At 60.3% G+C, this 54575-nt stretch carries 58 protein-coding genes, 1 tRNA gene and 1 pseudogene (2 of these 60 cut by a window edge); 36 read left to right on the top strand and 24 right to left on the bottom strand.

The window, feature by feature from the left end; all coding sequences use genetic code 11:
• Nucleotides 1-80: the start of a hypothetical protein gene (locus FS804_RS05790; protein WP_063950822.1), read on the bottom strand. The gene continues 346 nt to the left of window position 1, outside the view; the window shows 80 of its 426 coding nt (coding positions 1-80); its start codon is at nucleotides 78-80; the stop codon falls past the left edge of the window.
• Between the two features lie 264 nt (nucleotides 81-344).
• Between FS804_RS05790 and FS804_RS05785 the strand changes: the two genes are divergently transcribed.
• Nucleotides 345-421, top strand: a tRNA-Pro gene (locus tag FS804_RS05785).
• A 152-nt stretch (nucleotides 422-573) separates the two neighbouring features.
• Entirely contained in the window at nucleotides 574-771 is a 198-nt protein-coding gene (locus FS804_RS05780) for a hypothetical protein (RefSeq protein WP_144575528.1), read from the top strand.
• Between the two features lie 75 nt (nucleotides 772-846).
• Here FS804_RS05780 and cysN read toward each other — a convergent pair whose 3' ends face one another.
• From cysN to FS804_RS05765, 3 genes are read right to left on the bottom strand one after another with little or no spacing between them, the layout of a single operon-like run.
• Nucleotides 847-2328 carry a sulfate adenylyltransferase subunit CysN gene (cysN, locus tag FS804_RS05775; protein WP_186376670.1) on the bottom strand — a complete coding sequence of 494 codons (1482 nt, stop codon included), beginning with the start codon at nucleotides 2326-2328 and terminating at the stop codon, nucleotides 847-849.
• Nucleotides 2328-3281 carry a sulfate adenylyltransferase subunit CysD gene (gene cysD, locus FS804_RS05770; protein ID WP_144575522.1) on the bottom strand — a complete coding sequence of 318 codons (954 nt, stop codon included), beginning with the start codon at nucleotides 3279-3281 and terminating at the stop codon, nucleotides 2328-2330. The genes cysN and cysD overlap by 1 nt, the downstream gene beginning before the upstream one ends.
• A 27-nt stretch (nucleotides 3282-3308) precedes the next feature.
• The gene (locus FS804_RS05765) at nucleotides 3309-4106 is read right to left on the bottom strand and encodes a phosphoadenylyl-sulfate reductase (RefSeq protein WP_144575519.1); all 798 of its coding nucleotides are present in this window, start codon (nucleotides 4104-4106) and stop codon (nucleotides 3309-3311) included.
• 204 nt (nucleotides 4107-4310) lie between these two features.
• Between FS804_RS05765 and FS804_RS05760 the strand changes: the two genes are divergently transcribed.
• From FS804_RS05760 to FS804_RS05740, 5 genes are all read left to right on the top strand, one after another.
• A complete protein-coding gene (locus FS804_RS05760) occupies nucleotides 4311-4751 on the top strand; it encodes an Rrf2 family transcriptional regulator (RefSeq protein WP_063950826.1) in 441 nt (146 codons plus the stop codon).
• Between the two features lie 458 nt (nucleotides 4752-5209).
• Nucleotides 5210-6235 carry a sulfate ABC transporter substrate-binding protein gene (locus FS804_RS05755; RefSeq protein WP_063950827.1) on the top strand — a complete coding sequence of 342 codons (1026 nt, stop codon included), beginning with the start codon at nucleotides 5210-5212 and terminating at the stop codon, nucleotides 6233-6235.
• Nucleotides 6236-6433: 198 nt separating this feature from the next.
• Nucleotides 6434-7291 (top strand): sulfate ABC transporter permease subunit CysT, encoded by an 858-nt coding sequence (gene cysT / locus FS804_RS05750; RefSeq protein ID WP_144575515.1) that lies wholly within the window; start codon nucleotides 6434-6436, stop codon nucleotides 7289-7291.
• Nucleotides 7284-8156 (top strand): sulfate ABC transporter permease subunit CysW, encoded by an 873-nt coding sequence (cysW, locus tag FS804_RS05745; RefSeq protein ID WP_144575512.1) that lies wholly within the window; start codon nucleotides 7284-7286, stop codon nucleotides 8154-8156. Before cysT ends, cysW begins: the two co-directional genes overlap by 8 nt.
• An 11-nt stretch (nucleotides 8157-8167) precedes the next feature.
• Nucleotides 8168-9208 (top strand): sulfate/molybdate ABC transporter ATP-binding protein, encoded by a 1041-nt coding sequence (locus FS804_RS05740; RefSeq protein ID WP_144575509.1) that lies wholly within the window; start codon nucleotides 8168-8170, stop codon nucleotides 9206-9208.
• Between the two features lie 521 nt (nucleotides 9209-9729).
• Here FS804_RS05740 and FS804_RS05730 read toward each other — a convergent pair.
• The 5 genes from FS804_RS05730 to FS804_RS05710 all read right to left on the bottom strand — a co-directional run bounded on the left by FS804_RS05730 (nucleotide 9730) and on the right by FS804_RS05710 (nucleotide 13736).
• Nucleotides 9730-10095, bottom strand: a complete 366-nt coding sequence (locus FS804_RS05730) for a helix-turn-helix domain-containing protein (protein WP_144575507.1) — start codon at nucleotides 10093-10095, stop codon at nucleotides 9730-9732.
• Nucleotides 10092-10373, bottom strand: a complete 282-nt coding sequence (locus tag FS804_RS05725) for a DUF6516 family protein (protein WP_144575504.1) — start codon at nucleotides 10371-10373, stop codon at nucleotides 10092-10094. The genes FS804_RS05730 and FS804_RS05725 overlap by 4 nt, the downstream gene beginning before the upstream one ends.
• 61 nt (nucleotides 10374-10434) lie before the next feature.
• Nucleotides 10435-11448 carry an NAD(P)H-quinone oxidoreductase gene (locus FS804_RS05720; protein ID WP_186376669.1) on the bottom strand — a complete coding sequence of 338 codons (1014 nt, stop codon included), beginning with the start codon at nucleotides 11446-11448 and terminating at the stop codon, nucleotides 10435-10437.
• Between the two features lie 88 nt (nucleotides 11449-11536).
• Nucleotides 11537-13339 carry a GGDEF domain-containing protein gene (locus FS804_RS05715; RefSeq protein ID WP_144575501.1) on the bottom strand — a complete coding sequence of 601 codons (1803 nt, stop codon included), beginning with the start codon at nucleotides 13337-13339 and terminating at the stop codon, nucleotides 11537-11539.
• Between the two features lie 163 nt (nucleotides 13340-13502).
• A complete protein-coding gene (locus FS804_RS05710; RefSeq protein ID WP_063951094.1) occupies nucleotides 13503-13736 on the bottom strand; it encodes a type II toxin-antitoxin system ParD family antitoxin in 234 nt (77 codons plus the stop codon).
• Nucleotides 13737-14103: 367 nt separating this feature from the next.
• Between FS804_RS05710 and betI the strand changes: the two genes are divergently transcribed.
• From betI to betA, 3 genes are all read left to right on the top strand, one after another.
• Nucleotides 14104-14724 (top strand): transcriptional regulator BetI, encoded by a 621-nt coding sequence (betI, locus tag FS804_RS05705; RefSeq protein WP_144575498.1) that lies wholly within the window; start codon nucleotides 14104-14106, stop codon nucleotides 14722-14724.
• An 11-nt stretch (nucleotides 14725-14735) separates the two neighbouring features.
• Complete coding sequence (betB, locus tag FS804_RS05700) at nucleotides 14736-16217, top strand: betaine-aldehyde dehydrogenase (protein ID WP_144575495.1); 1482 nt, start codon at nucleotides 14736-14738, stop codon at nucleotides 16215-16217.
• Nucleotides 16218-16296: 79 nt separating this feature from the next.
• Nucleotides 16297-17946, top strand: coding sequence for a choline dehydrogenase (gene betA / locus FS804_RS05695; RefSeq protein ID WP_144575492.1), 1650 nt, complete (start codon nucleotides 16297-16299; stop codon nucleotides 17944-17946).
• A 3-nt stretch (nucleotides 17947-17949) separates the two neighbouring features.
• On the opposite strand, the gene FS804_RS05690 is transcribed toward betA, so the two are convergent.
• Together FS804_RS05690 and FS804_RS05685 are read right to left on the bottom strand one after the other, a co-directional pair.
• Complete coding sequence (locus FS804_RS05690) at nucleotides 17950-18249, bottom strand: type II toxin-antitoxin system RelE/ParE family toxin (protein ID WP_144575489.1); 300 nt, start codon at nucleotides 18247-18249, stop codon at nucleotides 17950-17952.
• Entirely contained in the window at nucleotides 18246-18518 is a 273-nt protein-coding gene (locus tag FS804_RS05685; protein WP_063950837.1) for a YlcI/YnfO family protein, read from the bottom strand. Before FS804_RS05685 ends, FS804_RS05690 begins: the two co-directional genes overlap by 4 nt.
• Before the next feature lie 145 nt (nucleotides 18519-18663).
• Here FS804_RS05685 and FS804_RS05680 point away from each other — a divergent pair, with 145 nt between their 5' ends.
• A complete protein-coding gene (locus FS804_RS05680) occupies nucleotides 18664-20007 on the top strand; it encodes a chloride channel protein (RefSeq protein WP_186376668.1) in 1344 nt (447 codons plus the stop codon).
• 4 nt (nucleotides 20008-20011) lie between these two features.
• Here the strand turns inward: FS804_RS05680 and FS804_RS05675 are convergent, their stop codons facing one another.
• Nucleotides 20012-20764, bottom strand: a complete 753-nt coding sequence (locus FS804_RS05675; RefSeq protein ID WP_186376667.1) for a DUF3750 domain-containing protein — start codon at nucleotides 20762-20764, stop codon at nucleotides 20012-20014.
• 73 nt (nucleotides 20765-20837) lie between these two features.
• Between FS804_RS05675 and FS804_RS05670 the strand changes: the two genes are divergently transcribed.
• Both FS804_RS05670 and FS804_RS05665 read left to right on the top strand, forming a co-directional pair.
• Entirely contained in the window at nucleotides 20838-21836 is a 999-nt protein-coding gene (locus FS804_RS05670) for an asparaginase (RefSeq protein WP_144575482.1), read from the top strand.
• 137 nt (nucleotides 21837-21973) lie between these two features.
• Nucleotides 21974-22594, top strand: coding sequence for a glutathione S-transferase family protein (locus tag FS804_RS05665; RefSeq protein WP_063950840.1), 621 nt, complete (start codon nucleotides 21974-21976; stop codon nucleotides 22592-22594).
• A gap of 149 nt (nucleotides 22595-22743) precedes the next feature.
• Here FS804_RS05665 and FS804_RS05660 read toward each other — a convergent pair whose 3' ends face one another.
• The gene (locus FS804_RS05660) at nucleotides 22744-23403 is read right to left on the bottom strand and encodes a glutathione S-transferase family protein (RefSeq protein WP_144575479.1); all 660 of its coding nucleotides are present in this window, start codon (nucleotides 23401-23403) and stop codon (nucleotides 22744-22746) included.
• A gap of 81 nt (nucleotides 23404-23484) precedes the next feature.
• Nucleotides 23485-24000 carry a MarR family winged helix-turn-helix transcriptional regulator gene (locus FS804_RS05655; RefSeq protein WP_144575476.1) on the bottom strand — a complete coding sequence of 172 codons (516 nt, stop codon included), beginning with the start codon at nucleotides 23998-24000 and terminating at the stop codon, nucleotides 23485-23487.
• 139 nt (nucleotides 24001-24139) lie between these two features.
• Between FS804_RS05655 and FS804_RS05650 the strand changes: the two genes are divergently transcribed.
• The 4 genes from FS804_RS05650 (at nucleotide 24140) to FS804_RS05635 (ending at nucleotide 29664) form a co-directional block, all read left to right on the top strand.
• Nucleotides 24140-25669 (top strand): MDR family MFS transporter, encoded by a 1530-nt coding sequence (locus FS804_RS05650; protein ID WP_186376666.1) that lies wholly within the window; start codon nucleotides 24140-24142, stop codon nucleotides 25667-25669.
• A gap of 263 nt (nucleotides 25670-25932) precedes the next feature.
• Nucleotides 25933-26949 (top strand): ligase-associated DNA damage response exonuclease, encoded by a 1017-nt coding sequence (locus FS804_RS05645; protein WP_186376665.1) that lies wholly within the window; start codon nucleotides 25933-25935, stop codon nucleotides 26947-26949.
• Nucleotide 26950: 1 nt separating this feature from the next.
• Nucleotides 26951-28576, top strand: a complete 1626-nt coding sequence (locus tag FS804_RS05640; protein WP_144575473.1) for a cisplatin damage response ATP-dependent DNA ligase — start codon at nucleotides 26951-26953, stop codon at nucleotides 28574-28576.
• 122 nt (nucleotides 28577-28698) lie between these two features.
• Nucleotides 28699-29664, top strand: coding sequence for a S9 family peptidase (locus FS804_RS05635; RefSeq protein ID WP_144575470.1), 966 nt, complete (start codon nucleotides 28699-28701; stop codon nucleotides 29662-29664).
• A 44-nt stretch (nucleotides 29665-29708) separates the two neighbouring features.
• Here the strand turns inward: FS804_RS05635 and FS804_RS05630 are convergent, their stop codons facing one another.
• On the bottom strand, nucleotides 29709-32456 hold the full coding sequence (locus FS804_RS05630) for a heavy metal translocating P-type ATPase (RefSeq protein WP_144575468.1): 2748 nt from the start codon (nucleotides 32454-32456) through the stop codon (nucleotides 29709-29711).
• 166 nt (nucleotides 32457-32622) lie between these two features.
• Between FS804_RS05630 and FS804_RS05625 the strand changes: the two genes are divergently transcribed.
• Nucleotides 32623-33531, top strand: coding sequence for a L,D-transpeptidase (locus FS804_RS05625; RefSeq protein ID WP_144575465.1), 909 nt, complete (start codon nucleotides 32623-32625; stop codon nucleotides 33529-33531).
• A gap of 155 nt (nucleotides 33532-33686) precedes the next feature.
• Complete coding sequence (locus FS804_RS05620; RefSeq protein ID WP_144575461.1) at nucleotides 33687-34412, top strand: L,D-transpeptidase; 726 nt, start codon at nucleotides 33687-33689, stop codon at nucleotides 34410-34412.
• A gap of 54 nt (nucleotides 34413-34466) precedes the next feature.
• Here FS804_RS05620 and FS804_RS05615 read toward each other — a convergent pair whose 3' ends face one another.
• Nucleotides 34467-34925, bottom strand: coding sequence for a MarR family winged helix-turn-helix transcriptional regulator (locus FS804_RS05615; RefSeq protein WP_144575458.1), 459 nt, complete (start codon nucleotides 34923-34925; stop codon nucleotides 34467-34469).
• 192 nt (nucleotides 34926-35117) lie between these two features.
• On the opposite strand from FS804_RS05615, the gene FS804_RS05610 reads away from it, so the two are divergent.
• The 3 genes from FS804_RS05610 to FS804_RS05600 all read left to right on the top strand — a co-directional run bounded on the left by FS804_RS05610 (nucleotide 35118) and on the right by FS804_RS05600 (nucleotide 36744).
• Nucleotides 35118-35540, top strand: a complete 423-nt coding sequence (locus tag FS804_RS05610; RefSeq protein WP_063950851.1) for an organic hydroperoxide resistance protein — start codon at nucleotides 35118-35120, stop codon at nucleotides 35538-35540.
• Nucleotides 35541-35639: 99 nt separating this feature from the next.
• Entirely contained in the window at nucleotides 35640-36023 is a 384-nt protein-coding gene (locus FS804_RS05605) for an MbcA/ParS/Xre antitoxin family protein (protein WP_144575455.1), read from the top strand.
• Complete coding sequence (locus FS804_RS05600; RefSeq protein WP_186376664.1) at nucleotides 35983-36744, top strand: RES family NAD+ phosphorylase; 762 nt, start codon at nucleotides 35983-35985, stop codon at nucleotides 36742-36744. The genes FS804_RS05605 and FS804_RS05600 overlap by 41 nt, the downstream gene beginning before the upstream one ends.
• 41 nt (nucleotides 36745-36785) lie before the next feature.
• On the opposite strand, the gene FS804_RS05595 is transcribed toward FS804_RS05600, so the two are convergent.
• The 3 genes from FS804_RS05595 to FS804_RS05585 all read right to left on the bottom strand — a co-directional run bounded on the left by FS804_RS05595 (nucleotide 36786) and on the right by FS804_RS05585 (nucleotide 39639).
• Entirely contained in the window at nucleotides 36786-38297 is a 1512-nt protein-coding gene (locus tag FS804_RS05595) for an ABC-F family ATP-binding cassette domain-containing protein (RefSeq protein ID WP_144575452.1), read from the bottom strand.
• 385 nt (nucleotides 38298-38682) lie between these two features.
• Entirely contained in the window at nucleotides 38683-39105 is a 423-nt protein-coding gene (locus FS804_RS05590; RefSeq protein WP_144575449.1) for a YciI family protein, read from the bottom strand.
• A gap of 87 nt (nucleotides 39106-39192) precedes the next feature.
• Nucleotides 39193-39639 (bottom strand): MarR family winged helix-turn-helix transcriptional regulator, encoded by a 447-nt coding sequence (locus FS804_RS05585; RefSeq protein ID WP_063950855.1) that lies wholly within the window; start codon nucleotides 39637-39639, stop codon nucleotides 39193-39195.
• Nucleotides 39640-39785: 146 nt separating this feature from the next.
• Here FS804_RS05585 and FS804_RS05580 point away from each other — a divergent pair, with 146 nt between their 5' ends.
• The 3 genes from FS804_RS05580 (at nucleotide 39786) to FS804_RS05570 (ending at nucleotide 41896) form a co-directional block, all read left to right on the top strand.
• Entirely contained in the window at nucleotides 39786-40514 is a 729-nt protein-coding gene (locus FS804_RS05580; protein WP_144575446.1) for a thioredoxin family protein, read from the top strand.
• A gap of 24 nt (nucleotides 40515-40538) precedes the next feature.
• Entirely contained in the window at nucleotides 40539-41033 is a 495-nt protein-coding gene (locus FS804_RS05575) for a DUF1579 domain-containing protein (protein WP_144575442.1), read from the top strand.
• 83 nt (nucleotides 41034-41116) lie between these two features.
• A complete protein-coding gene (locus FS804_RS05570; protein WP_144575439.1) occupies nucleotides 41117-41896 on the top strand; it encodes a VOC family protein in 780 nt (259 codons plus the stop codon).
• A gap of 39 nt (nucleotides 41897-41935) precedes the next feature.
• On the opposite strand, the gene FS804_RS05565 is transcribed toward FS804_RS05570, so the two are convergent.
• Nucleotides 41936-42832: a LysR family transcriptional regulator gene (locus FS804_RS05565; protein WP_144575436.1), complete on the bottom strand. Its 897-nt coding sequence runs from the start codon at nucleotides 42830-42832 to the stop codon at nucleotides 41936-41938.
• A 121-nt stretch (nucleotides 42833-42953) separates the two neighbouring features.
• Here FS804_RS05565 and FS804_RS05560 point away from each other — a divergent pair, with 121 nt between their 5' ends.
• From FS804_RS05560 to FS804_RS05550, 3 genes are read left to right on the top strand one after another with little or no spacing between them, the layout of a single operon-like run.
• Nucleotides 42954-43676, top strand: a complete 723-nt coding sequence (locus FS804_RS05560; protein WP_144575433.1) for an SDR family oxidoreductase — start codon at nucleotides 42954-42956, stop codon at nucleotides 43674-43676.
• A gap of 10 nt (nucleotides 43677-43686) precedes the next feature.
• A complete protein-coding gene (locus tag FS804_RS05555; protein WP_186376663.1) occupies nucleotides 43687-44163 on the top strand; it encodes a carboxymuconolactone decarboxylase family protein in 477 nt (158 codons plus the stop codon).
• Nucleotides 44160-44510 carry an Atu4866 domain-containing protein gene (locus FS804_RS05550; protein ID WP_144575427.1) on the top strand — a complete coding sequence of 117 codons (351 nt, stop codon included), beginning with the start codon at nucleotides 44160-44162 and terminating at the stop codon, nucleotides 44508-44510. The genes FS804_RS05555 and FS804_RS05550 overlap by 4 nt, the downstream gene beginning before the upstream one ends.
• Nucleotides 44511-44562: 52 nt before the next feature.
• Here FS804_RS05550 and FS804_RS05545 read toward each other — a convergent pair whose 3' ends face one another.
• Nucleotides 44563-46134 (bottom strand): helicase HerA-like C-terminal domain-containing protein, encoded by a 1572-nt coding sequence (locus tag FS804_RS05545; protein ID WP_144575424.1) that lies wholly within the window; start codon nucleotides 46132-46134, stop codon nucleotides 44563-44565.
• Between the two features lie 310 nt (nucleotides 46135-46444).
• On the opposite strand from FS804_RS05545, the gene FS804_RS05540 reads away from it, so the two are divergent.
• Nucleotides 46445-46840, top strand: a complete 396-nt coding sequence (locus tag FS804_RS05540) for a hypothetical protein (protein ID WP_063950863.1) — start codon at nucleotides 46445-46447, stop codon at nucleotides 46838-46840.
• 7 nt (nucleotides 46841-46847) lie between these two features.
• Here the strand turns inward: FS804_RS05540 and FS804_RS05535 are convergent, their stop codons facing one another.
• Nucleotides 46848-47279 carry a helix-turn-helix domain-containing protein gene (locus tag FS804_RS05535; protein ID WP_144575421.1) on the bottom strand — a complete coding sequence of 144 codons (432 nt, stop codon included), beginning with the start codon at nucleotides 47277-47279 and terminating at the stop codon, nucleotides 46848-46850.
• A gap of 103 nt (nucleotides 47280-47382) precedes the next feature.
• On the opposite strand from FS804_RS05535, the gene FS804_RS05530 reads away from it, so the two are divergent.
• From FS804_RS05530 to FS804_RS05520, 3 genes are all read left to right on the top strand, one after another.
• Entirely contained in the window at nucleotides 47383-48141 is a 759-nt protein-coding gene (locus FS804_RS05530; RefSeq protein ID WP_144575418.1) for an SDR family oxidoreductase, read from the top strand.
• A 70-nt stretch (nucleotides 48142-48211) separates the two neighbouring features.
• The gene (locus FS804_RS05525; RefSeq protein ID WP_144575415.1) at nucleotides 48212-49021 is read left to right on the top strand and encodes an AraC family transcriptional regulator; all 810 of its coding nucleotides are present in this window, start codon (nucleotides 48212-48214) and stop codon (nucleotides 49019-49021) included.
• A 212-nt stretch (nucleotides 49022-49233) separates the two neighbouring features.
• The gene (locus tag FS804_RS05520; protein ID WP_144575412.1) at nucleotides 49234-49845 is read left to right on the top strand and encodes a LysE family translocator; all 612 of its coding nucleotides are present in this window, start codon (nucleotides 49234-49236) and stop codon (nucleotides 49843-49845) included.
• A 25-nt stretch (nucleotides 49846-49870) separates the two neighbouring features.
• Here the strand turns inward: FS804_RS05520 and FS804_RS05515 are convergent, their stop codons facing one another.
• Nucleotides 49871-50698 carry an aldo/keto reductase gene (locus tag FS804_RS05515; protein WP_144575409.1) on the bottom strand — a complete coding sequence of 276 codons (828 nt, stop codon included), beginning with the start codon at nucleotides 50696-50698 and terminating at the stop codon, nucleotides 49871-49873.
• 206 nt (nucleotides 50699-50904) lie between these two features.
• Between FS804_RS05515 and FS804_RS05510 the strand changes: the two genes are divergently transcribed.
• Entirely contained in the window at nucleotides 50905-51612 is a 708-nt protein-coding gene (locus FS804_RS05510; RefSeq protein WP_144575406.1) for a YafY family protein, read from the top strand.
• A gap of 48 nt (nucleotides 51613-51660) precedes the next feature.
• Complete coding sequence (locus FS804_RS05505) at nucleotides 51661-52029, top strand: VOC family protein (RefSeq protein WP_063950870.1); 369 nt, start codon at nucleotides 51661-51663, stop codon at nucleotides 52027-52029.
• 2 nt (nucleotides 52030-52031) lie between these two features.
• Here the strand turns inward: FS804_RS05505 and tam are convergent, their stop codons facing one another.
• Nucleotides 52032-52802 carry a trans-aconitate 2-methyltransferase gene (tam, locus tag FS804_RS05500; protein WP_063950871.1) on the bottom strand — a complete coding sequence of 257 codons (771 nt, stop codon included), beginning with the start codon at nucleotides 52800-52802 and terminating at the stop codon, nucleotides 52032-52034.
• A gap of 338 nt (nucleotides 52803-53140) precedes the next feature.
• Between tam and FS804_RS05495 the strand changes: the two genes are divergently transcribed.
• A complete protein-coding gene (locus tag FS804_RS05495; protein WP_144575403.1) occupies nucleotides 53141-54022 on the top strand; it encodes a branched-chain amino acid aminotransferase in 882 nt (293 codons plus the stop codon).
• Between the two features lie 159 nt (nucleotides 54023-54181).
• Nucleotides 54182-54575 (top strand): annotated as a pseudogene (locus FS804_RS05490) (methyl-accepting chemotaxis protein); it runs 1966 nt beyond the window's last position.

Here is a 54575-nt window from a genome sequence, read left to right as displayed (position 1 = left end):
GTGGTGGAGCTGCCGTTGGATGTGGTGCAGGCGGAGAGCGTAATGGCAAACGCTGCAAGCGTTACGCTGCGAAAAAGCATGGTGAAATGTCCTTTGTGCCGTGTCCGGCTTTCCGCCGGTCATTCCGTTCCCCTAGCAGATTTGACGGCGGCGGGCAGGGGAGGTGCACGAATTGACGAAAATTTCCTGCCACAATTGCTTTTTTGTAACGTTTTTTACCGCCCAGCCCCGGCTCATTGGTCATGGCCACGCAGGTTTTCATGGATGGACAAAACTTGTCATAAAAAATACGCCAAGCCGCTTGTCGAACGCCGGAGGCTGGTCTATAGAAGCGCCGCTGGTCACGGAGTGTAGCGCAGTCTGGTAGCGCACCACGTTCGGGACGTGGGGGTCGGAGGTTCGAATCCTCTCACTCCGACCAGCTTGAAGCTTTCCCGATGCTTTCCCCACAAATTACAGCGTTTGACTGCTTTATTGTCGCAGATAAAGTTCGTTTGGAAATGGCTATTGAGCGGGCAGGATGCGGCCAAAGGCCATCGCCGGTTTCAGCGCGACCTGGACGGATGACCGGATATGAAGGTTTCCATCGTTGTGCGCGCGGCCGGCAATTTCGCACATCCGAAGCCAGACCATGATCTAGGGAACGCAACCGCGCCTCAGCCGTTATCTAACCAGACAACAATGGAGGATAACATGCTGAAGGGTATCGCACTGTGGGCTATGGGTGTACCGGTTTTCGTGATCATTCTGCTTTATATGTTCGTGTTTTAAGCCGCACCCGACACTAGATACAAACCAAAAAGGCGACCGCTCGGCGGTCGCCTTTTGTCGTTATGGAGGACGCCGTCAGTTCAGATCGTCGATCAGCCGCGACGCGGTCGCCGCATCGGTTCGGCGGATGTCGATCTCGTCCCGGTGGCGTGCCAGCAGCTCGCTTGCCAGCAGCTTTTCCGCAAGACCGGCGGGAAGCGAGAGAATGACGCGGTCGCCCTGTTCCTCTGTCGCACCCACGCTGCGCTTGGCCGATATCATGCCGCCCGCAACCGTGTTGTTGGTGTCGGGGTCAATCAGGATGAACGAGCCCGTTGCGCGGTTTTGTTCGTAGGAATCGAAGATGGCGGTCTCATCGAAGGAAAGCCGTACCTTGCCGATGGCGTTCATTGGCAACGACGTCTCATGCGCCTGCCATTCGCCTTCCTTGAGGTTCAGCTGGCTGACGGGCTGCACACTGACACGCTGGCGACGGCTTCCGCTTTTCAGCCAGTAGCGCTTGCCTGCCTCGATGCCTCCGGGCTGCAAAGCCACGATCTGCGCGTCGAAGGCAAGGCCCGTTTGTGGCTGGGCCTCGATGGAAGCGATCATGTCGCCGCGCGACACATCCACCTGACGATCAAGAACGAGAGTGACGGCATCGCCTGCCACGGCGGCATTGCGCACCAGATCGAAAGTGACGATCTGCTTGACGTTGGCGACCATGCCAGAAGGCAGGATGACGACGCTGTCGCCCGGCTTCACCGAACCGCCGGCGACCGTGCCCTGATAACCGCGGAAGCTCTCGCCCGGACGCGAAACGCGCTGCACGGGAAAGCGGAAGCCGCCCGATTGCGCGGAGCGGACGGTCGCCAGTTCCAGCGTTTCCACCAGCGTCGGGCCTTCATACCAGGGCATGGAGGCCTTGCCTGACAGAACGACGTTTTCACCCTTCAGCGCCGACATCGGAATGGCGGTGATCTGCTTGATGCCGAGATCGGATGCGAAATCGCGGAACTCGTGGGCAATCAGTTCAAAACCGGCCTTGTCATAATTGGTCAGGTCGATCTTGTTGACGGCCAGCACGAATTGCCGGATGCCCATCAGCGCCGCGATGGTAGCGTGGCGGCGCGTCTGCTCCAGAATGCCGGTGCGGGCATCGACGAGCAGCACGGCCAGATCGGCGGTGGAAGCGCCGGTCGCCATATTGCGGGTATATTGTTCATGGCCGGGCGTGTCGGCGACGATGAAGGCGCGCCGGTCGGTGGCGAAATAACGATAGGCGACATCGATGGTGATGCCCTGTTCGCGCTCCGCCTGAAGGCCATCCAGCAGCAGTGCGAAATCAGGCAGGCCGAGATCGTTCTGCTTGCCGCTATCGCGGTGCAGCGTTGCGGCCTGGTCTTCCTTGACGGCCTTGGTGTCCCAGAGGAGACGGCCGATCAGGGTCGACTTGCCGTCATCCACGCTGCCGCAGGTGATGAGACGCAGCGGGCGGGTGTCGCGCGCTGCTTTCGAATGCTCGGCGAAGGGCAAAATGGTGGCCGTGGAAATGTTGGTGGTGGCAGAAGCGGTCATCAGAAATAGCCCTCGCGCTTCTTCTTCTCCATGGAACCGGACTGGTCGCGGTCAATCGCGCGGCCCTGACGTTCGGATACGGTGGCGATTTCCAGCTCTGCAATCACATCCTGAAGCGTCGCCGCCTCGGAACGGATCGCACCTGTGAGCGGGAAGCAACCGAGCGTGCGGAAGCGGATCGAGCCACGCTTGACCTCTTCGCCGGGCAAAAGCTCCAGGCGCTCGTCCTCGGCAAGGATCATCATGCCGTCCCGCTCGATATAGGGGCGCTCGGCGGCGTAATAGAGCGGCACCAGCGGAATGTTTTCCGCCTCGATGTAACGCCAGATGTCGACTTCGGTCCAGTTGGAGAGCGGGAAGGCGCGCACGCTCTCACCCTTGCGGACCATGCCGTTATAGATGTTCCACAGCTCAGGCCGCTGGTTGCGCGGGTCCCATTTGTGGTCGGGCGTGCGGAAGGAATAGATGCGTTCCTTGGCGCGGCTCGCCTCCTCGTCACGGCGCGCACCGCCAAAGGCGGCGTCGAACTGGCCGGCATCCAGCGCCTGACGCAGCGCTTCCGTCTTCATGATGTCGGTGTAAAGCGCCGAGCCATGGGTGAAGGGCGTGATGTTCTCCGCCGCACCGCGCGGATTGGTGTGGGAGATCAGCTCCAGATCGTATTCCCTGACGATATTGTCGCGGAATTCGATCATTTCCTTGAACTTCCAGCCGGTATTGACGTGCAGCAGCGGGAAGGGAATGCGCCCGGGGAAGAAGGCCTTGCGCGCGAGATGCAGCAGCACGGACGAGTCCTTGCCGATGGAATAGAGCATCACGGGCTTGTCGAATTCGGCTGCGACTTCGCGAAAGATATGAATAGCTTCGTTTTCAAGCGCCTTCAGATGGGGATCGAGCGGCGGCTTGGATGCGACAGTATTCTTGCTGTCCGTCTCGTGGACTGCGTTGGACATTGTGAACTCCGGGAATGTACTGAATGATTATCGTTGCGGGATGGCGGAGGTAGCGGAGGTCTGCTCCGCACCGGCGACGTGAAGACCGCATTCGCGCTTCTCGTCGTTTTCCCACCACCATCGTCCGGCGCGCTCAGGCTCACCGGGCTTGATGGCGCGCGTACACGGCTCGCAGCCGATGGACGGGTAACCGCGCTGATGCAACGGATTGACGGGAATGTTTTCCTCGGCGACATGCGCCTTGATGAGATCGATATCCCAATCAGCCAAAGGGTTGATCTTGATGAGATTGCGATCCGCATCGAATTCGGCAAACGGCGTCGTGGCGCGGTTGCCCGACTGGCCGCGGCGGAGGCCGGTGATCCAGAAGGCGGCACTATCAAGCGCCTTTCCGAGCGGGATCAGCTTTCTGACATGACAGCAGGCGTGGCGCGCTTCAACGCTTTCGTAAAAACCATTAAGGCCGTATTTTTCGACATAGGCGTCGATATCGTCCTGCTCGGGACGGAAACGACGGATTTCGATGCCGAAACGCTCCTCGGTTTCGTCGATGAGATCGACGGTTTCCTTGAAAAGACGGCCGGTTTCCAGCGTGACAACGTCTATCGGCAGGCGATGGGTGCCGATAGCGGCAGTGATGACCTGATCCTCGATGCCAAGGCTGGTCGTGAAGACCGCGCGCCCGCCAAGGCCGGCGATAAACGAGAGCCGACCCGCCAGATCGAGCCCGGCAAGCGTGCCGTCCAGGGAAGCGGCATCGGTAGAGGCATTTACTGAATTAATGGTCGCTGAATTGATGTTCATTGTCACGTCCGGGATTTCCATGGCCGATTATTGTTGAAATCGGCCTCTTGGACGAGAAATGACAGTCTTTGTGCGCTGCACTTCAGAGCAAAAATGCCTCTCGCGCGCGTGCTATGAGCAAAAGATGCCCGTTCACCTTGTTCGCAGCCTGGATTTGAATTGTGACAACTTCTGCGCTAAGCCGTGATTGCCGGGTATCCGGGCTTGTGATCTACTGGTTTTACGATGATTTCGCAGAAGGCAAAATATGCGCTGAGGGCGCTTCTTTCGCTGGCCAAGGCCGACGGCGGCTACCCTGTGCAGATTTCCGACATTGCCCGCGAACAGGCCATTCCGAAAAAGTTTCTGGAGCAGATCCTTCTCGAAATGAAGAAGGAACGCCTTGTCGAGAGCCGGCGCGGCAAGCAGGGTGGTTATCTTCTGGCGCGCCCGGCGGATGATATCACCTTCGGCGAGGTGCTGCGGCTCATCGACGGCCCCCTTGCTCCTCTGCCTTGCCTCTCACAGACCGCCTATCGCCGCTGCGAGGATTGCGATGGCGAGAAGCAGTGCGAGATCCGTCACGTCTTTGCCCGGGTGGCCGATGCGACACGTAACATCCTTTTTAACACCACCGTTGCAGATGCGGTGGCTGGGGTGGAAGTGCCCGAGCTTTTGACAGCCTGACACTCGTCTTTTTTCACGTTTCGCTGTCGAGAGTTTGCAACGAGGGCTCTCAAACTGTCCGTCATCCGGCCTTGAGCCGGAATCCAGCCGACGCGCGTCTGCGCGGCGAAACGACTCCTTCAGCCCAAAGACTTGGGCTGGCTGGATTCCGGCTCAGGGCCGGAATGACGGAGAAGGAGATTGTAATGATCCCCCCTGCCTGTTCCTTCCAAACGAAAAAATCGTCTAAAACCGCCTAATATTTTTCGCCGTCGCGGCAAAAAACCGGCAAAAATGTGAAACGCTTTTGCATCCGGCAAAGTTTTACACGACGCTTGTTGCGCCTTTCGCTTATGCTGCGCTGTATTTGTTGCCCGTGGAAACGCTCAAGGGAAACACTTTTTCGATCGTATTCGGCCTCATTGACCAACTCTACTCAACCAGTAGAGTTAAGCCATCGCAATCAGGAGGGAATACCGATGTCCAAGCTTCTGTCCGGTTTGAGCGTTGTCGCGCTCAGCCTCTCACTGGCACTTGGCGCAGCTGGCTCGGCCGCCGCGCAGACCAAGCTGCTGAACGTGTCCTATGATCCCACCCGTGAACTCTACAAGGATTTCAACGAGGCTTTCGCCAAGAAGTGGAAGGCCGACACCGGCGAAGACGTCACGATCCAGCAATCGCATGGCGGCTCCGGCAAGCAGGCGCGTTCCGTGATCGACGGTCTGGAAGCCGACGTCGTGACGTTGGCGCTGCAGAGCGACATCGACGCCATCGTCCAGAACTCCGGCAAGATCAACAAGGACTGGCGCGGCCGCCTGCCGCATAATTCCTCGCCTTACACCTCCACCATCGTTTTCCTCGTTCGCAAGGGCAACCCCAAGGGCATCCATAATTGGGGCGATCTGGTGAAGGGCGACGTGCAGATCGTGACGCCGAACCCGAAGACCTCGGGCGGTGCGCGCTGGAACTATCTGGCGGCCTGGGCCTGGGCGAATGAAGAGTTCAAGGGTGACCAGGACAAGATCAAGGCCTATGTCGGCGAACTCTACAAGCGCGCCCCGGTTCTCGACACCGGTGCCCGTGGTTCCACGGTCACCTTCGCACAGCGCCAGATCGGCGACGTGCTGCTCGCCTGGGAAAACGAAGCCTATTTGGCCGGGCAGGAATTCGGTGCCGATGCCTTCGATATCGTCGTTCCGCCGATCTCTATCCTGGCCGAGCCGCCGGTCGCCGTGGTTGACGCCAATGTCGACGCCAAGGGCACCCGCAAGGCGGCCGAAGCCTATCTGCAATATCTCTATTCCGACGAGGGCCAGAATATTGCGGCGAAACACTTTTATCGTCCGTCGAACCCGGCCGTTGTCTCCAAGGACCTGCTGAAGCAGCTGCCCGATATCAAGCTCGTCACCATTGACGACCCGATCTTCGGCGGTTGGGCTAAGGCGCAGCCGGAACATTTTGGTGACGGCGGCATCTTCGACCAGATTTACAAGCCCGCGAAGTAAGCGGATGATGGGGTGAAGCGTCGCTACCCCGCCCCATGGGACAAGACAAATCAGAACCTGATCGACCGGAGCCATGCCGGTCGATACTTTATAATAAGCGCCGGGGGAATACCGGCTCCCAGAGAGCACCTCCAGGACAGGCAGACCTCGGTTGACGGTCCCGGAAATGTTCAAAAACTAAGATTATCCGGAGCCTTGATGAGCAACAATATTTCCAGAAGCAGGTGGAAGTGGCGGCAATCGAGCGTCATACCGGGCTTCGGCCTGACGTTTGGTTACACCGTCACCTATCTGTTTCTCATCATTCTTATTCCGCTGGGCGGCCTTGTCTGGTCCACGGCGAAACTCGGTTTTGCAGATTTCATTGCGATCGCCACGGATAGCCGAACGCTGAATGCGCTGCGGGTCAGCTTCGGCACGGCGTTCCTTGCCGCATTGGTCAATGTGGTCTTCGGCGTCATTGTTGCCTGGGTTCTCACGCGTTACCGTTTTCCCGGCCGCCGCTTCGTGGATGCCATTGTCGACCTTCCCTTTGCGCTTCCAACGGCGGTCGCGGGTATTGCGTTGACGGCGCTTTACGCCAATCGCGGCTGGGTCGGTTCGCTGTTTGAACCTTTGGGTATCAAGATCGCGTTCACGCCGACCGGCATCGTCATCGCGCTGATCTTCATCGGCCTGCCCTTCGTGGTGCGCACGGTGCAGCCGGTCATGGAGGAGATCGACCGGCAGGTGGAGGAGGTGGCGGCAACGCTTGGCGCCAACCGTTTCCAGACCATCACCCGCATTCTGCTGCCGAGCCTCACACCCGCCATCCTCACCGGTTTCGCGCTCGCTTTTGCGCGCGGCGTGGGCGAATACGGCTCGGTCATTTTCATTGCCGGCAATATTCCGTACGTGTCGGAAATCGCGCCGCTCCTCATCGTTATCCGGCTGGAGGAGTTCAATTATGCGGCGGCCACCGGCATCGCCACCATCATGCTGATCATCTCCTTTGCCATGCTGTTCCTCATCAATCTCATTCAGGCCTGGAGCCGCAGGAGGTACGGATATGTCTGACACCGCATCCCGTGCCACGCCGCGACCGTTCCGCGACCCCGCCAGTGAAGGCTTGGCCGCGCGACTGGCGCTCATCGCCATTGCATTTGTCTTCCTCGCCGCCTTTCTCGTCCTGCCGCTGGTTTCGGTCTTCTTCGAAGCCTTCCGCAAGGGCACGGAAAGCTTCTGGGAGGCGATCGTCGAGCCGGACGCGCTCTCGGCCATTCGCCTGACGCTGCTCGTCGCCGCCATTTCGGTGCCGCTCAATCTGATCTTCGGAGTGATGGCTGCCTGGGCGATTGCGAAATTCGAGTTCAAGGGCAAGGCGTTCCTGATCACGCTGATCGACCTGCCATTCTCGATCTCTCCGGTTATCTCCGGCCTCGTCTATGTCATCCTGTTTTCCTCTCACAGCGTGCTCGGGCCATGGCTGAAAAGTTACGGCATCGAAATCCTCTTTGCGGTGCCGGGCATCGTGCTCGCCACCATCTTCGTGACCTTTCCCTTCGTCGCGCGTGAGCTCATCCCACTGATGCAGGATCAAGGCAATGGCGATGAGGAGGCGGCGATTTCGCTTGGTGCATCGGGCTGGCAGACCTTCTGGTACGTCACGCTGCCGAACATCAAATGGGGCCTGCTGTACGGCGTGCTGCTCTGCAACGCCCGCGCCATGGGCGAGTTCGGGGCCGTCTCCGTCGTATCTGGCCATATTCGCGGCGAGACCAACACCATGCCGCTGCATGTCGAGATACTCTATAATGAGTACAATATCGGCGCATCCTTCGCCGTCGCGACGCTGCTCGCCGGTCTGGCTCTGGTGACCCTCGTTCTCAAAACCATTCTCGAAATACGCTTTGGCGCGGGCAACGCAGCCGGCAAGCATTGAAAGGCATCTTCATGGAAGTGAAAGTTTCCGGCATCACCAAGCAGTTTGATCGCTTTCCGGCGCTGAACGACGTGTCGCTCAACATTCGCTCCGGCGAGCTGATCGCACTGCTTGGTCCTTCCGGTTCCGGCAAGACGACGCTGCTGCGTCTCATCGCCGGCCTCGAACAGCCAACGCAGGGCCAGATTTTCTTCGGCGACGAAGACGCGTCACACCGCACGGTGCAGGAGCGCAATGTCGGTTTCGTGTTCCAGCATTACGCCCTGTTCCGCCATATGACGGTGGCCGACAACATCGCTTTCGGCTTGAAAGTGCGCCCCTCCGCCAGCCGCCCGCCGAAAGCGGAGATACGCAAACGCGTGTCCGAACTTCTCGACATGGTCCATCTCTCCGGCCTTGAAAAGCGTTATCCCACGCAGCTGTCCGGCGGCCAGCGCCAGCGCGTGGCGCTCGCCCGCGCCGTCGCCATCGAGCCGAAGGTGCTGCTTCTCGACGAGCCTTTCGGCGCGCTCGATGCCAAGGTGCGCAAGGAGTTGCGCCGCTGGTTGCGCGAATTCCACGACCGCACCGGCCACACCACCGTCTTCGTCACCCACGATCAGGAAGAAGCGCTGGAACTGGCCGACCGCGTCGTCGTCATGAGCCAGGGCAAGATCGAGCAGGTCGGCACAGCAGACGATGTCTACGATACGCCGAACTCCCCCTTCGTCTTCTCCTTCATCGGCGAATCCTCCAGCCTGCCGGTCACGATCCGTGATGGCCATGTGCTGTTCCAGGGCGAGAGCATCGGCGTAAATGAAAGCGGCGCAGGCGAGGGCGAATTGTTCTTCCGGCCGGAAGACGTGGTGCTGACGGACGAGAAGGACGCGCTTTACGGCAAGGTCACCACCTGTCGCCGCCTTGCCGGCACCCGCATCGCCGAAATCGACATCGCCAATAACGGTCATGAGCCCTATCACCTCGAAATCGAAGTGCCGCTCAACGCCGCCGTTGCGGTGGGTGCCGAACTGCGGTTCCGCCCGACGCGGTGGAAGGTGTTCGGGAAGAGGTAGGGAGAGGTGACCGCAGTTGGCGGTCGATGATTTTGTCGCTGCCCCCACTTCTCCGTCATGCCGGCCTTGATCCGGTATCCAGCCAGCCCAAGTCCTTGGGTTGAAAGAACTCCTCTCGTCGCGCAGCCGCGCGCCGGCTGGGTGCCGGGTCAAGCCCGGTATGACGGAAGAGACATTTCACCAGTAGCATCGAGCATAGAGCTTGCCGCACCGGCACTCGAGGCGCAGATCTCCCCAATACTCGAAGAAATACGCAGAAACGGAAAAGGGCCGCCTAAGCGACCCTTCCATGAGTTTGGTCCTGTTTACAGACCCGGGACTGTTTCTCAACGTTCCGAAGGCAAAAGAGATTTACAACGAGGGCTGCCCCGTCGCAAAACCACCCTTTCCATTGCCTGCACCAGAGACCGAAATCTCACTAGACATTGGATCACCTCCTTCCGATACGTTGAACATAAATAGAAGGTAGTACGATTCGTGGGTAATGCAAGAGGGATTACTTCTTGGGGGACGCCCGACACCTATGCCGCATCCGCGGCCTTCACGTCGAATTCGAAGTGGATGCTGTCATAAGGAAACTCGATGCCAGCCTCGTTCCGTTCAATTATGCCCGCATGGAGGAGCGACGTCACATCGCGATGAACGGCCTGTACGTCCCGTCCGACCCGACGGGCAACCTCCCGGATAGAAAGCGGTCCCTGTCCGCCCAGAGCTTTGACGATGGCAAGGCGAAGCGGCGCGAGAATGCGGTGCAGGTCCTCATAGCTTGAAAATTCGACAGACGGTTTCGCCTCCACCGGCTCTCCAGACATGGCCAGATTACCGGCGGCAACAAAGCGGCTCTTGATATCCTTGATCGTGCTGAGACGGATGGTGAGTGCGGTCATGACAAAATCCTTTCCATATCCGCCTGAAAAGCATCGAACAGGGCTTCGAGCGTGGTGAAGGCGATGGTGTCTTCACGCCCGTCCATGTGACGATGATCGCCTTTGCCGCGTTCATTGTCATAACGCAGAACACATTCCCCTTTGATCACCAGCGCCAGCCGATATTTGAACGGGTGAAGACTTCCGGGAACAGGCTCAGGCAGATGCCACAGGACAACCTCAAAGAAGGTCGTCTCGTTGATCACTTTGCGCGTCTTTTCGAGCAGAACGGCCTTCATGTTGTTATTCTTGACAACACTTTGCTGTGTTGTCAATGAAAACAACGATCTTGCTCAAACGTCACGACACCCGCATCACGATCTTGCCGATATGGCTGCTGCTTTCCATTAGCCGGTGCGCATCCACGACCTCGTCAAGCGTGAAGATCCGATTGATGACAGGTGCGACCTGCCCGCTTTCGATGAGCGGCCAGACCTGCTCGACAAGCTCATCGCGGATGGCGCGCTTCTCGTCGGTAGTGCGCGGCCGCATGGTGGAGCCGGTGACGGTCAGGCGTTTGACCATGATCGGGCGTAGGTCGACCTTTTCGGCCACGGCACCCCCCAGGAAGGCGATGATGGACAGGCAACCGTCCTTGGCGAGTGCGGCAAGATTCTTTTCGAAATAGGACGCGCCGATCATGTCGAGAACCACATCGACGCCCTTGCCGCCGGTTTCGGATTTCACGACGTCAGCGAAATCCTCCTCGCGGTAATTGATTGCGCGCTTGGCGCCGAGCTTCACGCAGGCCTCGCATTTTTCCGCCGAGCCCGCCGTTGTATAAACCTCCGCGCCAAAGGCTTTCGCAAGCTGGATCGCCGTCGTGCCTATGCCACTGGTGCCGCCGTGGATGAGCACGGTCTCACCTTCCGTCAGGCCCGCCATCTGGAACAGATTGGCCCAGACGGTGAAGAAGGTTTCCGGCAGGGCGGCGGCCTTGACGGCATCGTAGCCTTTGGGAAAGGGCAGGGCCTGGCCGGCGGGAACGGCGCAATATTGCGCATAACCGCCGCCATTGGCGAGTGCGCAGACCTTGTCGCCCAACTTGAATTCAGTGACCCCTTCGCCCAGCGCCACCACCTCTCCGGCAACTTCGAGACCCAGGATCGGACTTGCATCTTTTGGCGGAGGGTAGGTGCCCTGTCGTTGTGCGACGTCGGGGCGATTGACCCCAGCCGCTTCGACCTTCAGCAGAACCTCGCCTTTTGCGGGCCTCGGCAGCGGCGCTTCCGACATCGTCATGACCTCCGGGCCACCATGGGACGGCAGGTCAATGAAGCGCATTGTTTCGGGCAGGGTCGTCGTGTCGGGCATGGCCAGGGGCACCTCCTTGCGTATCAGCGATGCCTCAAGATGTAGGTTATATGGTCGCGCGATGGAAGAAGGCCGTTTGTCGCTGTTATCAATTTGTCTCGTTGAAGATCTGGACGACGAGGCCGCTTTCGTTCTCTTTCGCCGCCGCCTTGACGCCGGCAATCTCGCTGCCGATCCGTTCGGGATTGGCGATAATCGATCCCTTCGGCAGGGTCAGAACGCCGATGGAGCACCGCAGCAGTGCAAAGTCTCGCTCATTGCCGTTGCGGTCCTGTCCCTTCATGCATCCGGCGGCCCGGTCTTCGTCGGAATAGAGCCCGGCGACGTCATCGTGGAAATCGCTGAGCAGGCGCCCGAGTATTTCCGTCAGTTCTTCGACGGACCAGTCACGCACGCCAATGAAAAAGTCGTCGCCGCCAATATGGCCAAGGAAGCAGTCCCCGGCAAAAAAGTAACGCCGCATCAGCGCCGAAAACAGGGTGATGGCGTGGTCGCCGGCGTTGAAGCCGTATTTGTCGTTGAAGGGTTTGAAATTGTCGAAGTCGCAATAGCAGAAGAAGCGCGTCTCGTCGCCGTCACTGCAGCTGTCGGCAATGAAGCCTCCGATCGCGCGGTTGCCCGGCAGCGCGGTCAGGGGGTTCTGGTCCTGCGCCATCTTCAGCTGCTTTTCATTGATGACCTTGATCAGCGAAGCGGCAGAGACGATTCCGGCATAACGCATGTTTTCGGTGAGGATGATGCAGGCGCTGCCGCCCATGCTGGCGAACATGTTCATCAATTGGTCCGCGTCCGCATCGAGACCGACGATCGGCGCGGGATCGACGAAATGGGAAATGGTGCGCTCATAGATCTTGTTCTTGAGCAGGTCGCGGCCAAAGGGCCGGTAGATATATTCCTTCAGGTGATATTCGTTGATGACGCCGCGCGGTTCGCCATTGGCGTTGAGAACCGGGAAGAAGGCCTGCTGCGGATTTCTGCGGAACAGCTCGAACACGCTGTCGACGCTGTCATGTTCGAAAACGGTGGGCAGGCGCTCGATCTCGCGACGGATCAAAATCTCGTCCAGCGTCTGGCTGTTGCGCCGCGCCACGCCCATGCGGTTGAGATGCGGGAAACTCTCTGGCAATTCGCTGGTAAAGACCGTCGGCTTGGCGATCAGCCAGCCCTGCACCAGATCGACGCCGAATTCGCGGCAGGTAAGAAATTCCGCTTCGGTTTCGATGCCCTCGGCAATCACGCGCACGCCGAGAACATGGGCGATGTTGACGATGTTGCGCACGAGGTGCTGCTTGCGGGGCTGATGGTCGAGACCGGAAATGAAATGCCGGTCGATCTTGAGGTAATCCAGCGGGAAGTCGCAGAGCAGCTTCATTTCGCCGTGGCCGGCACCGAAATCGTCGATCGCCAGCTTGAAACCTTCCTTGCGCATGCGGGCGATCAGCGACGTGAATTCAGGGACGCTGGTATTGTCGAACCGTTCGGAGAGCTCAAAGCAGATGGAGGAGGCGGGAATGCCCGCCCGGGCCAGATGGCCGACGAGCTTGTCGAGAATGACATCGCCATGCGGAATGAGCCGCACATCGAGATTGAGGAAAAGCGTGGCGGAGGAGAAGTCGGGCAGGGTGGAAAATTTCGCCAGCGCCCTGCTTGCGAGCATCTGCTCAAACGCCTTCAGCTCGCCATCGGCAGCAGCCTGATCGAGAAGCGCCAGCGGATTGGGAAAACCCAGCCGGTCATGGCCGCGCATCAGCGATTCATAACCGAAAATCGTGCCTGTCGTTGCCTCGACAATCGGCTGAAATGCCGTTTCCAGCACCAGCTTTGCCATAGGAAACATGTGCCCGGAAGCGAAGCGCCTGATGGCATCGTTCTCCAGCGTGACGGCCTGCATTTTGTCTCCGCTCCTGTCCTTCCCCGGGCTTTAAGCCACGAGGCCCATTATTTTTGGACGAACAATCGCAGATCACAGGTCAACAAAAGCTTTCATCACTGTGAAGCTTTCGTGAAGTTTTTGTTGCAAACCCTTTTATATCAAGGGGTTGCTACGCTGAAGATCAAGCCCGGCGCGCGTGTGCGCTATGGGCGGCATAAAGATCGGCCACATCCAGGCGCTCTCGGTCAGCGTCGGCATCCTGCCGTGAGGTGCCGGCGCCATGCGCGGTGGAAGCCGCCCAAAGACGCAACGCCTCGCGAACCACCTCGCTGCCGGAGGCGTAAGCGCCGCAGTTCACGGCTTCGCGCATTCTTGCTGCCTGTTCCGGGGAAATCGATACTGTTACCATGGGCATGCATATCACTCCCTTCTTTAAACACTGCGATCGGTGCGTCGTTCCATTTTCGGATCGCTTGCCGTCGTGGTCTATGGCGGGCTTTTTTATCGTCTTTCGTCTGGCGCCGCTTCCAGCGAAACTTGTATCAGCGACCATAATAGCACGAAACGCATCCTGTTCCCAATTCGCGGTATATCACGGTTTAGTTTTTCCCCTGTGAGCAGGGCGACGACATCGCTTCGCGCCGCCAGCCTGCTGGCGTGAAACTGTCACCTCTCGGCGGAGGAAAAAATGATCCATCGCAAATCAGCGACATACAATGGCGCATTTTTTATTGATTGATCGATCAATCAAGAATAATTTGCGCTTCATCTAGGAGATGACGATGCCCAAGATCGGAATGGAGCCTCTGCGCCGCAGGGCGCTGGTGGATGCGGCATTACGCACCATAGGCCACCATGGTTCGCTGAATGTGACAATGTCTGACATCGCCCGCGAAGCGGGCGTGTCGGCGGCTCTTGCGCACCATTATTTCGGCAGCAAGCAGCAGCTCCTGCTGGAAACCATCCGCAGCCTCTTGCGCGACCTCAGGTGCGACGCCGTGGCGGCGTTGAGCCGCGCTTCCGGCCCGCGCGAGCGGCTGAGTGCTATCGTGCATGTCTCCTTCCAGAGCGACCAGTTCACACCCGAGACAGTGGCGGCATGGCTTGCATTTTATGTCGAGGCGCAGCGCTCGGAAGAAACCCGCCGCCTGCTGGTGATTTATTCCCGCCGTCTCCGGTCCAATCTCATGGCAAGCCTGAACCGCCTCTGCCCTCCGGACGACGCCGCGCGCATTGCGGAAGGGGCGGCGGCGCTGATTGACGGGCTTTACATCAGGCACAGCCTGCGGTCCGCCCCACTCGGCATCGCTTCCGCCCCGGCACTTGTCGAGGACTATTTCGACATGCAGCTCAAATCCTTTCCCGATGGACAACGCGCCAAGCCGTCTATCCGCACTCTTTAGGAGACTTCGATATGACCATCGCCACGCCGCTTAAGGCGCAGCCGAAAGCCTCGCATTTCATCGACGGCAACTATGTCGAGGACAATGCCGGCACTGTCATCGAGAGCATCTTTCCGGCTACCGGCGAGGTGATTGCACGTCTGCATGCGGCAACGCCCGCCATCGTCGAGCGTGCTATCGCCTCCGCAAAACGCGCCCAGAAGGAATGGGCGGCGATGAGCCCCATGGCCCGTGGCCGCATCCTCAAGCGCGCTGCCGATATCATGCGCGAACGCAACGAGGCGCTGTCGACGCTGGAGACGCTGGATACGGGCAAGCCTATTCAGGAAACGATTGTCGCGGACCCGACCTCGGGTGCGGATGCCTTCGAATTTTTCGGCGGCATCGCCCCCTCCGCCTTGAATGGCGATTACATCCCGCTCGGCGGCGATTTCGCCTATACGAAACGTGTGCCGCTCGGCGTCTGCGTCGGCATCGGCGCGTGGAACTATCCGCAGCAGATCGCCTGCTGGAAGGCAGCCCCCGCACTCGTCGCCGGCAATGCCATGGTCTTCAAGCCCTCGGAAAACACCCCGCTAGGTGCCCTGAAGATTGCCGAAATCCTGATCGAAGCCGGGCTGCCAAAGGGTCTGTTTAACGTCATCCAGGGCGATCGCGATACTGGCCCGCTTCTGGTCAATCATCCCGATGTCGCCAAGGTTTCTCTCACCGGCTCGGTGCCGACGGGTCGCAAGGTTGCCGCCGCCGCCGCCGGGCATCTGAAGCATGTCACCATGGAACTTGGCGGCAAGTCGCCGCTGATCGTCTTTGACGACGCCGATATCGAAAGCGCTGTCGGCGGTGCGATGCTCGGCAATTTCTATTCGTCCGGTCAGGTCTGTTCGAACGGCACGCGGGTTTTCGTGCAGAAAAAGGCAAAGGCCCGCTTCCTCGAAAACCTGAAAAGCCGGACGGAAGCAATGATCCTTGGCGATCCGCTCGATTACGCCACCCATCTCGGCCCGCTCGTATCCAAGGCCCAGCAGGAGAAGGTTCTGTCCTACATTGAAAAGGGCAAGGCGGAAGGCGCGACGCTTATCACCGGCGGCGGCATCCCCAACAATGTTGCGGGTGAGGGCGCCTATGTACAGCCGACTGTGTTCGCGGATGTGACCGACGACATGACCATCGCCCGTGAGGAAATCTTCGGCCCTGTGATGTGTGTGCTGGATTTTGACGACGAGGAAGAGGTTCTCGCCCGCGCCAACGCCACCGAATTCGGGCTGGCCGGCGGCGTCTTCACCGCCGACCTCGCCCGCGCCCACCGGGTGGTGGATGGGCTGGAAGCCGGGACGCTGTGGATCAATACGTACAATCTCTGCCCGGTGGAAATCCCCTTCGGCGGCTCCAAGCAATCCGGCTTCGGCCGCGAGAATTCGGCGGCGGCGCTGGAGCATTATAGCGAGTTGAAGACGGTGTATGTGAGCACGAGGAAGGTGGAAGCGCCTTATTAATTGGCAGGGCAGAGGGGGGTAAGCCCCACCCACTGACAGTCAATTAATCGGAACAACCGCTCATCGGAGAGAGCAAACAATGCAAGCAGATTACGTCATCGTCGGCTCCGGCTCCGCAGGGTCCGCCATCGCCTACCGCCTGTCGGAAGACGGTCGCTATTCCGTCATCGTCATCGAGGCCGGCGGTTCCGATTTCGGCCCCTTCATCCAGATGCCGGCAGCACTCGCCTGGCCGATGAGCATGAAGCGCTACAATTGGGGTTATCTCTCCGAACCCGAGCCCAATCTCAACAATCGCCGCATCACCGCCCCGCGCGGCAAGGTCATCGGCGGCTCCTCCTCCATCAACGGCCTCGTTTACGTGCGCGGTCATGCCGAGGATTTCAACCGCTGGGAAGAACTCGGTGCGCATGGCTGGGCCTATGCGGATGTGCTGCCTTATTTTAAGCGCATGGAACACAGCCATGGCGGCGAAGAAGGCTGGCGTGGCACGGATGGACCGTTGCATGTGCAGCGCGGGCCGGTCAGCAACCCGCTTTTCCACGCCTTCATTCAGGCGGGCGCGCAGGCGGGGTTTGAACTGACCGATGACTATAACGGCTCCAAACAGGAAGGTTTCGGCCTGATGGAGCAGACCATTCACAACGGCCGTCGGTGGTCCGCCGCGAACGCCTATCTCAAACCGGCGCTGAAACGCGGCAATGTCACGCTGGTCAACGGTTTCGCCCGCAAGGTGGTCATCGAAAACGGTCGCGCCGTGGGTGTCGAAATCGAGCGCAAGGGTGTGGTGGAGACCATCAAGGCGGGTCGCGAGGTCATCGTTTCGGCTTCCTCCTTCAATTCGCCGAAGCTGCTGATGCTGTCGGGCATCGGCCCCGCCGCGCATCTCAAAGACATGGGCATTGAGGTGAAGGCGGATCGCCCCGGCGTCGGCGCAAATCTTCAGGACCATATGGAGTTTTATTTCCAGCAGGTGTCCACCAAGCCGGTGTCGCTTTATTCGTGGCTGCCCTGGTTCTGGCAGGGCGTGGCCGGTGCGCAATGGCTGCTGTCGAAAGGCGGCCTCGGTGCCTCCAACCAGTTCGAGGCCTGCGCCTTCCTGCGCTCCGCCCCTGGGCTCAAGCAGCCTGATATCCAGTATCATTTCCTGCCCGTCGCCATTTCATACGACGGCAAGGCGGCGGCGAAAAGCCATGGTTTTCAGGCGCATGTCGGCTACAACCTGTCGAAATCGCGCGGCAACGTCACCCTGCGCTCCGCCGATCCCTCAGACGAGCCCGTCATTCGCTTCAACTATATGAGCCACCCCGAAGATTGGGAAAAATTCCGCCATTGCGTGCGCCTGACCCGCGAAATCTTCGGTCAGAAAGCATTCGACGAGTTTCGCGGGCCGGAAATCCAGCCGGGTGAGAGCATCGAGACGGACGACCAGATTGACGCCTTCCTGCGCGAGCATCTGGAAAGCGCCTATCATCCCTGCGGCACCTGCCGCATGGGCGACAGGAACGACCCGATGGCGGTAGTCGATCCCGAATGCCGTGTGATCGGTGTGGAGGGCCTGCGCGTTGCAGACAGCTCGATCTTCCCGCACGTGACCTATGGTAACCTGAACGGCCCGTCGATCATGACCGGCGAAAAGGCGGCGGACCACATTCTCGGCAAAACCCCGCTGCCGCGTTCCAATCAGGAGCCGTGGGTAAATCCGCGCGCGGCGGTCAGCGACCGGTGAGGATCAATGGTAATCATCCTCACGCTGGTGGCGGATCGCGAGGATGGAGACTGTTTCCGCATCTTCGATTTGAATGAGGGCGATGTAACCGGAAGATCCGAATGGAACGATCAGTTCCCGTAAGATTGCGTTGTGCCCCGGCGCCTTGCGCGTTGCGAAAGGAAATTCGCTCAGTCCCTCAATCGTCGAAATAATGCGGTCCACGGCTTTTTCCGCCGTCGAAAAATCCTTTTCCAGTAGAAAATTATATAGCCGGGTTATGTCTGCTCTGGCTACAATCGTATACCGGAGATTGAACGTCACTGGCCGCGCTCAGCTTTCTTGGCTGCGAGCATCGCCCGCAGTTCCGCATGGACCTCTTCGGCGGAATAAAAAATCCCCGTGCGTTTGGATTCCTCAAGTGACGCCAGCCCACGTGCAATGAACTCCGCCTGCGATTTACGGATTTCAACTTCCCGCCTTACAGAGTTTTCAACGAAGGACGACAGTGTTTCACCATCCTTCAGCACACTTTCTGCAGCTTCACGAAAATCGGCGGTAACACGCAGTGAAGGCAATGTTGCGGTTTTCATCTTGTCTCTCCATGCGTTGCATTTGCGATGCACATCTTCTTTCACCTCCTGAAAAGAGTCAAACGCAAAACTTGCAAACCTGGATATCCAGGCAGATAAAAGGCCGTCCTACCCTTCTGTACCGAAATCACCGATCTGGACCGCCATGCCCGTTGACTACAAAAAGCTGAAAATGCTCCGCCGCTCCCGTGTCGTCTGGGGTTCATGGCGGATTTGGAAGCCAAGGGCGGTTTTCTGGATTGGGGCTATTGCAGTTGGCCTTATCAGCGTTGGTTTCGCATGGGCGGCGGACCGCGCCCAGCACCTTTTCTTCTCAGCGACGTCCTCAGGCAAATGGGCGTTTCTGCTGCCGCTCATCGTTACGCCGCTCGGGTTTACGCTCTGCGCCTGGCTCGCGATCACGGTTTTTCCCAATGCCGGCGGTAGCGGCATTCCGCAGGCCATCGCCGCCCGGCACCTGCGCGACGACGCGGATCGTTCGCGGCTTCTGTCGCTGAAGCTTGCTTTTGGCAAGGTTGTGCTGACGGTCGCCGGTCTATTGTCCGGAGCGTCGATTGGCCGTGAAGGACCGACCGTTCAGGTCGGGGCCTCCATCATGCTGCAGGCCGCCCGCTGGGGCGGTATGGCGCAGGCAAAGGGTCTCATCCTCGCCGGCTCGGCGGCGGGCATAGCGGCGGCCTTCAACACACCGCTGGCAGGCATCGTCTTTGCCATCGAGGAGATGAGCAAGACTTATGAATCCCGCGCCAACGGCCTTGTGCTGACAGCCGTCATCCTGTCGGGCCTCGCCTCGCTGGCTCTGGTGGGCAGCTATACCTATTTCGGCACCAGTTCGGTCATGGCGAAAACGACGATGGACTGGCTGCTGGTGCTTGTCTGCGGTGTCGGCGGTGGTGCATTTGGCGCTCTTTTCAGCGCTGGTGCATTGCGCCTCTCTGCGCGTATCCGCCGTTTCGCCCAGACCATGCCCCTGAAGCGGATGCTCGCTGTTGCGGCAGCTTGCGGCCTTGCTTCCGCCGTCATCGGCATCGCAACAGGTGGCGCGACGTTCGGAACCGGTTACGAGCAGGCCCGTGCGGCGATAGAGGGGGAGGCTGCGCCGTCGTTCTTCTTCATCGAAAAGCTGGCGGCGACTTTCCTGGCCATGATGTCTGGCATCCCCGGCGGCATTTTCGCGCCGTCGCTGTCGGTCGGTGCGGGTTTCGGCAGCACCATGGCCGGCCTGCTCGGCACCAGCATCGGCCTTGGCGCCATCGTCGGCATGGCAGGTTATTTTGCCGGCGTGGTTCAGGCTCCGATGACAGCCTTCGTTATCATCCTCGAAATGACCGGTAATCATGAGGGCGTCATACCCATCATGGCCGCATCGATGCTGGGATATCTCACGTCTCGGCTTTTTTCTCGCGAACCGCTTTATCACGGCCTGTCACGGGTCTTCATCGCCCAGAGCATTCGCGCCAGACGCGCCGCTCAGGCCACTGAAACGTGATGTCTCAAGCCCTGATGCCCGCCACCCCGAAATAACCGAGTCCCGGTATCTTCACGCCCGGCCGAGCGAAATCGATGCCGGCCACGAGACCGAGGAAGTTGATCTCGAAGCCGCTGCGCGCACCCGCCGAAATGCCGAACAACCCGCCGAGGGAAACGCTTGCATCCTTCCAGTCGTCGGCGATGTGGTAGAATGCGCCGTCCGGCAGATAGTCGCGGCCGACCGCGTCCGGCGGCAGCACGACGCCGAGTTCGGGCACGCTGCGCAGCACATGGGCGACGAAGGTGTTGGAGTTGGGCCCGGGATAGATGCGATAGCCGCCCGGCTTGCCATAGGGATAGTCGGCAATCGCCTTTTCGATCTTGGGGATCAGCTTTTCCGCCTCTGCGCCGTGAATGGCCACCACCTGGCGTGGCATGTTGGAATACCAATAGGCGTCCGCCGCATATCCATTGTGGCGGATCGGCGTGCCCCAGCCCACCTTGTCGTAACGGTCATAGCTCGTAGCGTCAGGTTTTTTCAGAACCACCCAGGCGTGGCTGGCAACGGAACCCTTGAAGCCTCCGGTCATGGCGGAAAAAACGTAGACGGCGGCTTGCCCGTCGCTCGAGGCGGGCGGCAGCATGCCTGACGATGACCATCTGGCGGCGCTCCAGCCGCGCGGATGTTCCTTCATGGCCCACAGCCCGGCCGATGCCAGTGCCGGCAGCAGATAGATGACGGCAATCGCCAGCAGCAGACGTTTAGCAAATTTCACCGGCAGCCCCGTGCATCGAAAAATCAATTGCGCTATCAACCACATGAAATCAGAATTTTTTGAGGCTGAGAGAATGAACAATTCCGTTACCGTCGAAGTCTTCAGGGGCAATCTCGTCGAAAGCCGTCACCAGGGCCTCGCCGTGGTGGTGGATGGCGATGGCGGGGTCCTGTTTTCCGCTGGCGATATCGAGCGCGGCATTTTCCCGCGTTCGGCCTGCAAGGCCATGCAGGCGCTGCCGCTGGTGGAAAGCGGTGCGGCGGATGCCTACGGTTTCGGCAACCGCGAACTGGCGCTTGCCTGTTCCTCCCATTCCGGGGAGGACGCCCATGCGGAACTCGCCGCTTCGATGCTCGCCAGGGCGGGCCGGAATGTCGATACGCTGGAATGCGGCGCACATTGGTCTTCGGACCAGAAGACCATCATCCATCAGGCGCGAACGATGGAGCAGCCGACGGCGCTTCACAATAACTGCTCCGGCAAACATTCCGGCTTCATCTGCGCCTGCTGCCACACCGGCACGGATCCAAAAGGCTATGTCGGTTATGACCACCCGCTGCAGCGGGAAATCCGCGCGACGATGGCAAGCCTGACAGGTGCTGCTCTCGGCCATGACAATTGCGGCGTGGATGGCTGCTCCATCCCGACCTATGCCGTGCCGCTGAAGGGGCTGGCGCATGGCTTTGCAAAAATGGCGACGGGCAGGGGGCTCGAGGCACAACGCGCGCAAGCCTCGCGCCGTCTCATCGAGGCCTGCATGGCCGAACCCTTTTACGTGGCTGGCACGGGCCGTGCCTGCACGAAGCTGATGCAGATCGCGCCGGGCAAGATTTTTGCCAAGACCGGCGCGGAAGGCGTCTTCGTTGCCGCCCTGCCGGAAAAGGGCATCGCCATGGCGGTGAAATGCGAAGACGGCACGACGCGTGCGGCGGAGGCCATGGTTTCGGCATTGCTCGCCCGCCATTTTGATGAAGGCAGTGCCGAGCAGCAGGCGCTGCGCGGCATGGCAAACCGGCAGATGCGCAACTGGAACGGCATCCACGTCGGCGATATCAGGGTCGTCGGTCTCTAAATAACCTTTGACGCCGCCGTTTGCCGGCACGATGATGGCGCGCCCCCCCGCGCGTGACGGCCACCTCATGGCCCTCGCGGGGCGGTGTCCGCATGAGGAAGAGGCGGGCGCTTCATTGCTTTGGAGGTCGCATATCCATGTTCACATTGTTTTTCTCCCCCGGTTCCTGCTCCCGCGCCAGCCATATCGCGCTGGAGGAATCCGGCCTGCCTTACAAGGCCCACCGCGTCAATTTCGCGGAAGGCGAGCAACGCTCCGAGGCATTTTTGAAGATCAATCCCAAGGGCCGCGTGCCGGCGCTGGCGACGGCGAGCGGCGTGCTGACGGAGACGCCCGCCATCCTCGCCTTCATTGCCCAGATGGCGCCGGAAAAGAAGCTTGCGCCGCTCGACGATCCCTTTGAATTTGCACTGATGCAATCGTTCAACGGCTTCATTTCATCGACGGTACACGTCGCTCACGCCCATGGCCGTCGCGGCAGTCGCTGGGCGAGCAAGGATAGCTCGCTTGAAGATATGAAAGCCAAGGTGCCGCAGACCATGGGCGAGTGTTTCGAACTGATCGAGCACGGCATGCTGCACGGCCCATGGGTTCTGGGCACGGCCTATTCGGTCGCCGATCCCTATCTTTTCGTCATGTCCGGATGGCTGGAAAGCGACGGTGTGGATATCGCCCGTTTCCCGAAAGTGCACGACCACTTCCGCCGCATGAACGACCGCCCGGCGGTGCAGCGGGCGCTTGCCGGGGAGCGGGGCTGAGAGGCCCAGTACTTCCGTCATTCCGGCCCTGAGCCGTAATCCAGGTGACGCGCGTCTGCGGCGCGGGAAGGGTCCCTTCAGTCCAGGGACCTGGGCTGGCTGGATGCCGGCTCAGGTCCGGCATGACTGACAAGAAAGGGGCTTAACGCTCAAGCCGCCTCGGCCGCGCGCGTGTCCCACATCGCCTTGAACGCCGTGCGCGCCTGGCAGCGGTCGAGCCAGTCTTTCAGGGCCGGATGGGCGGCGAAAAGTGGCTGATGTCCCTGCGCGTAACGGACGATTTCCGCCGCGTTGAGATCGGCGACGGTGAAACGATCGCCCACCAGATAGTCGTGGCTGGACAGGTGCTGTTCAAGAACCCTGAGGGGACGCTTAAGCAGGCGAGCGGCCACATCGATCACTGCCTTGCCGGCGTCGCTTTCCGAAAGGCCCTCGGCAATGGCGGATGAAATCTTCAGCGCATTCGTTTCGATTTCCGTCGCGGCAAAAAACGACCATTGCAGCATGGCCGCGTCCTCCTTCAAATCGACAGGCGCAAGTGGGCCGCCATATTTGCGGGCGAGGTAGAGATTGATCGCCATGGATTCGTAGAGCACCATGCCCTCATCCTCGATGCAGGGAATGGTGCCCATCGGGTTGATGGCGAGGAAAGCGGGCGAGAGCGTGTTGAGCGGCGCATCCGCCGCCAGCGGATCGGCAAGCCGGCGGGCCTGAATGACCGGCACATGCTTGAAGTCTATGCCCAGTTCACCCGCAAGCCACAGCGTACGCGTGGCGCGCGAACGGTAGACACCATAAATCGTCAACATCGAGGACACCCTTTTCCCAATTCGATGCCGGCACGTTAAGGTCTCGATCTTTTAAAGGGAAGTTGCAGGCGGCAGGCTGACCTATGATTTTTTCTGATCCGTAACGGCGTCAGTATCCGGCGATAGGCGGCTCTCGAACCTGTCGATAAATCGCTCGAAAAGCCGTGCGAATGTCTCCACATCCTCCTGCGGCCATCCGTCCATGACGTCCGTGATGATGCCCATCTTGGTGCTGCGCATGCCTTGAAGCAGGCTGGTGCCAAGTGGCGTGATTTCGACGATCGAGCGGCGCGCATCTTCCTGGGAAACGCTGCGCCTCAACAGGCCGCGCGCCACCATGTCGGCAACCACGCGGCTGCCACGCGAGGGGTCGATGCGCATCCCCTCGGCAATAGCGCCAACCGTCACGTCTCCTTGCGCCCGTCGCAGGATGTCGAGGACATCGATATGGGAAAGTTCGAGACCCGGCGCGAATTTGGCCAGCGCCATGCGTCCGATCATGCGGCGCCCCACCATGATGCGCATGCGCGTCATGGTGTTGCCGATCCGCTTGATATCCTCGGGTAAATCCTCGTTCCAGTCTTCCTCGCCCGCCACTCTCAGCCCTTCATGTCATACTGTTTGCGATCACATTTCATGGCAATAGCACGAATGTCAAAAACTTGCCATTGACATATATATGCTAATAGCACACAAATTGTCGCAGCAAATCCGCCTGAAGCCAACGAGATTTTTCATGGATATGTCCACCGCGCCTGTGGCGCCGCTTGTGTCCGATCACCGGCGCAGGCTCATCGTCTTTCTGTTCCTGATGCTGGCCATGTTCATGGCCACCCTCGACAACCAGATCGTCTCGACAGCGCTTCCCACCATCGTCGGCGAGTTCGGCGCGCTGGAACGCTTCGGCTGGATCGGTTCCGCCTACCTTCTGGCAACCAGCGCGGTCATGCCCGTTTATGGCAAGCTTGGCGATCTCTTTGGCCGCAAATATGTGATGATCGCGGCAGTGGTCATCTTCACGCTCGGCTCGCTCGCCTGCGGGCTGGCATGGTCGATGGACAGTCTGATTGCCGCCCGTGTGTTGCAGGGGCTCGGCGGCGGCGGCATCATGGTATCGATCTTCTCCGTCAACGCCGATCTGTTCGAACCGCGCGAACGCGCCCGTTACCAGAGCTATTCCAGCCTCACCATCATGGCGTCGGGCAGCGTCGGCCCCATCCTCGGCGGCACGATGAGTGATCTCTTCGGCTGGCGGTCGATCTTCCTGATCAACCTGCCGCTCGGCATCATCGTTATTGCCGGTCTCGCGCTGATGCTGCCGTATCGCCGTCCGGCGCGGCAGCCGAAGATCGATTATCTCGGCGCGGTCCTTCTTGCCGCCACCATTGCCAGCGTGGTTTTCTGGGCGGATAGCAGTGAACTGTTCGGATCGCTCATCGCAGCCCCCAGCCTCGGTATCATCGCTTTTGCCGTCATCGCCGCTTTCCTCTGGGTGCAGGTGGAGCGCCGCGCGCCGGAACCCGTGGTGCCGCTCAGGCTCTTCAAGGACAGCACCTTTCCGCTCTTGATGATCGTTTCGCTGACCAGCGGCGGCATCGGCATCGGTATGGTCAATTATTATGCCCTGTTCCTGCAAACGACCACTGGCCTTTCGCCCTCCCATGCCGGCCTGTTCTTCATTGCCGTCACCGGCGGCATCGTCATGGGTTCGTTGTCAGCAGGACGGCTGATTTCGCTCACCGGCGTCTACAAGCCTTTCTCGGTCGCTGGCCTCTCCGTCAATGTTGTCGTCATGCTGCTCTTCACGCAGATGCATGCGGGAACGCCGTTGTGGCTGATCGCGGTGCTGATGCTGGCGCAGGGTTTCGCGGTCGGCCTCGGCCAGCAGGCGCCGATCATCGGCGTGCAGAATTCGGCCCCCAAGGCCGACATCGGCGCGGCGAGCGGCGCGGTGACCCTGACCCGCATGGGCGGCGCGGCAATCGCCATTTCGGTCTATGGCGCCATTGTCTCGTCAAGTCTGAAGGGCGTTGCGATTGATATTCCGGGTGTGGGCAAGATCGAGGAGCTGACCCCGAAAATGCTCTCCGAACTGCCCGCCGCTTCCCAAGCCGCCGTCGCCTCGCTTTACTCTGATGCGTTCACGCCGCTGTTCTTCGCAGCCGCCGCGACAGCCGCCATCGGCCTTGCCGCCGCACTGATGCTGAAACCGGTGCGGCTGCCGGCCGCGGTTGAGGCGAAACCAGCGGAAGTGGCGGGGGAGTAGGCAGGTCGGCAGGCAGCTGTGAACGCTGGTTTTTTTGCTGAAACCTCCCATCCGTCATACCGGCCTTGGGCCGGTATCCAGCCAGCCCAGGTCCTTGGGCTGAAAGAACTCCTTCGCCGCGCTGGCGCGCGGCTGCTGGATTCCCGCACAAGGCCGGAATGACGGGATGTCTCCATAAAACAAAAACACGTTCGCGGGAAATTTAACGCCCGTTCCGCGTTAACATCGCAAGTCTTTCGATTCGCGCGGGCGGCCCTCTTTCCATGGTTATGAAGCCGGAACAGTTGTTGAACTCCACGCCTAAAGGGCTCTATTGCCCGGCGGGTGATTTCTATATCGATCCCGTGCGACCGGTGCCGCGGGCGCTGATCACCCATGGTCATTCCGATCACGCCCGCGCCGGTCATGGCGCGGTGCTGGCCACCCGGCAGACGCTCGATATCATGCGCATCCGTTATGGAGAGGATTTTTGCGAAAGCGAGCAGGCGGTGGGGTTCGGCGAAACCGTTGAGGTCAACGGCGTGACCGTCGGCTTTCATCCGGCTGGCCACGTGCTCGGCTCGGCGCAAATATCGGTCGAGATGAACGGTTTGCGCATCGTCGCCTCGGGAGACTACAAGCGCGGCATCGATCCCACCTGCGCCCCCTTTGAGACCGTGCCCTGCGATGTCTTCATCACCGAGGCCACCTTCGGCCTGCCGGTGTTTCACCATCCGCTGCCACGCGTGGAAACGGCTAAACTTCTTACCTCCATCAAACAATTTCCCGAACGCACCCATCTCGTCGGGGCCTATTCACTGGGCAAGGCGCAGCGCGTCATACGTCTGCTCCGCGACAACGGTTATTCCGACCCTATCTATATTCATGGCGCGCTGGCCCGGCTTTGCGATTATTACGTCTCGCAGGGCATCGATCTCGGCGATCTCAGGCCCGCGACGCTTGAAAAAAGCAACCCCGCCGCCTTCAAGGGCGCCATCGTCGTCGGTCCGCCCTCGGCCTTTCAGGAACGCTGGGCGCGGCGTTTCAACGAGCCGCTGATCGCCTTCGCCTCGGGCTGGATGATGGTGCGACAGCGCGCAAAGCAGGGCGGCGTGGAATTGCCGCTGGTCATATCGGACCATTGCGACTGGCCGGAGCTGCTGGAAACCATCACAGAAATCAGCCCCCAGGCCGTCTGGGTCACGCATGGCCGGGAGGAGGCGCTGGTGCGCTGGTGCGAATTGCAGGGCATTGCCGCCAAGCCGCTGCATCTCGTCGGTTATGAAGACGAGGGGGATTGAGATGAAAGCCTTTGCCACGCTTCTCGACCGCCTCGTGCTGACGCCTTCGCGCAATGGCAAGCTGAAGCTGCTCACCGACTACTTCCGCGATACGCCCGATCCCGACCGGGGTTACGGGCTGGCGGCCATTGCCGGCACGCTGGATCTGAAAAGCGTCAAGCCCGCCATGCTGCGCGAACTGGTGCTGGAGCGGATGGACGAAGTGCTGTTCCGCTATTCCTACGATTATGTCGGCGATCTGGCCGAAACCATTTCGCTGGTCTGGGGCAACATCGGCGGTGCCGATGATTCCGAGGCGCAGGACCCGCGCCTCGGCGAAGTCGTCACCTTGATGAATTCACTCGGCCGCACGGAGGTGCGCGGCGCGGTGCGCGATTTCCTGGACCGGCTCGATACGTCTTCGCGTTTCGCTTTCCTCAAACTTGCCACCGGCAGCCTGCGCATCGGCGTTTCAGCCCGGCTGGCGCGTCAGGCGCTGGCGGATTTTGCGGGGAAGGACATCATCGAGATCGAGACCCTGTGGCACGGTCTTGCGCCGCCGTACACGACGCTCTTCGCATGGCTGGAGGGCAAGTCTGACCGGCCGGTGCTGGCGACGCCCGCCATTTTCCATTCGGTCATGCTCGCAACGCCGGTCGCCGATGGCGACCTCGATGCGCTCGACCCCGAAGACTACGCAGCGGAATGGAAATGGGACGGCATTCGGGTGCAACTGTCCCGCGCCGGTGAGACGCGCAAACTCTATTCGCGCTCCGGCGATGATATCTCCGGCGCCTTTCCCGATGTCCTCGATGCGATCGACTTTGAAGGCGTGATGGATGGCGAATTGTTGATAGGCGGCACGGCACGCTCCAACAATCTCACCCGCACCTTTTCCGACCTGCAGCAGCGGCTGAACCGCAAGACGGTGACGGCAAAAATGCTGGACGATTACCCGGCCTTCATCCGCGCCTATGATCTCCTGTTCGACGGGGAAAGCGATATTCGCGCGCAGACCTATGTTGACCGTCGTGGCCGGTTGTCCGACATCATCGAGCACGCCCCGCACGACCGCTTCGACCTTTCGCCGTTGATCGATTTTTCCAGCTGGCAGGAATTGGACACGCTGCGTGCCGCACCACCCGATCCGGTTATCGAGGGTGTCATGATCAAGCGCCGGGACAGCAGCTATCAGGCAGGACGCGCCAAGGGCCCGTGGTTCAAGTGGAAACGTGATCCCTATAATATCGACGCCGTGATGATGTATGCCCAGCGCGGCCACGGCAAGCGGTCCAGCTATTATTCCGACTTCACCTTCGGCGTCTGGGCGGAAGGCGAGGATGGCGAGCAGCTGGTGCCGGTCGGCAAGGCCTATTTCGGTTTCACCGACGCGGAGCTCGAGGTTCTGGACAAGTTCGTGCGCGACAATACCGTCGAGCGCTTCGGCCCCGTGCGGGCCGTGCGCGCCACGCCGGAGTTTGGTTTTGTGCTGGAGGTGGCGTTTGAAGGAATCAACCGCTCCACCCGCCACAAGTCTGGCGTGGCCATGCGCTTCCCGCGCATTGCAAGGCTGCGCGCCGACAAGCTGCCAGCCGAAGCGGACAGGCTTTCGACGCTGGTGGCGATGATCGATGGCGTGGAAGGATAGGGCAAGATGCGGTTACAGCCCGTTTGCGGTGAATTCATTGTTGTTATTCGCGAATCCGTGACTGGACAGCTTTCTTCGAGCATGTTGAATTGCTGAAACAACCATCTTCATCAGGTGAACTCATGCCAGACAAGCGCTCTCTTTCCTCATATGTCGGACGGGAAGAATGCGGCGCGATGTCGCCCGGCTTAACGCGGCGCGGCCTGCTTGCCGGAACCGTTGGGCTGTCAGCCGCCTTGGTCCTGCCGCCGGCTGTGAAAGCCGGCATTCCCGCCCCGGATGTTTTGCCGCTGGAACGGCAGGATTATGCCGAGGCCCGCCGACATTTCCACACCCGTCTGCTGCGCAAGATGGCCGCGCCGGAAAAATCCGCGGCGCTGGGCACGCCTCCCGGGGCGGAGCGCGTTACCTATCCTGGCGGGCCGGATGGTTCGATTCAACTTGTCGCTTGGCTTTCCCACTACCAACCATCAAAGACGCTGAAGCCCGCCGTCCTGTTCCTGCACGGCGGCAACGCCACGGGCGATGGCCACTGGGCCCTGATGAAGCCCTACTGGGAGGCCGGTTTCGTCGTGCTGCTGCCGTCCTTTCGGGGTGAAAACGGCCAGATCGGCAACTATTCCGGTTTTTACGACGAAACGGCGGATGCACTGGCGGCGGCGACCTATCTTGAAAATCTACCCGGCATTGACAGGAAGCGGTTCTTCATCGCCGGTCATTCCAATGGCGGCACGTTGACGCTTCTCGCCTCCATGAGCCGAAAGTTTCGCGCCGCAGCCCCCATCTCGGCGGGCGTCAATTCCTGGCGCTACTTCAATCGATATACGGAGGAAATCTGTTTCGACGAGACCGACGAGCGCGAATTCATCATGCGTTCTTCCGTCTGTTTTGGCCCCAGCCTCAAATGCCCGGCGCTGCTTTTGCGCGGCACGGAGGAGCGGCCCTTCGACGCCGATCACCAGCTTTTTGTTGATCGGACCGTGCCCTCCGGCTTCAAGGTGGATAAAAAACTGCTGCCCGGAACCCACAATGGTGTGGTGCCGGGCGCAGTGGAGGAAAGCATCCGCTTTTTCAACCAGTTTGCGTGAACGGGCCGAAAACCGCGCGTCCAGCTTTCGGCTGGTATCTCAGATCAGGCGCTCTTCTTAAAGTAGCCAAGCAGGCGCATGGCGTTGGCAGTCACCAGAACCGTTGCGCCGGTATCGGCAAAGACGGCAAGCCACAGGCCGGAAACGCCGGTGACGGTCGTGACCAGGAACACTGCCTTCAGGCCAAGCGCGATCGCCACGTTCTGGCGGATATTGCTCATGGTGGCGCGCGACAGGCCGATGAGGCGGGCGGCATCGCCGACATTGTTGCGCATCAGCGCCGCATCCGCCGCTTCCATTGCCACGTCTGTGCCGGAGCCGATGGCGACGCCGACACTCGCCGCAGCAAGCGCGGGCGCATCGTTGATGCCGTCACCCACCATGACAACGGTCTTCTTTTCGGCAAGCTTGCGAATTTCCTCGACCTTGTTCTGCGGCAGGAGTTCGCCGCGCGCTTCAAGGCCGAGCTTGTTACCGATGGCACGCGCCGTGCGGGCGTTGTCACCCGACAGCATCAGCGAGGAAATGCCCATGTCCTTGAGCGCTTTCACGCCTTCGGCCGCATCCTTGCGCGGCTCGTCGCGCATGGCGAAAAGACCGCTTGCCGCACCGCCGGTCATCACGACAGCCACCGTTTTGCCTTCGCTTTCCAGCGCGGAAATACGATCGGCAAGATCCTTCGAGAGCGTTCCGACCTCAGTCGCAAAGCGCGGCGCACCGATGAACAGCTCCTTCCCACCGACATTGCCCTGCATGCCGCGACCGGAAATCGCCTTGATGTTGGAGCCGGGCAGGGGCTTCACGCCAGCCTTTTCAGCATGGTTGACGATGGCTCGGGCGAGCGGATGGCTCGACTCGTTTTCAATGGTCGTGGCCTGCGCAATCAGCTCGGCCTCGTTGCCGTCAAGCGCCACCACGTCGGTCACGACAGGTTCGCCAAGCGTCAGCGTGCCGGTCTTGTCGAAGGCGACGGTTTCGGTGCGCGCCAGCATTTCGATGACAGCGCCGCCCTTCACCAGCATGCCGTGGCGTGCCGCAGCCGAAAGACTGGAGGCAATGGCGGCGGGAACGGAGATAACCAGGGCGCAGGGGCAACCGATCAAGAGCAGCGCCAGACCGCGGTAAATCCAGGTGTCCCAGTCGCCAAGGCCGGCAAGCGGCGGTACGATGATGGTCAGCACCGAGATCGCGACGATCAGCGGCATGTAATAACGCGAGAAGCTCTGGATGAAGCGTTCCGTCGGGGCGCGGGCATCCTGTGCTTCTTCGACAAGCGTGATGATGCGGGCAATGGTGTTGTCCTCCGGCGCGCGGTCGACACGGATGCGCAGCGAGCCGTCATGGTTGATCGAGCCGGCAAAGACCCGGTCGCCCTTGTCCTTGGCAACGGGAATGCTTTCCCCGGTCATCGGCGATTCGTCGACGCTGGACTGGCCGTCCATGACAACACCATCGGCGGCGATGCGGTCGCCGGGGCGCGCCACGACCACCTGGCCGATGCGCACCTGATCGGCGGAGACTTGCCGAAGCGAACCGTTTTCCTCCACCATCGCCGTTTTCGGCAAGAGCGAACCGAGCGCCTTGATGCCGGAGCGGGCGCGGGCGGCGGCAAAGCCTTCCAGCAATTCGCCGACGGAGAACAGCAGCACGACGATGGCCGCTTCTTCCGCCTCGCCGATGATGATCGCGCCGATGGCGGCAATCGTCATCAGCATCTCGATGGTGAAGACCGCGCCGAACCGAGCGGCATTGAAGGCATTGCGCGCAATCGGGAAAAGCGTGGCGAGCGTCGCGACGATGAAAGCGTAACTGCCCCAGGCCGGGAAGGTCAGCTCAGCCGCATAGGCAATCGCGACCAGAATGGTGCCGGTGAAGGTGTTGCGCGCCTTGGCGGTGCGCCACCATGCGCCTTTTTCATCCGCACCATGGGCGTGCCCTATCTCGGCGCTCTGGCTTGCGGTGGCAGGTGCGGCAGCGTGGGAGTGGCCCGCATGGTCGTGTCCGTGATCATGACCTGAATGATCGTGGCCGGAGTTATCGTGGCCTGCGTGATCGTGGTCATGCCCTTTGCAGGACTGATGATCGTCTGCCGAATGGTCATGCGCCGCGTGGTCATGTCCGGAATGATCATGCCCGGAGTGATCGTGATCGTGATGGCCACCGCATGTCGCGTGATCATGGTCATGGTCGTGATTCTGAGCCGACGGTTTTGCGGGCGCAGATTTTTCCTGCGGCAACAGAGCGGGCTTGAAGCCGAGCTTGCGCAGCGTGTCCTCGATTTTGTCGACCGGGGTTTTGTTCTCGGCAAGCGACAGATTCAACCTTTCGCGTGCCACGGACACCTTGACGTCGGCAACGCCGGGCAGGCGGGACAGCGCGGTTTCGATCTTGGCCGCGCAGCTGCCGCAATCCATGCCGCCGACCGAAAAGGTCAGCTTATTGTTGTTTTCAATAGCCGGTTCGGGCGTGTCATGATGGTGACCGCCGCAGGTCGAATGGTCGTGATGATCGGCCTCTACCTTTGCCTTGGAAGGCTTTTCGCGCGGCAGCAAAGACGGCTTGAAGCCAAGCTTGCGCAGCGTATCCTCAATCTTTTCGACCGGAGTCTTGTTGTCGGCCAGCGAGAGGTTCAGCCTTTCGCGGGCCACCGAAACCTTGACGTCGCCGACGCCGGGCAGGCGGGAGAGTGCGGTTTCGATCTTGGCCGCGCAGCTGCCGCAATCCATGCCGCCGACCGAAAAGGTCAGGTCCTCCGATGCTCCGTTCAAACTGCCGCGTGTCGAAATATTCATGGTTTCGCTCCTGAATTCCACTCGACAGCCAATCTGGCACCTCTAGCAACTAGAGCTTCAAGAGGAAAAATGCGGTTCGTCGATTTTTTTTAAAAAACCGACGCCAGCCTCGCGCCAGCCGCGCGGTCCATCATGCCGGCAGATTGGATTCCATGAAGCGGTTCAGATGATAGCACTCCTTTTCAAAAACGGTCGCCGGGCGGCCTCTCTGCTGGGGCTTGCCCTGCTGCCGCTGATGAGCGGCTGCCTTTTCGTGACGGATACGACGCGGATGGACCCGGACGTCTTCGTCAGGGAAACCGCGCCGGTGTTCAATTTCAATTCCGTCAGCTCCAATCGTCAGCCGGAGCTGCCGCCGCAGCCCGGCCAGCTTTCCACGCGCCCGCCGGATCTGTTCAGAACCCGTTTCCATCAGGAATATGGTCCGCCGGTGCGCGGGCAGGGGCTACAGGCCCCGCAGGTACAGGGTTACAACGCGCCGCAACCGCAGGGCCAGACGATGGCCTATGGCCTGCCGGTTTCCAATCCGCTGCATCGGGTCATGTATGGCCCGATCCGCGATGAGGACCGCTCGCTGCCGGCCATTCCCTACGGTCGCATCGATCCGCGTTATCTCCGGCAGGAAGTCAGCTACCAGACGGCGGAAGCGCCCGGCACCATCGTGGTCGATACCAGACAGCATTTTCTCTATCTCGTGCAGTCCGGCGGCAAGGCGATCCGTTACGGCGTCGGCCTGGGTCGTGACGGTTATGCCTGGTCGGGCCGCGGCAAGATTCAGTGGAAGGCGAAATGGCCGCGCTGGACGCCCCCCGACGAGATGGTCAAGCGCCAACCGGAACTCGCCTCCATCTCCGCCGCCAATGGCGGCATGACGCCGGGTCTGAACAATCCGCTTGGTGCACGCGCGCTTTATATCTTCAAGGATGGCAAGGACACGCTTTATCGCGTGCATGGCACGCCGGATTGGCAGTCTGTGGGCAAGGCGACGTCCTCCGGCTGCGTCCGCATGCTCAACCAGGATGTGATCGATCTCTATGATCGGGTGCCGCAGGGTGCGCAGATTGTGGTTATCTGAACACGTTCTAAAAGAAAGAGATATGGGACCCATTCTGCCAGCACCTTGTGTCTGGCTTTTAGCGGTCGGTTAACTATTTTCGCAATACGCATGACACGGAACAAACGACGTACAACGGCGGTCTAGCCGTTCGAAATGTGGGACAAACCGGCCTTATGACAAGCACCGACACAGATCTTTCCAGACGCACCTTCCTTTCCCTTCTCGGCCTCTCTTCCGCTTCGCTTCTCGCAGGCTGCGCCTCGTCAGGCACGGGAGACGCCATCCGCCAGCAGGCGACCGCCATCGGCAGCGATTTCCGCCAGATGTTTTCGTCCGGCGTCAGCGATGCGGAACTGGCCGTCATGTACGGCTCGGTCGAGGATAGCGGTTACGTCATTCCCGCGGTTCCCTATCAGAAGATCGACCGCCGTTATTATCGCCAGCGGGTCGTCGATCCGACCGGCGAGCGCCCAGGTACGGTGGTCGTCGATACGCGTTCGCGCTTCCTTTACGTTGTCGAGCCCGGCGGCAGCGCCATGCGTTATGGCGTCGGCATCGGCCGTGAAGGTTTCGCCTGGTCGGGTGAGGGCGTCATCCAGTGGCGTCAGAAATGGCCGAAGTGGACCCCGCCGGACGAAATGGTCGCCCGCCAGCCGGAACTCACCAAATATTCCGCCAAGAACGGCGGTATGCCGCCGGGCCTGAAGAACCCGCTGGGTGCGCGCGCCCTCTATATCTTCCAGAACGGCAAGGACACGCTCTACCGTCTGCACGGTTCGCCGGAATGGAACTCCATCGGCAAGGCCGTATCCTCCGGCTGCGTGCGCCTGATGAACCAGGACATCATCGACCTCTACGACCGCGTGCCGCAGAAGGCGCGTGTGGTGGTCTGGCAGTAAGTCTGCAAACATTCACGAAAAAGGCGGCCTCTGTGCCGCCTTTATTTTTGACTGTCATGGCCGGGCGAGATTGTCCTTCAGCGTATTCACCCGGTCGCGAATCTGCACCAATTCCTCCAGTCCGCAGCCGGTGGCGCTGCCGATGGCGGCCATGATTTTTACGCCTTCCTTTTTAAGCTCGGCCCCCTTTTTCGTCAGGGCCACCAGAACCTGCCGCTCATCGACCGTGCCGCGCTTGCGGGTGATGAGCCCGGCATGCTCCAGCCTTTTCAGAAGCGGCGAAAGCGTGCCCGAATCCAGTCCCAGCATTTCGCCGAGCGCCTTGACGGTTGAGGTTTCCTTTTCCCACAGCGCCATCATGACAAGATATTGCGGGTAGGTGAGGCCAATCGGGTCGAGCAGCGGTTTATAGGCGCGGGTAAAGGCGTGCGCCGCGCCGTAAAGGGCAAAACATATTTGCTGGTCCAGCCTCAACAGGCTTTCCATTGTTTTCTCATCGCCCTGTGCGTCCATTTTCCAGCTCCAAAAATCAACCGGGGAGGGAACAATCGGCCCCCGCTTTCGGTTCCTGCCACATGGATGCGCGGCGTCATTTCGTGAAAATTATCGCAAAAAATGAATCCCCATTCAATGTGCAAAATTATATTGCGCGCAATTAAATTGTCCGCTATAAGATGTCCAACGCCAACCCAAGGAGAAAATGACATGCCAATCCTGTACACGACCAAAGCATCTGCAACCGGTGGCCGCGCCGGCAACGCCAAGTCGGAAGACGGCGTTCTCGACGTCACGCTGACCGTACCGAAGGAACTCGGCGGCGATGGCGCTCGCGGCACCAACCCGGAACAGCTTTTTGCAGCCGGTTATTCCGCCTGCTTCCTGGGCGCGCTCAAGAACGTCGCTGGCAAGCAGAAGGTAAAGATTCCGGAAGACACGACTGTGACGGCAACGGTCGGCATCGGCCCGCGCGAAGACGGCACCGGTTTCGGCATCGAAGTCTCTCTCAAGGTCAACATTCCCGGCCTCGAGCGTGAAAAAGCAGAAGAACTCGTCGCGGCCGCGCACATCGTCTGCCCCTACAGCCACGCCATGCGCACCTCCACGGAAGTGCCGGTCTCGGTGGCCTGATCCAGTCCCCGATACATTCCACAGAGGCCGGGTTCATCCCGGCCTTCTTGTTTGCAGAAATAAATATGCTATATTCTTTCCAAGGAAAGGATACGCGTCATGAATATTCACGCCAAGGCCGCAATGGATCCCGCATCGCAGGGCAGGGTCGTCACCAAGGCCGTCATCGCCGCCGCCGAGCGGCTGGGCCTGAATGCTGCCCGCACGGCCGATATTCTGGGTGTCTCCGCGCCGACGGTCTCGCGCATGAAGCGGCTGGATTTCCTGCTTGAGCCGGGCGCCAAGTCCTTCGAGCTTGCGGTGCTGCTGATCCGGGTTTTCCGATCGCTGGATGCGATTACCGGCGGGGATGAGGCCGTGGCCAAAAACTGGCTGCGCAATCATAATACGGCGCTGGATGCCGTGCCTGCCGAAAGGCTCACCACCATTACCGGATTGATCGATGTCCTCTCCTATCTGGACGCCCGACGCGCTCCTGTCTGAAAAACGCGCCGTATCGGGCAAGTATTGGCGGCTGGTGGAAGCGCAGCATCAGGTTTCCACCATGAAGCTGGTGGATACGGTGGAGGAGCAATCCCTTCTGGAGGATATTCTGGAGACGAGCAAACGGCCGTTTCCGCCGGAATGCGCCAGTTTCGATTATCTTCTCGCGACACCTTTCAGATATGGCGCCGCCTATCCGCATGGCTCGCGGTTCCGCCGCGCGGGCTATACGGAAGGCGTTTATTATGCCGCCGCAAAGGTAGAAACGGCGCTCGCCGAAATGGCCTTTTACCGGCTGCTGTTTTACGCCGAATCGCCCGGAACGCCGCTGCCAGCGAACCCGGCCGATTATTCCGCCTTCGCCGCCCGCGTCGCCACCGACGCGGCGCTGGATCTGACGCAACCGAAACTCATTCGCGACGAGGCGCACTGGACCGATCTCACCAATTACGAGCCGTGCCAGGCGCTGGCCGAACAGGCACGATTGGCCAAGGTGGACGCGATCCTCTATCGTTCTGTGCGCGATCCCCGGGGCGGTCTCAACATCGCCATCCTCTCCCCCAAGGCCTTTGCCGAAAAAGCGCCGGTGGAACGGATGAGCTGGCGCATCCGCCTGTCGAAGACAGGGGTGCAGGCGCTCTGCGAATTTCCGATGCGCAGAACGGGTTTCGCGGTCTCGGATTTCGCCGGCGATCCACGCCTCGCCAGCCTTTTGGGCTGACGGGCATTTTGCTTGTTTCCCAGCGGCTCCTTTGAGGGTCATCAGGCCGAGGCGAAAAATGCCTCGGGATCGTCGACTTCCACCAGTTTCCGCTTTTCGATCAGCCAGAAGCGGGTTCCGACCGTCCGCACGAAACTCCTGTCATGCGAGACAAACACGCAACTGGCCTCCCGGCTGATGATTTCCGCCTCCAGCGTTTCCTGCCCGTCTATGTCAAGATGGTTGGTCGGCTCGTCCAGCAGGTAGAAATTCGGCTCCGCCAGCCGCAGCGCCAGCATGGCAAGCCGCGCCTTCTGCCCGCCGGAGAGCGTTGCGATGCGGCGCTTCTGCATTTCCATGTCGATGCCAGCGCCGGCGAGCAGGCCGTGGATGCGCTGGTCGCCAATGTCGAAGCGACGCGAGAGAAGCGCCGCCGGCGTGCTGTCATCGTCGATTTCGGCCAGCGACTGATCGACATAACCGGCCACCAGCGAGGGTGTGGCCTTGATGCCCTCCTGTTCGCCTGCGCCCGTCACCGCTGCCTGCAGCAGTGACATCAGCCGTGTCTTGCCCACACCATTGCGGCCGAGAATGACGATGCGGTCCCCCTGGCGGATGAATTGCCGGCCGGTGCGAAACAGCGCTGTTCCGTCCGGTGTGGAGACTGGCACATCCTCCAGCGTTATCAGCACCTTGGCGTGGGTACCGCGATTGGCGAGCTGGATTTTACCGGCGGAGCGCTCGATATGGGCGGGGCGCGCCTTCTCCTCGATCTTTTCCGCGCGCTCGCGCAATTGCTTCGTCTTCACCGTCAGCAGGTCGCTGCCGGAATTGATGCCGATATTGTTGAGCTTGGCCGCCTGCCGGCGCAATTGCTGGGCGGTTTTCATCTCCCGCTGGAAACGCCGCTCATCGGCAGCATCCTCCTCCTCCAGCGCCGCGCGCGCATGGCCATAGGGCAGGCGAAACAGCGCCGAGTTTTCCGGCCGCAGAAATAGCGTCGTCCGGGTGACATTGTCGAGAAAGGCGCGATCATGGCTGACGATGATGACCGCCGTGTCGCGCGGCAGGGCGCTGAGCCAGCTTTCCAGCACGTTGATCTTTTCAAGATCGAGATGGTTGGTCGGCTCGTCGAGCAGCAGCACGTCAGGTTCGGTGATCCAGGCCTTGGCCAGCATGGCAAGCCTCTGCCAGCCGCCGCTCAATTCTTTCAGGCGACGCTCGCGGAACGGCTCTGGCACCAGCATGTCGTCGAAGATGATATCCGCGCGCCAGCTCTCGCTATCGACGGTATCCGCCGGCAGGGCGGAAAGCACCGTGTCCCGCATCGTCAATTCCATCAGGGCGGTCGGCGGGTTCTGCTGCACGATGGACTGCGTCAGCCCGCGCAGCCGGGTGATGTCGCCGCTGGTCGGCTCCATCTCACCGGCAAGGCAGTTGAGCAGGGTGGATTTGCCGCAGCCATTGGCGGCGACGATGCCGAGGCGGTCGCCCGCATTCACGGTGAGGCTGAGATTGGAAAAAAGCGGCTTGCCCAAAATGATTCCGAGGTTGCGCAGTGTCATGATGGTCATGATGTTGTCTCTGGTAAAGACGGATCCGTACCGGTGCCTGCGCATGCAGTACGGGTTTCGGTTATCGGTGATCCGTCGTGAAACGATGCGCAATGGCAGACGAACTGCGTCCTGCGCGGCCTTTTAGGCAAACCAGAGGGGTAGTGTTCCGGTCAGCCCTGCAAACGTGTCCGCAGGGCAAAAAGGTGGCAGAGCTGACGATTGCGCCAGAAGCAGGAAATATCCATGCGAAGCCTCCTTTCTTGAAACGTGTTGAACTGCCCGATCATTACCAGCGGTGGCGATCTATGGCAACCCGATTAGAAAATGATGAAGATTGGGGGAGCGGTGCGGCCGGATCATCCCGATAAAGGGTGACATGTGCCGCACCGGATTTGCGCTGGCGCTACTGCTTGCCGACACGGGCGCGCAGTTCTTCCACATGCGCGGCGATCTCGGGCGTCACGGCATCGCCGAAGTCTTCCATCTCGAACATCGGGCGGATTTCGATTTCGCTGCGCTCCAACATCGGGTTCGGGCAGCGTTTCACCCATTCCACCGCCTCGTCCATATCCTTCACGTTCCAGATCCAGAAGCCGGCAACAAGCTCGTTTGTGTGCGGGAAGGGACCGTCGACAACGGTGCGGTTGTCACCGTCGAAAATCACGCGCTTGCCCTTGGAGGAGGGGTGCAGGCCATCGCCGGATTGCATGATGCCGGCATTGACCAGTTCCTCGTTGAATTTCCCCATGGCCTCCATCAACTCCGTCGTCGGCATCACGCCGTCTTCGCTGCTTTTGGTGGCTTTTACAAAAACGATTGCACGCATGATCATTCCTCCTGGATTGCGTTTCGTTCAGTTTCGCTCTCCGGCACGACAGCCGGATGACACCTTTGCCGAGGCACGACGCCCCTTTCACCCGAGATCGATGAGATCGCGGCGCAGCCGTTGCGGGTCGCCGCTGCCGATCTTCGCTTCTACTTCCGCATGGGTCTGTTCCCAAATCGGGAACGCGGCTGCGAGCACGGCCATGCCGTCAGGCGTCAGCCGCAACCGTTTGCCGCGCTTGTCCTTCGGATCCTGCTCGATGCTGACCAGCCCGCGCCGCTCCAGCGGCTTCAGCGCCGCCGTCAGCGTCGTGCGGTCCATGGCCAGAAGATTGGCGACCGGCCCCATCGGCGGCGGCTCCGGCCTGTTCAGCGACATCAGCAGCGAAAATTGACCGTTATTGATGCCCACCGGCTTCAGCGCATTGTCGAATAGTCGCGCCAGCGCCCGTGCCGCGCGCTGTGCATGCAGGCAAAGGCAGGAATCGCGCACGAGAAGAGTTGTCGAAAAAGGAATCACGCTGGCGTTTGACATGCGCTAAATATGTTGATATCAACCTAAATAGTCAAGCGAAACTTGATGCTCTGTGGCGCTATTGTCGGCTTCAACACAGAGATGCGCGGGGCCTGCCGGAGGAGTGGCGCGGCCGCCGTTAAGGACGGATCCAAGGAGGAAAGATCATGTCTCATCCCGTTGTTTCGAAAGAGGAGTGGCTTGCGGCCCGCCGCGATCTGCTGGTGAAGGAAAAGGAACTGACACGTGCGCGTGACAGGCTGAACGAAGCGCGTCGCGCCTTGCCTTGGGAGGAGGTGACGAAGGACTATATCTTCGACGCGCCTTCCGGCCCGAAATCGCTGAAAGAGCTGTTCGGCGACTGCAGCCAGCTGATCGTCTACCACTTCATGCTGGCGCCCGATTGGGAAGAGGGCTGCGTTGGCTGTTCCTTCTTCGCCGATCATGTCGATGGCGCGCTCATCCATCTCAAGCATGGCGATGCCGGTTTTGTTGCGGTATCACGCGCGCCGCTTGAAAAGATCGAAGGCTATAAAAACCGCATGGGCTGGAAATTCCCCTGGGTTTCAGCCGCAGGCACGGATTTCAATTACGACTATCAGGCTTCGTTTCGCGACGAGGACATGGCCAGCGGCGAAATCACCTATAATTACCGTGACATGGCCCCCTATGGGGACCTGAAGGACCTGCACGGCATCAGCGTTTTCGCCAAGGGAGAGGACGGCAAGATCTACCATACCTATTCCACCTACGCCCGCGGCGCGGAGCAGACGCTCGGCACGCTGATGCTTCTCGATCTGGTGCCAAAAGGCCGTAATGAAGACGGTGTAATGGATTGGGTGCGCCGCCACGACCAGTATGAGGACGCGCCGAAGGCGGCTTCCTGCTGCCACTGAAATAATGACGAGGAGGAGACCACAATGGAAATGCCAAACGCCAAGCCGCAGCAGGAACACGCGTTCCTGAACAGGATCGTCGGTGACTGGATCATGACCGCCAGTTCGGGCCACGAGGCCTACGATCCCAATGACCCGGAGCAATTGTTCAGCGAAAAAGTACGCTCGATCGGTGGCCTCTGGATCATTGGCGAGGGCACCGGAAAAATGCCTGACGGCAGCCTCATGACAGCCGTCATCACTGTTGGTTTTGACCCGGTCAAAGGCAACTTCGTCGGCACCTGGGTTGGCTCGATGATGAGCAATCTCTGGGTTTACAGGGGTTGGCTGGAAGAGGATGGCAAGACGCTCACGCTGGAGGCCGAAGGCCCGGCCTTCGACGGGTCCGACCGTATCGATACCTATCGCGATGTGCTCGTGCTGCATGATGATAATCACCGCAGTTTTTCCGGCAGCGTCAGGCAGCCGGACGGCACCTTCAAGACCTTCATGACCTCGGAATTCAGGCGCAAGGCCTGAGCTTTACCCCCCATAGGCGTGCCGCCGCGCCCGGCGGCGGGCGCTTGCCGAAACACCCGCCAAACCGTCCATAGGAGACGATAATGTCCGATACGCATGGAAAATTCATCTGGGTCGAGTTGATGACACCCGACATGGCAGAAGCTGCCCGCTTTTACGGTCATGTCGTCGGCTGGCAGACCAAGGATTTCGGCTCGCCGGAAATGCCCTATCTGGTGCTGGAGGCCGATGGCAAAGGCATGGGCGGCGTCATGGAGCTGACCGATGAACATAAGAGCCAGGGCATTCCGCCAAACTGGACGGCCTATGTCGATGTCGACGATGTGGACGCCACGGCGGAGCTTTTCGCCGAGAAGGGCGGCGCGATCCGACGCCCGCCGCAGGATATCCCGGAAATCGGCCGCTTTGCCGTGGTGGCCGATCCCTATGGCGCGGTACTCTGCATCATGACGCCGCAGCCGATGGAGACCGGCGGTTTCCCTGAGGATACGCAGGCGAAACAGGGTCATGTCGGCTGGTATGAGCTTTTCACCGACAATGTCGATGAGGCCATGGCCTTCTATGGCGATGTCTTCGGCTGGACGAAGGACCATGATTTCGACATGGGCCAGATGGGCCCTTACCGCATCTTCGCAAATAACGGCAAAGCCGTTGGCGGCATCATGAAACGCATGCCGCAGGTTCCCGTCTGCCATTGGGGTTATTACTTCAATGTGGATGGCATCGATGACGCCATCACCCGCGTCAGCACCGGCGGCGGACAGGTCGTCAACGGCCCGATGGAAGTTCCCGGTAACAGCTGGATCGTCAATTGCGTTGATCCGCAGGGCGCCTATTTCTCGCTGGTGTCGCAGAAAAAATAGGCCTGTCGCTGACGATCTGCCGGGGCAACGTCCGGCAGATCACCGCTCTCTCGACAGGCGAACGTGATCGATAAAGGCGCGCAGCTTCGGCGCTAGATTGCGACGGCTGGGGTAATAGAGATAGAACCCCGCGAAGCTGGGGGAATAGTCTTCCAGCATGGAGACCAGCTCTCCGCGCTCCAGGTAGGGCCGGAATGTCTCTTCCATGCCAAAGGTAATGCCTGCACCGGCACAGGCGAGCTTTATCATCAACTGCATGTCGTTGGTGGTGAAAGCAGGCTCCACCGCCACCGCAAATTCGCGCCCGTTTTCGGCGAATTCCCATCTGTATGGCGCAACACCCGGACGAGGCCGCCAGCCGATACACCTGTGCTCGATCAACTCGCGCGGCTGCGTCGGTAGGGCGAAACGGTTCTGATATTCAGGAGAACAGACGGCAAGCTGACGCTGCGGAACCGACACCGGAACGGCGATCATATCCTGTTCGATAAGCTCTCCCAGACGCACGCCGGCATCATAATGCTCGGCGACGATATCGAATTCGTCGTCCGTCACGACGATGTCGAGTTGCACTTCGGGATGGGCCTCGGCAAAGCTTGCGAGCAGAGGCCCGGATAAGAAACGTTCTGCAATGGACGAGACCGCCAGCCGAAGCTGACCGCGCACCGTGCCGCCGAGCGACGAGGCCGCCTGCGCCGCCTGCGAGATCGCGCCTATCGACGGCGAGACATCAGCATAAAGCTGCTGTCCCGCTTCCGTCAGGCTCACGCTGCGGGTGGTCCGTTGGACGAGCGCAATTCCCATCGTCTCCTCAAGCTTGCGGATGGTCTGGCTGACAGCGGAGCGGGTGACGCCGAGCCTGTCCGCGACAGCGCGAAAATTCCGTTCCTCGGCAACAAGGCAAAACGTCGAAACAGCGTTGAGATCAATGTTCATTGGTTAGAAATTCTATCCATTGACGTAACTATTAAGGCGGTTATCGCGACAATGCCTGAGCGCTATCTTCCCTGCAACGGTCGATTTCGAAAAAGCCGACCGTAACAGCAAGGAGAAAGCCATGACATTGAACAAAGTTGTTCTCATCACGGGTGCATCGAGCGGGATCGGTGAAGGCATTGCGCGAGAGCTGGCCGCCGCCGGCGCAAAACTGGTGCTCGGCGCGCGCCGGCTGGATCGCTTGGAGAGATTGGCGGAGGAACTGCGCCGCACGGGGGCCGACGTCGTCGTCCATCCGCTTGACGTCACCGATAGGCAGAGCGTCGATGCCTTTGCAGAGGCGGGCCGCAAGGCGTTTGGCGAGATCGATGTCATCGTCAACAATGCCGGCGTCATGCCGCTGTCGCTGATGTCGTCGCTCAAGGTCGATGAATGGGACCGCATGATCGACGTCAACATCAAGGGCGTGCTCTATGGCGTCGCGGCCGTCCTGCCCGAGATGACCGCGCGTGCCTCAGGCCATATCATCAACATCGCCTCGATCGGTGCGCTTGCGGTTTCACCAACGGCGGCCGTCTATTGCGCGACGAAATTTGCCGTGCGGGCGATTTCGGACGGGCTGCGCCAGGAAAACCGCGACCTGCGCGTCACCTGCATCCACCCCGGTGTGGTGGAAAGCGAACTCGCCCATACCATCACCGACCCGGCCGCCGCCGAACTGATGCAGAGCTACCGGGCCATCGCCCTGAAACCGGACGCCATCGGCCGCGCGGTACGCTACGCCATCGAACAGCCTGACGATGTGGACGTCAACGAAATCGTCGTCCGCCCCACCGCTGCCTGAGGAGGTTGACATGAAAGCCATTTTTCCGACCGCGCTTGCGATTGCCGTGTTCGCGGGATCTGCCGCCGCACTCGCAAATACGCAGCATATGGATGACCGGTTGAAACGCGGGGATGAGGTCGTCCGCAGCCTCAACAATGGCCAGCCGCAAGCCAATCTGGAGCGTATGCGGCAGGAGTTTCCGTTCCTGGCGGAAGCAACGGAGGGTTACGCCTTGGGAGAGGTCTGGTCACGGCCGGGCTTGGACAACCGCACCCGCCAGCTGGCCGCCGTCGCGGTCATGGCGGCCCTTGGTGAGCGTGATCTGATGAAGGTCCATGCCGGTTATGCGCTGAATGTGGGCGCAACCGACGAGGAACTGAAGGAGATGATCTATCTCATCACCGTTCCCGCCGGTTTCCCTAAGGCCATCGCCGCATCACGCACGCTTGCGGAACTGTTCGAGGAACGCCGCGCCAATGCCGCAACGGGAGTGCAGAGACAATGAACATCGTTTCAACATCAGTAGCGCTTCTGCTTGCAACGGCTTCTGCCGAAGGGGAGACGCGCAGGACAGAAAACACCACGGATGGAAACATGACTGAAATCACGCAGGCCCAGAACCACCCTTATCTCGGCATGTGGGTCACCGGTGATGGCCACATTCGTCAGGAACTTCTGCCCAATGGCCGCTATGACGAAGCGCGCGGCAAACGCAAGAGCGCCTATCAGGGGCGATATGAGGTGAAGGGCAACCACATCGACTATTGGGACGACACCGGCTTTACCGCAGACGGTGAATTTGTCGATGGTGTCCTCTACCACGGCGGCATGATCTTCTATCGCGAGAAGTGACCGCACCGAAATTGGCGCCGCCCGTCTCATCAAGAGCGGGCGGCGTATTCGTTCACCGCTTCAGACTTCCCAGAATCCCGCGCACGATCGCACGCCCGACAGAGGTGGCGACCGAACGGGCTGCACTTTTCATCGCGGCTTCGATCACCGTCTCGCGCTGGTAGCCGGAGCGGCGCGTGCCGCCATTGCGGGAGCCGTTGGAATTTTGCGCGGGTTCGTCATCGCCAAAGCCGGGCAGGCGCCAGCGGCCGGAGGCGGTGTCGGACTGGTTTTTGGCATTTTCCTCTTCCGCGCGCTTGGCAGCCTCGGCCTCCGCCGCCTTCTGCGCGCGGGCGGCAAGAATTTCGAAGGCCGATTCCCGATCAATATCCTTGTCATACTGGCCGGAAACGGGGCTGAGATCGATCAGCGATTTGCGCTCCGCATCCGTGAGCGGTCCGACGCGGCCGGAAGGGGGCCGCACCAGCGTGCGCTCGACAATGGAGGGCGCACCCTTGTCATGCAGGGTGGAAATCAGCGCCTCACCCGTGCCGAGCGTGGTGATGGTATCTGCCGTGTTGAAGGCGGGGTTCTGGCGGAAAGTATCCGCCGCCGTGCGCACGGCCTTCTGTTCGCGCGGCGTATAGGCGCGCAGCGCGTGCTGCACGCGGTTGCCGAGCTGGGCAAGCACGGTTTCCGGCACGTCGAGCGGGTTCTGCGTGACGAAAAAGACGCCAACGCCCTTGGAGCGAATAAGACGAACGACTTGTTCCACGCGTTCCACCAGCACGCGCGGCGCATCGTTGAACAGCAAATGCGCCTCGTCGAAGAAGAACACCAGACGTGGCTTTTCCGGATCGCCCACTTCAGGCAGTTCCTCGAACAGTTCCGAGAGCATCCAGAGCAGGAAGGTCGCGTAAAGGCGCGGGTTCATCATCAGCTTGTCAGCGGCGAGAACCGAAACCGTGCCGCGCCCGTCCGCGCCCACACGCATGATGTCGGCGATTTTCAGCGCCGGTTCGCCGAAGAAATTGGCCGCCCCCTGCTGTTCGAGAACCAGCAGCCCGCGCTGCAGCGAGCCGACCGAAGCCTTGGAAATCAGACCGAACTGGTTGGAAAGCTCGGTTGCGTTTTCGCCCATATAGTTCAGCAGCGATTGCAGGTCTTTGAGATCGAGCAGCGGCAGCCCGCCCTGATCGGCGATCTTGAAGGCGATGTTGAGCACGCCTTCCTGCGCTTCCGAGGCGTCCATCAGCCGGGCGAGCAGCAGCGGCCCCATTTCGGCGATGGTGGCGCGCACGCGATGGCCTTTTTCGCCATAGAGATCCCAGAAGATGACGGGCGACTTGCCGTAGGAAAAGTCGGTGAAACCGATCTGCTCGGCGCGCTTCTGCACCCAGTCTTTCGCTTCGCCTTCCGCCGCGATGCCGGAAAGGTCACCCTTGATATCGGCGCAGAAGACCGGAACGCCGGCCTTGGAGAAGCCTTCCGCCAGAACCTGCAGCGTCACGGTCTTGCCCGTGCCCGTCGCGCCGGTGATGAGGCCGTGGCGGTTGCCGAATTTCAGTTCCAGATATTCGCCCTTGTTCAGGCTGTCATCCGGATTGCGGCTGGTGCCGATATAGAGCTGTCCGTCCTGCAACATCGACCATTTCCTCCTGCGGCTGAAACACGGCCTGCAAAATCGCAGCGGATTTTGCAAAAGTCATGTCCGAATTAAAGATCCTACGGCATGATAGGGGCACTCCGGCAGGGAGCAGCCTTTTCATAGTCAGGTTGTGACGATCTTATAAGGACAGTTTCAGGGCGCAACAACTGCTTGATGGCGATGAAGAAAAAGCGCTTGATGAAATGCCGCACCGCTCATGGCCGCTTGAATGCCGCATGAGATTGTTTTACGTTGACGTTAACGTCAGTTCGCAGAGGTTGGCGTCGTTTTTCAACAGGAGGCAAGAATGAACGAAGTCGTGGATCAGATCGCCGCAAAGGCGGGGATCGACCCTGAACTGGCTGAAAAGGCTGTTGGCATGATTCTCGGTTTTCTCCAACGCGAGGCCGCAGATGGTCCAATCGCCCGAATGATCGAAGCCATTCCCGGCGCCAGCGAGCTGGTCGCCCAGTATAATGGCGAAGGCGCTGGTGGTGGCGGCGGTCTGCTTGGCGGCCTGATGAGCGCCATCGGCGGTGGCGGCATCATGGGGCTGGGCCAGCAGCTGATGAGCCAGGGCCTCGGCATGAGCGAGATTTCCACGCTCGCGAAGGAAACGATCGCCGTTGCCCGCCAGCACGCCGGCGACGAAACCGTCGACCAGGTGATCGCCTCGGTTCCGGGCCTCAGCCAGTTCGCCTGAGCCGAACTTATTCTATCGCGGGGCGCGGCGGCTGTTCGTTGAACCGTCGCCGCGCCTCTTCTATTTCGGCATGGTGCGTTTCCGCCCATATCCAGACGCCGCAGAAGGCGCTGCCCAGCGTGCGGCCGAGGGTCGTCAAAGCATAATCCACATGCGGCGGAATGACCGGGTGAACGGTGCGGCGCACCAGCCCGTCGCTTTCCATTTGTCTTAGCGTTTTCGTCAGCATCTTCTGGCTGATATTGCCAACCAGTTTGCCGATCTGCGTAAAGCGTAGCGTACCATGCTCCTCCAGCACTTCGAGAATGAGCATCGTCCATTTGTCCGCCACCTTGGCAATAATATCCTGAACCAGCGCCTCGATGACCGGATCGGTATCGGTGGGTGGCGGGGACTTGCGTTTGCTTTCGATAGCCGCATCTGCTGCATGCCGCTTCATCAGACACTCTCCTTTCGGTAAGTATAAATCTTTCGGGTGCCTACTTTCGATTGGAGAGTATCATAGCTAACTTCCTTTCACCCAACAAGCAAAGGATGTTCCCATGAAAATCTCTGGCAATACCATTCTCATCACCGGCGGCGGCTCCGGCATCGGCCGGGCGCTCGCGGAAGCCTTTCACAAGGCCGGCAACAGGGTCATCATTTCCGGCCGTCGCAAGGCCGCGCTCGACGAGGTGACGGCCGCCAATCCCGGCATGACCTCGATGGTGATGGACGCGACGGACGCCGCAGGCGTCCGCGCGTTTGCCGAAGCTCTGGTAAAGGCCCATCCGACCCTGAATGCCGTCATCAACAATGCCGGCATCATGCGGCCGGAAGACATCGCCGCAGCACCTGATTATCTGGAGACGGCCGAAGAAACCGTCGCCACCAATCTCCTCGCACCCATCCGCCTGACAGCGGCGCTTTTGCCGCATTTCCTTAAACAGCCTGCTGCAACGGTGCTGACGGTCTCCTCAGGTCTGGCCTTTGTGCCCATGGTGTTGACCCCCACCTACAGCGCCACCAAATCCGCCATCCATGCCTATTCGGTCGCGCTGCGCGAGCAGTTGAAGGAGACGTCAGTGGAGGTCATCGAAATCGTGCCGCCTTACGTGCAGACGACGTTGATGGGTGAGGGGCAGGCCAATGATGAAAGAGCAATGCCGCTCCACGCCTTCATTTCCGAGGTCATGGATATCCTCGAAAATCGCCCGGATGAGAAGGAAGTGGTGGTGGAACGCTGCAAGCCGCTGCGGTTTGCCGCGCGGAACGGCAATTTCGATCAGGTCTTCGCCATGATCAACCACATGCATCCGTAAACGGTACCAACTGTCGTATGGCAGCATCCTGTGATAGCGTCGCGCTCCTTCCCGCGGAGCGTGCGCTTTCATGGCCCAAGGCCGGTTCCTGATGCCGAAAACGATACTGCCCGGCGTTGCCGCCGTGGTGGCGGATAGTGACCGTTCCTTTCCGCGCCATATGCATGATCAATTTGGTATCGGTCTCATCCATCGCGGCGCACAGAAATCCCTCTCCGGCCGCGGCGTGGTGGAAGCGGGCGCCGGGCAGGTCATCACCGTCAACCCGGGCGAGGTGCACGACGGTATTCCGCTCGGGGAGGGCGGCCGCGCCTGGCGGATGCTTTATCTCGACATCGATATCGTTCAACGTGCCATTGCCGATCTCAGCGGGAAGGACAGCGGCACCTTCGAATTCGTCCATCCCGTGGAGTCGAGACCTCTGGCCCAGCGCTTCAACGCTGTCTTTTCAGCCGTGACGGCAAATGAGCGGCCGGGCGAAACCCTTCTTTCCGAGGAGACGCTGCTGATGCTGCTGGGGGATGCCATGGAGAAGGCTGCCAATCCACCTGTCTTGGCCATGCCTGCGATCATCAGGCGTGCTAAAAACCGCATCGATGACGAGCCTTCCCGACCGTTCCGCCTTGCCGATCTGGCTGAGGAAGCCGGCATGAGCCAGTTCCGCTTCCTGCGCGCTTTCGCCAGGGCGACGGGGCTGACGCCGCACAGCTATCTTCTCCAGCGCCGCGTGCATCTGGCGCGACATGCGCTGGCCAAGGGCACCCCGCCCGCCGAGGCGGCCTTCGTCGCCGGTTTTGCCGACCAAAGCCATCTGAACCGCGTTTTCGTGCGCCAGTTCGGGGTGACGCCGGCGGTCTACCGGGCGGCGGCGGCTGGTTGATCTTTGCTCTCTTCCGTCATGCCGGACGAGATCCGGCATCCAGCCATCGCACGTCTGCGGCGTGAAAGGAGTCTTTCGTGGTCGGGGACCTGACCACGCTGGACCCCGGCTCGGGTAACGGTGTGCGGATGTGGCGCTGCAATTTCATCCAAGACACCCACCCCGCGCACCATCATGCTCCCGTCCTCCACCCAAGAGGACAAACCCGCACCATGACACCTGAATTCCTCATCACATCCTTCATCGTCGCCGCCTCTCCCGGAACCGGCGTGGTCTACACGTTGGCGGCCGGCCTTTCGCAGGGGGCAAAGGCGAGCGTGGTTGCGGCCCTAGGCTGCACGCTCGGCATCGTGCCGCATCTGCTCGCCGCCATCACCGGCCTTGCCGCCATCCTGCACACCAGTGCGCTGGCCTTTAGCGTGGTCAAATATCTGGGGGTCGCCTATCTGCTCTACATGGCGTGGAATACGCTGCGGGAGAATGGCGCGCTGAAGATCGATGAGACGAGGCAGCCGCAAAAAGCCGCCCGCGTCATCGGTGAGGCGATCCTCATCAATCTGCTGAACGCGAAACTGTCGATCTTCTTTTTCGCTTTCCTGCCGCAGTTTATCGCGCCGGATGAGATTGTGCCGACGTGGCGCATGACCGAACTCGGGCTGGTCTTCATGGCCCTGACGCTTCTTGTCTTTACGCTTTACGGCTGCTTTGCCGCCTCGATCCGGCGGCAGGTGGTGTCACGTCCTTCGGTCCTCGCCTGGCTGAGGCGCAGCTTCGCCGCCGCTTTCGTGGCGCTGGGGGCGAAGCTGGCCCTGACCGAGCGATAAGACGGGACCCTATAGCCCCGTTGCCTCAGTCGTCCCAGTCGGGCGCGAGATGGCCCGGATTGACGATGCGGCCATCCGGCTTGGCAAGCGCGTGGATCGCCTGCATTTCCTCTTCCGTCAGCGCAAAATCGAAGATGTCGAAGTTCTCCTTCAGGCGGCTTTCGGTCGCCGTCTTGGAAAGCGCCACGATATCCGGCTGCTGCACCGCCCAGCGCAGGGCCACCTGCGCGGCGGTCTTGCCGTGCTTCGCGCCAATGTCCTTGAGAACAGGATCGTTCGGCACCTTGCCATCGGCCATCAGATAATAGGCCGTCACCGACATTCCGTGTTTGCGTGCGGCCGCGATCACCTTCGTCTGGTCTAGATAGGGGTGATATTCGATCTGGTTGGTGGCAAGCGGCGTGTCGGACAGTTTCACCGCCTCTTCGGTCAGTGCCACGTTGAAGTTGGAAATGCCGATATTGCGCGCCTTGCCGGCCTTGCGCACCGCGTTCAGCGCGCCCATGCGTTCGGCAAGCGGCACATCGCTTTTTGGCCAGTGCAGCAGCAAAAGGTCGACATAGTCGGTCTTCAGTTTCGCAAGGCTTTCATCGACGGAAGCGAGAAAATCATCGTGGCGATAGCGGTCCACCCAGACCTTGGTGGTCAGGAATATATCATGCCGGGAAATGCCGGACTGGGCGATGACCTCTCCGACAGCGCCTTCGTTCTTGTAGATCTGGGCCGTATCGACATGGCGGAAACCAAGCTTCAGCGCTTCCGGCAGAATGCGCCTGACATCGTCTTCCGGAATGCGGAAGGTGCCGAAACCAAGTGCGGGAATATCAGCACCATTCGCGTTGACGTGATACATGGAATGTCTCTCCTGTCATTGACTTGATGGACCGGCAGGAAAGCCGGCGGTGGGGCGTTCCGTTACTAACTGGTGTCAGTGCCATCGGTTTCAAGGTTTTGCATTCGCGGCTCATGGCATCCATTGCGGGTAGCCCTGTCCGGCGTTACCAGTCTGGCGCTGGAATGCCGTCAGCGGACCCGGCAGACCCAACGGAGAAACATCACGTGTCACGCTCACAGCGGCTCCTTGATCTCTTGCAGATCCTGCGGTCTCACCGCATGCCGGTCAGCGGCACCTTTCTTGCCGCCCGGACCGGCGTCAGCCTGCGCACGCTGTACCGTGACATCGCGACGTTGCAGGCGCAGGGGGCCGATATCGAGGGCGAAGCCGGGGTGGGTTACGTGTTGCGTCCGGGTTTCCTGTTGCCGCCGCTGATGTTTTCCCAGCAGGAGATCGAAGCGCTGGTGCTCGGCTCCCGCTGGGTGGCGGGTCGCGCCGATGCGCGGCTGGCGGAGGCTGCCCGGGCGGCGCTGGTCAAGATCGGCGCCGTTTTGCCGGATGCGCTGCGCGAGGAACTGGATCATTCCACGCTGTTGATTGGCCCCGGTCAGGGCGTCGCCGCGCTCCACATCGACCTCGCCGTCATCCGCGAGGTGATCCGCAAGGAAACCAAGGTCGTCATGACTTACCGCGACGAAAAGGGCGAGCTGACGGAGCGCGTTGTCTGGCCCTTCGCACTCGCCTTTTTCGATCTGGTGCGGGTGGTGCTGGGCTGGTGCGAGACACGGCAGGACTACCGCAGTTTCCGGGCCGACCGCATCGAAGACTTCCGCCCTCTCGACAGCCGTTACCCGCGCCGTCGTCAGGCATTGCTGAAGGAATGGCGCGAGCGGGAAAAACAGCGCCGGCGTGAGCATGCTGACAAAAACTGACAGGAGCTGGGTCTAGAAACCGTTCATCCGCAACACAGGAGAATAGCCATGACCCATCCCGACTTCACCATCCTCTATGTCGACAATCCGCCCGCCAGCACGGGATTCTACAAGGACCTCCTGGGCGTCGACCCTGTCGAAGCCTCGCCGACATTTGCCCTCTTCATACTTGAAACCGGCATGAAACTCGGCCTCTGGTCGCGTCACACTGTCGAGCCGAAGGCGTCGATGACCGGCGGCGGCGGTGAGATCGCGTTCCGGGTCGAAAATGAGACTAGAGTTGACGAGATTTTCGCCGCCTGGAAGGCGAGGGGCATCGACATTCTGCAGCCGCCATCGACCATGGATTTCGGCTACACATTTACCGCCGCTGACCCCGATCATCATCGTCTGCGGGTCTATGCTTTCGCGGGCTGACGTTACTTTTTCACTGCAACGATAAACAGTCTCGGAAAGCGCAGGAGCAGCCGCCCATCCGCCATCGCCGGATAGGCTGCGGTGATGCGTCTTTTATAGTCGGCGAGGAAAGCGTCGCGGTTTTCCTCACCGGCTGCGTCAAGATAGGGGCGCAGCCCCGTGCCCTTCACCCACTCAACGATGCTGTCCGCATCTGTCATGGGGTGGTTGTAGATCGTGTGCCAGACATCAACCCGCGCAGCTTTTGGCGAAAGCGCATCGAAATAGGCCGTAGGCGCGGGAAGCGGCTTGCGACGCAGCCGACCGTCCGAAAATTTGTCCTTCCACGGCCCTTCGTCACCCGTCTCATGCATTGCGATATGGGTCGGCTCCTGCAGATTGTCCGGCATCTGCACGGCGAGAACACCGCCGCTCTCCAGATGGTCCATCAGTTGCGACAGGACGGCGAGATGGTCCGGTATCCATTGGAAAACGGCGTTGGCGTAAAGCAAATCCGCTTTCTGCGCGGGCTTCCAAAGCGCAAGATCGGCCTTGCCGAAACGGGTGGTCGGCAGCCGGTCAACCGCCTTTGCCAGCATGTCGTCATCGCTATCGATGCCGGTGATGACATTGACGCCGTAACGCTCTGTCAGAAGCTCGGTGGAATTGCCGGGGCCGCAGCCGAGATCATAACCGTTCAACACCCGCTCCAGAGGCACCTGGGCGAGGAGATCGCGCGCGGGTCGCGTCCGCTCGTTTTCGAATTTGAGATATTGTTGCGCGGACCATACCATGTTTTACTCCTGCCGATTGCCGTCAGATCCGCAGCATGGCACGGGCGCCATGGCCCCGCCATCATCGGATCGATGAATTATTGTGATGAATTCATTCATCAACCTTTTGTTTCACCTTATAAAACATGCGCACAGGTTCATTGATTTGTTATTTTCCATCAAAATCAAAAATCCCGGCAATTAAACCTTGACCTGCCAGGGTCAGAGGCATTCACTCCGGCCGATTTTAAAGCCCGTGTCGGGGCCGAGCGCGCGCAGCGTTTGCCCGCCGATATGCACCAGACCTAAAATGACCGAGCGTTTTCGCAAGCCGGAAACGCCTGACACAGGAGACCGCAATGAGCGTCGATACCGCACCCCGATCAACCACATGGACCTATGTTGACGGTCAATGGCTGCCTGGCAATCCGCCGCTCATCGGGCCGACTTCGCATGCCATGTGGCTGGCCTCCACGGTATTTGACGGCGCACGCTGGTTCGATGGCGTCGCACCCGATCTTGATCTGCACTGCCAGCGCGTCAATCGCTCCGCCACCAACATGGGCATGAGGCCGACCATGACGGCCGAGGAGATCGAGACGCTGGCGCTCGAGGGCGTCAAGAAATTCGACGGCAAGATGGCGATCTACATCAAGCCGATGTACTGGGCCGAACATGGCATGCCGGGCAGCGTCGTGGCGCCGGATGCCAACTCCACCCGGTTTGCGCTCTGCCTGTTCGAGGCGCCGATGGATGCCGGCCAGCCGCTGACGCTCACCGTGTCGCCGTTGCGCCGTCCGTCGCCCGAAACGGCAATGACGGACGCCAAGGCCGGAAGCCTCTACCCGAACAGCGGGCGCGCCATCATCGAAGCGCGCTCGCGCGGGTTCGACAATGCGCTGATGCGCGACATGAACGGCAACGTCGCCGAATCCGCTTCGGCCAATGTCTTCATGGTCAAGGACGGGATCGTATTCACTCCCGTGCCGAACCGCACCTTCCTTGCGGGCATCACCCGTTCGCGTGTGATGGGCCTTCTGCGCCAGGCCGGGTTCGAGGTTCGCGAAGCAACGCTTTCGGTTGAGGATTTTCGTGAGGCGGACGAGATTTTCTGCTCGGGCAACTATTCCAAGGTGTCCCCCGTCGTGAAGCTCGATGATCGCGAGTTGCAGGCGGGACCCGTGGCCCGCAAGGCGCTCGACCTCTATATGGACTGGGCACGTCAGGGCTCAGACGCCTGATAGGGCGCTGTTTCAAGACACAAAGGCCGCGGCGATTTGTCCGCGGCCTTTTTGTTCGCATCTGCGAAAAATGCCCCCACAAAGGAGGGGGTATAAATTCAATTTTATAAAAGCGGCTTCAAGGTCTACCCATTGATTTTAAGGCTATGGGAGCCGTCCATGTTTTTCACCATACGTAATATTCTTATTGGTTTATTTCTCGTCATCAGTCTTTCGCTGGCGGGGCTCGTTGGAAACGGAATGTGGACTTCGTTCAAGAAGTTTCACGACTATTCCGAAGTCGCAGAGCTCGCATCGCTCGACAAGCAACTATTCGACGCCTTGCTGGCGTTTCGCGCCGAGCGTGGTCACAGCGCCTCGGCGCTGGCGGTTGATCTCTCGCGGGCGACCGGCAGCATCACGACGGCCCGCGCCGCACGCCAGCGTGTGGATGTTGCGGTCAATGCTTTTCTGGAGCAATCCGCTTCGCTCGATCATGCGGCGTTGCAGGAAGGCGTCGCGCGCGTCAAAACCGCCTATCAGCGGTTTGTCGATCTGCGGACCAGGATCGATT

Origin of the sequence: Agrobacterium sp. DE0009 (genome assembly GCF_007680755.1) — a bacterium.
In the GTDB taxonomy this organism is placed as follows: Bacteria; Pseudomonadota; Alphaproteobacteria; order Rhizobiales; family Rhizobiaceae; genus Agrobacterium; species Agrobacterium tumefaciens_B.
Note: the sequence above shows the minus strand (reverse complement) of the source record. Positions and strands in the feature narration are given on the sequence as shown.

Coding starts and splice junctions, on each gene's coding strand:
- FS804_RS05780 (WP_144575528.1), top strand. CDS start 574: ATGAAGGTTTCCATCGTTGTGCGCGCGGCCGGCAATTTCGCACATCCG.
- cysN (WP_186376670.1), bottom strand. CDS start 2,328: ATGACCGCTTCTGCCACCACCAACATTTCCACGGCCACCATTTTGCCC.
- cysD (WP_144575522.1), bottom strand. CDS start 3,281: ATGTCCAACGCAGTCCACGAGACGGACAGCAAGAATACTGTCGCATCC.
- FS804_RS05765 (WP_144575519.1), bottom strand. CDS start 4,106: ATGGAAATCCCGGACGTGACAATGAACATCAATTCAGCGACCATTAAT.
- FS804_RS05760 (WP_063950826.1), top strand. CDS start 4,311: ATGATTTCGCAGAAGGCAAAATATGCGCTGAGGGCGCTTCTTTCGCTG.
- FS804_RS05755 (WP_063950827.1), top strand. CDS start 5,210: ATGTCCAAGCTTCTGTCCGGTTTGAGCGTTGTCGCGCTCAGCCTCTCA.
- cysT (WP_144575515.1), top strand. CDS start 6,434: ATGAGCAACAATATTTCCAGAAGCAGGTGGAAGTGGCGGCAATCGAGC.
- cysW (WP_144575512.1), top strand. CDS start 7,284: ATGTCTGACACCGCATCCCGTGCCACGCCGCGACCGTTCCGCGACCCC.
- FS804_RS05740 (WP_144575509.1), top strand. CDS start 8,168: ATGGAAGTGAAAGTTTCCGGCATCACCAAGCAGTTTGATCGCTTTCCG.
- FS804_RS05730 (WP_144575507.1), bottom strand. CDS start 10,095: ATGACCGCACTCACCATCCGTCTCAGCACGATCAAGGATATCAAGAGC.
- FS804_RS05725 (WP_144575504.1), bottom strand. CDS start 10,373: ATGAAGGCCGTTCTGCTCGAAAAGACGCGCAAAGTGATCAACGAGACG.
- FS804_RS05720 (WP_186376669.1), bottom strand. CDS start 11,448: ATGCCCGACACGACGACCCTGCCCGAAACAATGCGCTTCATTGACCTG.
- FS804_RS05715 (WP_144575501.1), bottom strand. CDS start 13,339: ATGCAGGCCGTCACGCTGGAGAACGATGCCATCAGGCGCTTCGCTTCC.
- FS804_RS05710 (WP_063951094.1), bottom strand. CDS start 13,736: ATGCCCATGGTAACAGTATCGATTTCCCCGGAACAGGCAGCAAGAATG.
- betI (WP_144575498.1), top strand. CDS start 14,104: ATGCCCAAGATCGGAATGGAGCCTCTGCGCCGCAGGGCGCTGGTGGAT.
- betB (WP_144575495.1), top strand. CDS start 14,736: ATGACCATCGCCACGCCGCTTAAGGCGCAGCCGAAAGCCTCGCATTTC.
- betA (WP_144575492.1), top strand. CDS start 16,297: ATGCAAGCAGATTACGTCATCGTCGGCTCCGGCTCCGCAGGGTCCGCC.
- FS804_RS05685 (WP_063950837.1), bottom strand. CDS start 18,518: ATGAAAACCGCAACATTGCCTTCACTGCGTGTTACCGCCGATTTTCGT.
- FS804_RS05680 (WP_186376668.1), top strand. CDS start 18,664: ATGCCCGTTGACTACAAAAAGCTGAAAATGCTCCGCCGCTCCCGTGTC.
- FS804_RS05670 (WP_144575482.1), top strand. CDS start 20,838: ATGAACAATTCCGTTACCGTCGAAGTCTTCAGGGGCAATCTCGTCGAA.
- FS804_RS05665 (WP_063950840.1), top strand. CDS start 21,974: ATGTTCACATTGTTTTTCTCCCCCGGTTCCTGCTCCCGCGCCAGCCAT.
- FS804_RS05660 (WP_144575479.1), bottom strand. CDS start 23,403: ATGTTGACGATTTATGGTGTCTACCGTTCGCGCGCCACGCGTACGCTG.
- FS804_RS05650 (WP_186376666.1), top strand. CDS start 24,140: ATGGATATGTCCACCGCGCCTGTGGCGCCGCTTGTGTCCGATCACCGG.
- FS804_RS05645 (WP_186376665.1), top strand. CDS start 25,933: ATGGTTATGAAGCCGGAACAGTTGTTGAACTCCACGCCTAAAGGGCTC.
- FS804_RS05640 (WP_144575473.1), top strand. CDS start 26,951: ATGAAAGCCTTTGCCACGCTTCTCGACCGCCTCGTGCTGACGCCTTCG.
- FS804_RS05635 (WP_144575470.1), top strand. CDS start 28,699: ATGCCAGACAAGCGCTCTCTTTCCTCATATGTCGGACGGGAAGAATGC.
- FS804_RS05630 (WP_144575468.1), bottom strand. CDS start 32,456: ATGAATATTTCGACACGCGGCAGTTTGAACGGAGCATCGGAGGACCTG.
- FS804_RS05625 (WP_144575465.1), top strand. CDS start 32,623: ATGATAGCACTCCTTTTCAAAAACGGTCGCCGGGCGGCCTCTCTGCTG.
- FS804_RS05620 (WP_144575461.1), top strand. CDS start 33,687: ATGACAAGCACCGACACAGATCTTTCCAGACGCACCTTCCTTTCCCTT.
- FS804_RS05615 (WP_144575458.1), bottom strand. CDS start 34,925: ATGGACGCACAGGGCGATGAGAAAACAATGGAAAGCCTGTTGAGGCTG.
- FS804_RS05610 (WP_063950851.1), top strand. CDS start 35,118: ATGCCAATCCTGTACACGACCAAAGCATCTGCAACCGGTGGCCGCGCC.
- FS804_RS05605 (WP_144575455.1), top strand. CDS start 35,640: ATGAATATTCACGCCAAGGCCGCAATGGATCCCGCATCGCAGGGCAGG.
- FS804_RS05600 (WP_186376664.1), top strand. CDS start 35,983: ATGTCCTCTCCTATCTGGACGCCCGACGCGCTCCTGTCTGAAAAACGC.
- FS804_RS05595 (WP_144575452.1), bottom strand. CDS start 38,297: ATGACCATCATGACACTGCGCAACCTCGGAATCATTTTGGGCAAGCCG.
- FS804_RS05590 (WP_144575449.1), bottom strand. CDS start 39,105: ATGCGTGCAATCGTTTTTGTAAAAGCCACCAAAAGCAGCGAAGACGGC.
- FS804_RS05585 (WP_063950855.1), bottom strand. CDS start 39,639: ATGTCAAACGCCAGCGTGATTCCTTTTTCGACAACTCTTCTCGTGCGC.
- FS804_RS05580 (WP_144575446.1), top strand. CDS start 39,786: ATGTCTCATCCCGTTGTTTCGAAAGAGGAGTGGCTTGCGGCCCGCCGC.
- FS804_RS05575 (WP_144575442.1), top strand. CDS start 40,539: ATGGAAATGCCAAACGCCAAGCCGCAGCAGGAACACGCGTTCCTGAAC.
- FS804_RS05570 (WP_144575439.1), top strand. CDS start 41,117: ATGTCCGATACGCATGGAAAATTCATCTGGGTCGAGTTGATGACACCC.
- FS804_RS05565 (WP_144575436.1), bottom strand. CDS start 42,832: ATGAACATTGATCTCAACGCTGTTTCGACGTTTTGCCTTGTTGCCGAG.
- FS804_RS05560 (WP_144575433.1), top strand. CDS start 42,954: ATGACATTGAACAAAGTTGTTCTCATCACGGGTGCATCGAGCGGGATC.
- FS804_RS05555 (WP_186376663.1), top strand. CDS start 43,687: ATGAAAGCCATTTTTCCGACCGCGCTTGCGATTGCCGTGTTCGCGGGA.
- FS804_RS05550 (WP_144575427.1), top strand. CDS start 44,160: ATGAACATCGTTTCAACATCAGTAGCGCTTCTGCTTGCAACGGCTTCT.
- FS804_RS05545 (WP_144575424.1), bottom strand. CDS start 46,134: ATGTTGCAGGACGGACAGCTCTATATCGGCACCAGCCGCAATCCGGAT.
- FS804_RS05540 (WP_063950863.1), top strand. CDS start 46,445: ATGAACGAAGTCGTGGATCAGATCGCCGCAAAGGCGGGGATCGACCCT.
- FS804_RS05535 (WP_144575421.1), bottom strand. CDS start 47,279: ATGAAGCGGCATGCAGCAGATGCGGCTATCGAAAGCAAACGCAAGTCC.
- FS804_RS05530 (WP_144575418.1), top strand. CDS start 47,383: ATGAAAATCTCTGGCAATACCATTCTCATCACCGGCGGCGGCTCCGGC.
- FS804_RS05525 (WP_144575415.1), top strand. CDS start 48,212: ATGGCCCAAGGCCGGTTCCTGATGCCGAAAACGATACTGCCCGGCGTT.
- FS804_RS05520 (WP_144575412.1), top strand. CDS start 49,234: ATGACACCTGAATTCCTCATCACATCCTTCATCGTCGCCGCCTCTCCC.
- FS804_RS05515 (WP_144575409.1), bottom strand. CDS start 50,698: ATGTATCACGTCAACGCGAATGGTGCTGATATTCCCGCACTTGGTTTC.
- FS804_RS05505 (WP_063950870.1), top strand. CDS start 51,661: ATGACCCATCCCGACTTCACCATCCTCTATGTCGACAATCCGCCCGCC.
- tam (WP_063950871.1), bottom strand. CDS start 52,802: ATGGTATGGTCCGCGCAACAATATCTCAAATTCGAAAACGAGCGGACG.
- FS804_RS05495 (WP_144575403.1), top strand. CDS start 53,141: ATGAGCGTCGATACCGCACCCCGATCAACCACATGGACCTATGTTGAC.